At 38.6% G+C, this 57,671-nt stretch carries 57 protein-coding genes, 1 tRNA gene and 1 pseudogene (2 of these 59 running past the window's edge); 33 read left to right on the top strand and 26 right to left on the bottom strand.

Annotation, left to right across the window (positions count from 1 at the left end; all coding sequences use genetic code 11):
- The 3 genes from AA650_RS12680 to AA650_RS12670 form a co-directional block, all read right to left on the bottom strand.
- A protein-coding gene (locus AA650_RS12680) for a S1C family serine protease (RefSeq protein WP_053539294.1) crosses the window boundary here: on the bottom strand, positions 1 to 78 show its beginning. It extends 648 nt beyond the left edge of the window; only the first 78 of its 726 coding nucleotides appear in the window; it begins with the start codon at positions 76 to 78; its stop codon lies beyond the left edge, outside the window.
- A gap of 889 nt (positions 79 to 967) precedes the next feature.
- Positions 968 to 2,695, bottom strand: coding sequence for a succinate dehydrogenase/fumarate reductase flavoprotein subunit (locus AA650_RS12675; protein ID WP_053541280.1), 1,728 nt, complete (start codon positions 2,693 to 2,695; stop codon positions 968 to 970).
- A 172-nt stretch (positions 2,696 to 2,867) separates the two neighbouring features.
- Complete coding sequence (locus AA650_RS12670) at positions 2,868 to 3,182, bottom strand: hypothetical protein (protein ID WP_039203801.1); 315 nt, start codon at positions 3,180 to 3,182, stop codon at positions 2,868 to 2,870.
- Between the two features lie 345 nt (positions 3,183 to 3,527).
- Between AA650_RS12670 and AA650_RS12665 the strand changes: the two genes are divergently transcribed.
- The 5 genes from AA650_RS12665 to AA650_RS12645 all read left to right on the top strand — a co-directional run bounded on the left by AA650_RS12665 (position 3,528) and on the right by AA650_RS12645 (position 9,957).
- A complete protein-coding gene (locus AA650_RS12665) occupies positions 3,528 to 4,853 on the top strand; it encodes a folate/biopterin family MFS transporter (RefSeq protein WP_053541279.1) in 1,326 nt (441 codons plus the stop codon).
- 85 nt (positions 4,854 to 4,938) lie between these two features.
- Entirely contained in the window at positions 4,939 to 6,405 is a 1,467-nt protein-coding gene (locus AA650_RS12660) for a carotenoid oxygenase family protein (protein WP_053539293.1), read from the top strand.
- A 349-nt stretch (positions 6,406 to 6,754) separates the two neighbouring features.
- Entirely contained in the window at positions 6,755 to 8,044 is a 1,290-nt protein-coding gene (locus AA650_RS12655) for a Glu/Leu/Phe/Val family dehydrogenase (protein WP_053539292.1), read from the top strand.
- Between the two features lie 120 nt (positions 8,045 to 8,164).
- On the top strand, positions 8,165 to 9,268 hold the full coding sequence (locus AA650_RS12650; RefSeq protein WP_053539291.1) for an AAA family ATPase: 1,104 nt from the start codon (positions 8,165 to 8,167) through the stop codon (positions 9,266 to 9,268).
- The gene (locus AA650_RS12645) at positions 9,268 to 9,957 is read left to right on the top strand and encodes a DUF4276 family protein (RefSeq protein ID WP_053539290.1); all 690 of its coding nucleotides are present in this window, start codon (positions 9,268 to 9,270) and stop codon (positions 9,955 to 9,957) included. The genes AA650_RS12650 and AA650_RS12645 overlap by 1 nt, the downstream gene beginning before the upstream one ends.
- Before the next feature lie 738 nt (positions 9,958 to 10,695).
- Here AA650_RS12645 and typA read toward each other — a convergent pair.
- From typA to AA650_RS12630, 3 genes are all read right to left on the bottom strand, one after another.
- Entirely contained in the window at positions 10,696 to 12,486 is a 1,791-nt protein-coding gene (gene typA / locus AA650_RS12640) for a translational GTPase TypA (protein WP_039204906.1), read from the bottom strand.
- Between the two features lie 162 nt (positions 12,487 to 12,648).
- On the bottom strand, positions 12,649 to 13,119 hold the full coding sequence (locus AA650_RS12635) for a type II toxin-antitoxin system VapC family toxin (protein WP_053539289.1): 471 nt from the start codon (positions 13,117 to 13,119) through the stop codon (positions 12,649 to 12,651).
- Positions 13,120 to 13,383, bottom strand: a complete 264-nt coding sequence (locus AA650_RS12630; RefSeq protein ID WP_053539288.1) for a hypothetical protein — start codon at positions 13,381 to 13,383, stop codon at positions 13,120 to 13,122. It lies immediately after the preceding gene.
- A gap of 118 nt (positions 13,384 to 13,501) precedes the next feature.
- Here AA650_RS12630 and AA650_RS29110 point away from each other — a divergent pair, with 118 nt between their 5' ends.
- From AA650_RS29110 to AA650_RS12620, 3 genes are all read left to right on the top strand, one after another.
- Positions 13,502 to 13,636, top strand: a complete 135-nt coding sequence (locus AA650_RS29110) for a hypothetical protein (protein WP_257720870.1) — start codon at positions 13,502 to 13,504, stop codon at positions 13,634 to 13,636.
- A gap of 29 nt (positions 13,637 to 13,665) precedes the next feature.
- Entirely contained in the window at positions 13,666 to 14,124 is a 459-nt protein-coding gene (locus AA650_RS12625; protein WP_053539287.1) for a hypothetical protein, read from the top strand.
- A gap of 134 nt (positions 14,125 to 14,258) precedes the next feature.
- Positions 14,259 to 14,831, top strand: a complete 573-nt coding sequence (locus AA650_RS12620; protein WP_053539286.1) for an HD domain-containing protein — start codon at positions 14,259 to 14,261, stop codon at positions 14,829 to 14,831.
- A gap of 149 nt (positions 14,832 to 14,980) precedes the next feature.
- On the opposite strand, the gene AA650_RS12615 is transcribed toward AA650_RS12620, so the two are convergent.
- Positions 14,981 to 15,997, bottom strand: coding sequence for a ribose-phosphate pyrophosphokinase (locus AA650_RS12615; protein WP_039204898.1), 1,017 nt, complete (start codon positions 15,995 to 15,997; stop codon positions 14,981 to 14,983).
- A gap of 625 nt (positions 15,998 to 16,622) precedes the next feature.
- On the opposite strand from AA650_RS12615, the gene AA650_RS12610 reads away from it, so the two are divergent.
- The 3 genes from AA650_RS12610 to AA650_RS12600 all read left to right on the top strand — a co-directional run bounded on the left by AA650_RS12610 (position 16,623) and on the right by AA650_RS12600 (position 20,325).
- Entirely contained in the window at positions 16,623 to 18,299 is a 1,677-nt protein-coding gene (locus tag AA650_RS12610; protein WP_053539285.1) for a serine/threonine-protein kinase, read from the top strand.
- 54 nt (positions 18,300 to 18,353) lie between these two features.
- On the top strand, positions 18,354 to 19,034 hold the full coding sequence (gene bioD / locus AA650_RS12605) for a dethiobiotin synthase (RefSeq protein ID WP_053539284.1): 681 nt from the start codon (positions 18,354 to 18,356) through the stop codon (positions 19,032 to 19,034).
- A gap of 70 nt (positions 19,035 to 19,104) precedes the next feature.
- Positions 19,105 to 20,325, top strand: coding sequence for a M20 metallopeptidase family protein (locus tag AA650_RS12600; protein ID WP_053539283.1), 1,221 nt, complete (start codon positions 19,105 to 19,107; stop codon positions 20,323 to 20,325).
- Positions 20,326 to 20,598: 273 nt separating this feature from the next.
- Here the strand turns inward: AA650_RS12600 and gatA are convergent, their stop codons facing one another.
- Positions 20,599 to 22,059, bottom strand: coding sequence for an Asp-tRNA(Asn)/Glu-tRNA(Gln) amidotransferase subunit GatA (gatA, locus tag AA650_RS12595; RefSeq protein ID WP_053539282.1), 1,461 nt, complete (start codon positions 22,057 to 22,059; stop codon positions 20,599 to 20,601).
- 238 nt (positions 22,060 to 22,297) lie between these two features.
- Between gatA and AA650_RS12590 the strand changes: the two genes are divergently transcribed.
- A complete protein-coding gene (locus tag AA650_RS12590; protein WP_053539281.1) occupies positions 22,298 to 23,452 on the top strand; it encodes an HNH endonuclease in 1,155 nt (384 codons plus the stop codon).
- A 175-nt stretch (positions 23,453 to 23,627) separates the two neighbouring features.
- Positions 23,628 to 23,963: a XisI protein gene (locus tag AA650_RS12585; protein WP_039199856.1), complete on the top strand. Its 336-nt coding sequence runs from the start codon at positions 23,628 to 23,630 to the stop codon at positions 23,961 to 23,963.
- Between the two features lie 25 nt (positions 23,964 to 23,988).
- On the opposite strand, the gene AA650_RS12580 is transcribed toward AA650_RS12585, so the two are convergent.
- Both AA650_RS12580 and AA650_RS12575 read right to left on the bottom strand, forming a co-directional pair.
- Positions 23,989 to 24,288, bottom strand: coding sequence for a type II toxin-antitoxin system RelE/ParE family toxin (locus AA650_RS12580; protein WP_053539280.1), 300 nt, complete (start codon positions 24,286 to 24,288; stop codon positions 23,989 to 23,991).
- The gene (locus tag AA650_RS12575) at positions 24,285 to 24,512 is read right to left on the bottom strand and encodes an addiction module protein (protein ID WP_053539279.1); all 228 of its coding nucleotides are present in this window, start codon (positions 24,510 to 24,512) and stop codon (positions 24,285 to 24,287) included. Before AA650_RS12575 ends, AA650_RS12580 begins: the two co-directional genes overlap by 4 nt.
- Positions 24,513 to 24,756: 244 nt before the next feature.
- Between AA650_RS12575 and AA650_RS12570 the strand changes: the two genes are divergently transcribed.
- From AA650_RS12570 to rfbB, 12 genes are all read left to right on the top strand, one after another.
- Positions 24,757 to 25,002, top strand: coding sequence for a type II toxin-antitoxin system HicB family antitoxin (locus tag AA650_RS12570; RefSeq protein ID WP_015078469.1), 246 nt, complete (start codon positions 24,757 to 24,759; stop codon positions 25,000 to 25,002).
- Positions 24,999 to 25,211 (top strand): type II toxin-antitoxin system HicA family toxin, encoded by a 213-nt coding sequence (locus tag AA650_RS12565; RefSeq protein WP_053539278.1) that lies wholly within the window; start codon positions 24,999 to 25,001, stop codon positions 25,209 to 25,211. The genes AA650_RS12570 and AA650_RS12565 overlap by 4 nt, the downstream gene beginning before the upstream one ends.
- A 285-nt stretch (positions 25,212 to 25,496) precedes the next feature.
- On the top strand, positions 25,497 to 27,176 hold the full coding sequence (locus AA650_RS12560) for an AIPR family protein (protein WP_053539277.1): 1,680 nt from the start codon (positions 25,497 to 25,499) through the stop codon (positions 27,174 to 27,176).
- A 10-nt stretch (positions 27,177 to 27,186) separates the two neighbouring features.
- Positions 27,187 to 27,351 carry a hypothetical protein gene (locus AA650_RS27905; protein ID WP_168637066.1) on the top strand — a complete coding sequence of 55 codons (165 nt, stop codon included), beginning with the start codon at positions 27,187 to 27,189 and terminating at the stop codon, positions 27,349 to 27,351.
- Between the two features lie 35 nt (positions 27,352 to 27,386).
- On the top strand, positions 27,387 to 28,748 hold the full coding sequence (locus AA650_RS12555; RefSeq protein WP_053539276.1) for a helix-hairpin-helix domain-containing protein: 1,362 nt from the start codon (positions 27,387 to 27,389) through the stop codon (positions 28,746 to 28,748).
- Between the two features lie 171 nt (positions 28,749 to 28,919).
- Positions 28,920 to 29,537 (top strand): transposase, encoded by a 618-nt coding sequence (locus tag AA650_RS12545; protein ID WP_053539274.1) that lies wholly within the window; start codon positions 28,920 to 28,922, stop codon positions 29,535 to 29,537.
- A 107-nt stretch (positions 29,538 to 29,644) separates the two neighbouring features.
- Complete coding sequence (locus AA650_RS12540) at positions 29,645 to 30,199, top strand: methylmalonic aciduria and homocystinuria type D protein (RefSeq protein WP_027403832.1); 555 nt, start codon at positions 29,645 to 29,647, stop codon at positions 30,197 to 30,199.
- 209 nt (positions 30,200 to 30,408) lie between these two features.
- Entirely contained in the window at positions 30,409 to 30,732 is a 324-nt protein-coding gene (locus AA650_RS12535; RefSeq protein ID WP_027403831.1) for a phasin family protein, read from the top strand.
- Positions 30,733 to 30,810: 78 nt separating this feature from the next.
- Positions 30,811 to 31,329, top strand: a complete 519-nt coding sequence (locus tag AA650_RS12530; protein ID WP_081424364.1) for an FKBP-type peptidyl-prolyl cis-trans isomerase — start codon at positions 30,811 to 30,813, stop codon at positions 31,327 to 31,329.
- Positions 31,330 to 31,439: 110 nt separating this feature from the next.
- The gene (locus AA650_RS12525; protein ID WP_053539272.1) at positions 31,440 to 32,078 is read left to right on the top strand and encodes a DUF6391 domain-containing protein; all 639 of its coding nucleotides are present in this window, start codon (positions 31,440 to 31,442) and stop codon (positions 32,076 to 32,078) included.
- Between the two features lie 340 nt (positions 32,079 to 32,418).
- The gene (locus tag AA650_RS12520) at positions 32,419 to 33,426 is read left to right on the top strand and encodes a glycosyltransferase (RefSeq protein ID WP_053539271.1); all 1,008 of its coding nucleotides are present in this window, start codon (positions 32,419 to 32,421) and stop codon (positions 33,424 to 33,426) included.
- Between the two features lie 8 nt (positions 33,427 to 33,434).
- A complete protein-coding gene (rfbB, locus tag AA650_RS12515) occupies positions 33,435 to 34,457 on the top strand; it encodes a dTDP-glucose 4,6-dehydratase (RefSeq protein WP_053539270.1) in 1,023 nt (340 codons plus the stop codon).
- Positions 34,458 to 34,478: 21 nt separating this feature from the next.
- On the opposite strand, the gene AA650_RS12510 is transcribed toward rfbB, so the two are convergent.
- The 3 genes from AA650_RS12510 to AA650_RS12500 form a co-directional block, all read right to left on the bottom strand.
- A complete protein-coding gene (locus tag AA650_RS12510) occupies positions 34,479 to 35,354 on the bottom strand; it encodes an indole-3-glycerol phosphate synthase TrpC (protein WP_053541278.1) in 876 nt (291 codons plus the stop codon).
- Positions 35,355 to 35,496: 142 nt separating this feature from the next.
- Positions 35,497 to 35,718 carry a HetP family heterocyst commitment protein gene (locus AA650_RS12505; RefSeq protein WP_027403825.1) on the bottom strand — a complete coding sequence of 74 codons (222 nt, stop codon included), beginning with the start codon at positions 35,716 to 35,718 and terminating at the stop codon, positions 35,497 to 35,499.
- Between the two features lie 277 nt (positions 35,719 to 35,995).
- Positions 35,996 to 37,015 (bottom strand): transposase, encoded by a 1,020-nt coding sequence (locus tag AA650_RS12500; RefSeq protein WP_053537527.1) that lies wholly within the window; start codon positions 37,013 to 37,015, stop codon positions 35,996 to 35,998.
- Positions 37,016 to 38,379: 1,364 nt separating this feature from the next.
- On the opposite strand from AA650_RS12500, the gene AA650_RS12495 reads away from it, so the two are divergent.
- On the top strand, positions 38,380 to 39,252 hold the full coding sequence (locus tag AA650_RS12495) for a response regulator transcription factor (protein WP_053539269.1): 873 nt from the start codon (positions 38,380 to 38,382) through the stop codon (positions 39,250 to 39,252).
- A 437-nt stretch (positions 39,253 to 39,689) separates the two neighbouring features.
- On the opposite strand, the gene AA650_RS12490 is transcribed toward AA650_RS12495, so the two are convergent.
- From AA650_RS12490 to AA650_RS12465, 6 genes are all read right to left on the bottom strand, one after another.
- Positions 39,690 to 40,013, bottom strand: a complete 324-nt coding sequence (locus tag AA650_RS12490; RefSeq protein WP_039204766.1) for a DUF3082 domain-containing protein — start codon at positions 40,011 to 40,013, stop codon at positions 39,690 to 39,692.
- Between the two features lie 24 nt (positions 40,014 to 40,037).
- The gene (gene ispE / locus AA650_RS12485) at positions 40,038 to 40,985 is read right to left on the bottom strand and encodes a 4-(cytidine 5'-diphospho)-2-C-methyl-D-erythritol kinase (RefSeq protein WP_053539268.1); all 948 of its coding nucleotides are present in this window, start codon (positions 40,983 to 40,985) and stop codon (positions 40,038 to 40,040) included.
- A gap of 59 nt (positions 40,986 to 41,044) precedes the next feature.
- Positions 41,045 to 41,863 carry a 16S rRNA (adenine(1518)-N(6)/adenine(1519)-N(6))-dimethyltransferase RsmA gene (gene rsmA / locus AA650_RS12480; protein ID WP_053539267.1) on the bottom strand — a complete coding sequence of 273 codons (819 nt, stop codon included), beginning with the start codon at positions 41,861 to 41,863 and terminating at the stop codon, positions 41,045 to 41,047.
- Between the two features lie 109 nt (positions 41,864 to 41,972).
- Positions 41,973 to 42,152, bottom strand: coding sequence for a FitA-like ribbon-helix-helix domain-containing protein (locus AA650_RS12475; RefSeq protein WP_053539266.1), 180 nt, complete (start codon positions 42,150 to 42,152; stop codon positions 41,973 to 41,975).
- Between the two features lie 55 nt (positions 42,153 to 42,207).
- Complete coding sequence (locus tag AA650_RS12470; RefSeq protein WP_053539265.1) at positions 42,208 to 43,557, bottom strand: serine/threonine-protein kinase; 1,350 nt, start codon at positions 43,555 to 43,557, stop codon at positions 42,208 to 42,210.
- A 61-nt stretch (positions 43,558 to 43,618) separates the two neighbouring features.
- Positions 43,619 to 43,999 (bottom strand): DUF4359 domain-containing protein, encoded by a 381-nt coding sequence (locus AA650_RS12465; RefSeq protein ID WP_039204758.1) that lies wholly within the window; start codon positions 43,997 to 43,999, stop codon positions 43,619 to 43,621.
- 123 nt (positions 44,000 to 44,122) lie between these two features.
- Here AA650_RS12465 and AA650_RS12460 point away from each other — a divergent pair.
- Both AA650_RS12460 and AA650_RS12455 read left to right on the top strand, forming a co-directional pair.
- Positions 44,123 to 44,195: transfer RNA gene (locus AA650_RS12460), tRNA-His, on the top strand.
- A 688-nt stretch (positions 44,196 to 44,883) separates the two neighbouring features.
- Positions 44,884 to 45,147: a hypothetical protein gene (locus tag AA650_RS12455; RefSeq protein WP_039204756.1), complete on the top strand. Its 264-nt coding sequence runs from the start codon at positions 44,884 to 44,886 to the stop codon at positions 45,145 to 45,147.
- 73 nt (positions 45,148 to 45,220) lie between these two features.
- Here AA650_RS12455 and AA650_RS29000 read toward each other — a convergent pair whose 3' ends face one another.
- From AA650_RS29000 to AA650_RS12435, 5 genes and pseudogenes are all read right to left on the bottom strand, one after another.
- On the bottom strand, positions 45,221 to 45,469 hold the full coding sequence (locus tag AA650_RS29000) for a four helix bundle protein (RefSeq protein WP_250636668.1): 249 nt from the start codon (positions 45,467 to 45,469) through the stop codon (positions 45,221 to 45,223).
- Positions 45,470 to 45,494: 25 nt separating this feature from the next.
- Entirely contained in the window at positions 45,495 to 45,632 is a 138-nt protein-coding gene (locus AA650_RS28995) for a four helix bundle protein (protein WP_250636667.1), read from the bottom strand.
- Positions 45,633 to 46,153: 521 nt separating this feature from the next.
- Positions 46,154 to 46,472, bottom strand: a pseudogene (locus AA650_RS12445) (RNA polymerase sigma factor SigF); the annotation flags it as partial.
- A gap of 24 nt (positions 46,473 to 46,496) precedes the next feature.
- Positions 46,497 to 48,269 (bottom strand): serine/threonine-protein kinase, encoded by a 1,773-nt coding sequence (locus AA650_RS12440; RefSeq protein ID WP_027403815.1) that lies wholly within the window; start codon positions 48,267 to 48,269, stop codon positions 46,497 to 46,499.
- Positions 48,270 to 48,508: 239 nt separating this feature from the next.
- A complete protein-coding gene (locus AA650_RS12435) occupies positions 48,509 to 50,050 on the bottom strand; it encodes a YcjF family protein (protein WP_053539263.1) in 1,542 nt (513 codons plus the stop codon).
- A gap of 708 nt (positions 50,051 to 50,758) precedes the next feature.
- On the opposite strand from AA650_RS12435, the gene AA650_RS12430 reads away from it, so the two are divergent.
- The 5 genes from AA650_RS12430 (at position 50,759) to AA650_RS12410 (ending at position 55,445) form a co-directional block, all read left to right on the top strand.
- A complete protein-coding gene (locus tag AA650_RS12430) occupies positions 50,759 to 51,256 on the top strand; it encodes a hypothetical protein (protein WP_053539262.1) in 498 nt (165 codons plus the stop codon).
- A 289-nt stretch (positions 51,257 to 51,545) separates the two neighbouring features.
- Positions 51,546 to 52,238, top strand: a complete 693-nt coding sequence (gene bchM, locus AA650_RS12425; RefSeq protein WP_053539261.1) for a magnesium protoporphyrin IX methyltransferase — start codon at positions 51,546 to 51,548, stop codon at positions 52,236 to 52,238.
- Between the two features lie 803 nt (positions 52,239 to 53,041).
- The gene (locus AA650_RS12420) at positions 53,042 to 53,299 is read left to right on the top strand and encodes a DUF7219 family protein (protein ID WP_053539260.1); all 258 of its coding nucleotides are present in this window, start codon (positions 53,042 to 53,044) and stop codon (positions 53,297 to 53,299) included.
- Between the two features lie 139 nt (positions 53,300 to 53,438).
- Entirely contained in the window at positions 53,439 to 54,047 is a 609-nt protein-coding gene (locus AA650_RS12415; RefSeq protein ID WP_053539259.1) for an IS607 family transposase, read from the top strand.
- 27 nt (positions 54,048 to 54,074) lie between these two features.
- Complete coding sequence (locus AA650_RS12410) at positions 54,075 to 55,445, top strand: addiction module component (RefSeq protein WP_234413177.1); 1,371 nt, start codon at positions 54,075 to 54,077, stop codon at positions 55,443 to 55,445.
- A gap of 117 nt (positions 55,446 to 55,562) precedes the next feature.
- On the opposite strand, the gene AA650_RS12405 is transcribed toward AA650_RS12410, so the two are convergent.
- Together AA650_RS12405 and AA650_RS12400 are read right to left on the bottom strand one after the other, a co-directional pair.
- Positions 55,563 to 56,696, bottom strand: coding sequence for a glycosyltransferase family 4 protein (locus tag AA650_RS12405; protein WP_053539258.1), 1,134 nt, complete (start codon positions 56,694 to 56,696; stop codon positions 55,563 to 55,565).
- A gap of 201 nt (positions 56,697 to 56,897) precedes the next feature.
- Positions 56,898 to 57,671 carry the 3' portion of an NAD-dependent epimerase/dehydratase family protein gene (locus tag AA650_RS12400; RefSeq protein ID WP_027403808.1) on the bottom strand. 381 nt of this gene lie beyond the right edge of the window, so 774 of the gene's 1,155 nt are visible here — the last part of the coding sequence; its start codon lies off the right edge, out of view; it ends in the stop codon at positions 56,898 to 56,900.

The following is a 57,671-nucleotide window of genomic DNA, read 5'->3' as shown; positions in this document are numbered from 1 at the left end:
GCCATTTGGTGATGCTAGAGCCTGTACGGATAAAATAGCAAGCCCTGTAACTGCTATCAGATATGGTTTTCTGTTCATTGGTGAACTTGGTATAGACTAAGGTAGCTAAGTAGAACGGCTTGAATAATTCAAAGTTTGTAGTGAGGAATTTATTCCTCATTTGAGGGCTGAAGCCCTCACTACGAAATCATCTCCAGATTTTTTACATTACTTAATCTACTTTGATTTATTTTCGTCTACTTACTTATGACATTGTATTTAGAAGATTATCCAGGATAAATGACAAAATTGAACTGTTGTTACCATTTTTGTAACAGCCTCTCATTGTGGGCATATTTGGCTCTTGCGTCTCTTTGATGGTGATTGAGGATTGATTATAACAAAACCCTTGCGGGACAAGGGTTCTGAACAATTATCTCTATATTTTCAATGAAATGCCCACACAATAAGAGGTTGTTTGAAAAGTATTAGATGAAACCAACAATCTCCGAAACCTAACCCCCCTTCCCCCCTTCCCTACAAGGGAATGGGGGTTTCAAAGCCTCTCCCCGCGTCGGGGAGAGGTTTGGAGAGGGGTTTATTGATACATTAAAAACTTTTCAAACATCCTCTTAGAGGATGTTTGAAAAGTTTTAGGTTGTGATTTTAGGCACTTACAGATCCCCCCTAACCCCCCTTAGCAAGGGGGGAACTAGAGTCAAAGTCCCCCTTTTTAAGGGGGATTTAGGGGGATCTGAAAATATTTGATACACCATGAGGGACTTTTCAAACATCCTCTAAGGCCGCCATTGATTTTGAACCAGGTTTTCCATAAAAAGAACCGAATAACCGCATATTTTAGAAAATTAAATATTACATCGGTTTCCGCTCTTATGAGGTACAAAGTTGAATCATGAAACTCTTGTAGTGCGGGCATCTTGCCCGCTGGATATGTACCTCATAACACCGGAAAGTGCTGTATCTTTAATTAATATTTTCGCTCTTTTGGTGCAAACATTGTGATTGTCACGGGACGATATTGAATGTCAATTCCTGTGGGTGAATAATAAGCCATTGTGTGTTGTAAAAACTTATTATCGTCCCTTTCGGCAAAGTCTTCTCTAAAGTGTGCGCCGCGACTTTCTTGGCGGTTGAGGGCGGAAGTTAAAATGGTTTGTCCAACTACCATTAAACTTTGCAATTCTAAGGCTTCAACTAATTCTGTATTCCAGCTTTTTCCTTTGTCATCTAAATATATTTGTGAATATTTTTGTTGTAGTTGGGCGATTTTTTCTAATCCCTGACGCATTACTTCGTCGGTGCGGAAAACGCCACAATTTTCAGTCATATTATCTTGAAAAGCTTGACGGATTTGATTAATTCTGTACTGTCCTGGTTGGTCTATTAAGAGTTGTATTTGTTGTTTGGCTTCGTTGATGTAGCGTGTTTCATCTATGGATGGTAATTGCCGATTTTGGACATAATTAGCGATCGCTGCTCCAGTCCTTTTACCATAAACTACACATTCTAATAAGGAGTTACTACCGAGACGATTTGCACCGTGAACAGACACACAAGCAGTTTCCCCAGCCGCAAAAAAGCCTTCGACAAAACTATCATTATTACTTCTAACTTGTCCGTCAGTGTTGACAGGAATACCACCCATACAATAATGATTGGTAGGACGAACCGGCATCGGTTGAGTTACAGCATCTACACCAAGCAAACGATGTGCTTCTTCCCAACAGAAGGGAACACGACTCATGATTTTTTCCTTACCCAGATGGCGTAAATCCAGATAGACAAAGGGACCACCCGCGCTACCATCAGTATTCACTCCACGACCAGCCCGGATTTCATAGGTAATTGCCCGTGAGGTAATATCACGAGGGGCTAATTCCATGCGACTGGGGGCGTAATTAGCCATAAAGCGATCGCCATCGGCATTAATCAAATATGCCCCTTCACCGCGCACAGCCTCGGAAATCAGCACCCCCACAGGATACAAACCCGTAGGATGAAACTGGACAAACTCCATATCTGCCAAAGGTAAACCAGCCAAAGCTGTCATCGCCAAACCATCACCAGTAGAAGCATAATCATTAGAAGTCGTGTTATAAACCCGACCATAGCCCCCCGTAGCAAACATCACAGCCTTCGCCCGTAACACCTCAATATGCCCATCCAACAGGTGAAACATCACCACACCCTTCGCCTGGCCATCCTCCAAAATCAGGCGCATTACATACCATTCTTCGTAAATCTGCACCCCATAACGGCGCAAATTATTAACTAACTCATGTAAAATTGCATGACCAGTTTTATCAGCCGCATAACAAGTGCGGTTGTGAGAATGTCCACCAAAAGCCCGTTGAGCAATCCGACCATCAGGTAAACGAGAAAACAATACCCCCAGATGTTCCAAATCAATCACCACATCCGGTGCTTCCTGAGTCAAAATTGCCACCGCATCTTGATCCGCCAGATAATCGGAACCCTTGACAGTATCAAAAGCGTGAGCTTCCCAAGAATCCGTACCATCCACATTTTTTAAAGAAGCCGCCATACCACCTTGAGCAGCCACCGAATGAGAGCGAATTGGGTGAGTTTTGGCAACTACCGCTACCTTTAAACTAGGGTCAGTCCGGGCAATTTCCACCGCAGCCCGACAGCCAGCCAAACCACCACCAACAATAATTACATCATGTTCAAGCATCATCAACCACCGATTAAAAAAAAATTCCCCATCTACAAGACAGGGTAATAGAGAAATTGTAAATTTGACATCTGGTGCAAAAAAATGTAGAGACGCTTCATGTAACTTCTCTACAAGGGTTGTAGCAAACACACATTTAATTTTTACCAAATGTCTATTGGTGAAATCCCCTTTAGCTAGTTACTTGGACTGGGTTTTGTGAAATACTACTTTGTATTGATTCTGTCTTGGTTTTTGGCTCTACAGCATTGAGTTCAATATTATTTAATAAAGTCGTCACAAAGGCGAAAAGTAAAAAAGGTAGAGATAAAAGAACCACAAGACCTACCGTAGCTAAAGCGTATACAGGTCTTTTTGCGCCCATTAGTGCTAAAGCTGATGCCAAGCTAATAGTAATCGTAATTAACCAAACAATAATTTGACCGTAAATATCACCAAAAGTTAAGGTACAGACAAAGCGATAGTTTTGAATATTATTTGTGTTCATTTTAAAACTGGCCTCAATTTTGTCCTATAGCTTCTACCTTAAATCTATGTTTGCCTCAAGAACAATTTCTCAATATATTTCCAAGGTTTGTAATATTACTTTACAAAAAACTAATGTTCAGTCACATCCCCTGGGAAATTGTCAATTAATGTGTTTTATATATAACCATTTATACAGAGAACACGGTTAAAAAGAAAGTTTCTTCTATACAAAATTCACCAAAGGCGATCGCTCGACTGACAGAATCAAACCGGATTCCTATAGTTTCATAATTAATAAAAACTTATCCTCAATTTAAAAATCTATGATATAAAAGTAAATAAAACTTAATCATTATTCATGCAAATGCTAAATGACTCCCCTACCTTACCCAAATTCAAAGATTTACTAACCAAAAAAATTCTCTTAGGTAACGAACCCAGTGCTGAGTTAATAGCAATTCTTACCATCTATTTTGTTCAAGGTATACTGACATTATCGCGTTTAGCTGTCAGCTTTTTTCTCAAAGATGAATTACTATTAGGTCCCGTGCAGATGTCAACAATTATGGGAATCTGTACTATACCTTGGATGATTAAGCCATTATATGGGTTTATTTCCGATAGTTTACCCATATTTGGTTATCATAGAAAACCTTACATAGTTATGTCAGGAATTCTGGGCTGTGCAGCTTGGGGATGTTTAGGAACAGTCGCTCATACCAGTACAACAGCCACAATTATGATTGTACTTTCTTCTGTCTCTGTGGCTATTAGTGATGTGATAGTTGATTCCATAGTAGTTGAAAGAGCCAGAAACGAATCAGAAGCCAAAATAGGTTCTTTACAATCTCTTTGTTGGGGTAGTTCAGCTATTGGTGCCTTATGTACAGCTTACCTTAGCGGGTTACTTTTAGAATATTTTACCACCCGTATAGTATTTTTAATAACAGCATTATTTCCTTTAATTATTTCATCTGTAGCTTGGTTAATTACTGAAAAACCTATTAATAAAGATCACAAAAAAAGCAACAACACAAAAGATCAACTACTAAAAATCCGCCAAGCAATTACTCAAAAAACAATTTGGTTGCCCACATTATTTATATTTATTTGGCACGCTACACCAAAAACTGAATCAGCATTCTTCTATTTCACAACTAATGAACTCCACTTTCAACCAGAATTTTTAGGACGAATTCGGTTAGTGACGAGTTTTGCTTCCCTAGTTGGAGTTTGGGCTTTCCAACGTTACTTTAAGCACATTCCCTTTAGAACTATGATTACTGCGGGTATTTTCCTATCCACAGCTTTAGGAATGACGAATTTATTATTAGTAACGCACACCAACAGAATGTTAGGCATAGATGATCATTGGTTTAGCTTAGGTGATAGTTTGATTATTACTGTGATTGGGCAAATTGTATTCATGCCCATATTAGTATTATCAACAAAGCTTTGCCCTCCCGGCATAGAAGCCACATTTTTTGCGTTAATCATGTCTGTATTTAATGTAGCAGGAACAGTTTCCTACGCATTAGGATCAATCATGATGAAATGGTTAGGAATCACAGAATATCAATTTGACTCCCTGTGGTTATTAATCATTCTCACTAGCTGTACTTCTCTGATACCCATATTTTTTGTTAAATTGCTACCAGATGATAGAATTGATAATGATGTACTTATTTAATAGATAAAAATCTCGAAGACAATTAGATTTATCTCTATATTTACATCCCTGGTTTTCTGAAAAAACTTACCATAGCCAAGAAAAAATGCAAATATTAGAACCTCAAGATCAGCAAAATCTCCAAAAATCCTACACTCTCAAAGATTGGCAAGGAGGATATGAATCTCTTCACCAGGAATTTGATTACTGGATTGATGATATAGAAGGAGAAATACCACCAGAATTGCAAGGAACATTATTTAGAAATGGACCTGGTTTACTAGATATTAATGGGCAAAAATTACATCATCCCTTTGACGGTGATGGCATGATTAGCCGCATTACATTTACCAATGGCCGCGCCCATTTTCGTAACCGCTTTGTTACCACAGCAGGTTATTTAGCAGAAAAAAAAGCGGGTAAAATTCTTTATCGTGGTGTTTTTGGTACACAAAAACTGGGCGGTTGGTTAGCTAACATCTTTGATTTCAAAATCAAACATATTGCTAATACTAATGTAATTTATTGGGGTAAAAAACTATTAGCACTATGGGAAGCATCCGAACCCTATTTACTTAATCCGCACACTCTAGAAACATTAGGGAATGAATACTTCAACGGTGTTTTATCTAAAGGGGAAGCCTTTAGCGCCCACCCGCGAATTGATGCAAATGGTACATTAGTTAATTTCGCTATTACACCAGGACTATCAACTACAATTAACATATTTGAGTTAAATACCGACGGAGAAATCACCAATAAACAAAATCATAGCGTTGCTGGTTTTTGCTTCATTCATGATTTTGTGATTACAGAAAATTACTGTATTTTCTTCCAAAATCCTGTTAGTTTTAACCCCATACCTTTTGCCTTGGGAATATCTAGCGCCGCCCAATGTATTAAAGTCCAAAAAAATCAACCTACAAAAATCATCATTATTCCTCGCCAAAACCCAACTAAAAAAATCAAAGTTTTAGAAACTCAGGCAGGTTTTATTTTCCATCATGTTAATGCTTTTGAAGTGGGTAATGAAATTATCATTGATTCTATTTGCTATGAATCATTACCAGAAGTTGAACCCAATAGCGATTATCGAGAAACAGATTTTGATGCCAATTCTCCTGGCAAACTTTGGCGGTTTAATCTGAATTTACCAACCAATACAGTCGAAAATCATTTAATAGATGATCGATCTTGTGAATTTCCCACAATGCACCCTCATCATGTCGGTAAATCCTATCGTTATCTATACACGGCTGCGGCTCATAAATCAACGGGAAATGCTCCCCTACAAGCAATTTTCAAACTTGATTTAGAGTTACAACAAAGACAATTATGGAGTGCTGCACCAGCAGGTTTTATCGGTGAACCAATTTTTATTCCTCGTCCAAATTCCCAAACAGAAGATGATGGCTGGCTAATAGCCTTAGTTTATGATGCAGAACATCATCGTTCAGATGTGGTAATTTTAGATGCTGTAAATTTGGAAAAAGGTGAAATTGCAAAACTACACCTCAAACATCATATTCCCTATGGCTTACACGGGAGTTTTACACCTGAAACATTCATTTAATTAATATAGGTTGGGGAAAAGCTTCTGCGTCACCCAACCAAGTCATCAAAATTTCAGGTGTTGCTGATAGCCTGCGTGGCGTATCAGCCATATTGAGGTATAAAATTACCAAATTGAACCTTTAAAACTCTTACTCTTTGCGCCTCTGCGCCTCTGCGTGAGACTAAAATTCATACCCTTAATCAGCAACGCCGATATTTTTATAGTTTATCTGCCCAAGCGTCTTACAGCATACAAATCGAAATAAAATTGTAACAGAAACTACAAAATTGACATCTTTTTCAAAAAAGAGGGTAAGCTAACCATATCAGTCCGGTTCACAAACATACGGTGATGAGGAGTAGGTATTATGGTGACAACGTCTCTCCCACTTATAGAAAATCATTCTCCAGCGCATATTTGCCCTTATGATCAAGCCTGTAGCTATTTAGAATGGGCTGCTAAAGAATTAAAATTAGATCAAGGTATCGTAGAAATACTCAGTCACCCTCGAAAAGTTGTCACAGTTTCCATTCCCATAAGAATGGATAATGGGGAAGTGCGGGTTTTTGCTGGACATCGGGTACAACATTCGGATATTTTAGGACCCTATAAAGGTGGTATTCGCTACCATGAAGCAGTGACATTACGAGAAGTATCCGCCCTAGCCATGCTCATGACTTGGAAATGTGCATTGTTAGGCATTCCCTACGGTGGTGGCAAAGGCGGAATTCCCATAGACCCCAAAAAGTTCAGTGTGGGGGAATTAGAACGGATTAGTCGTCGTTATATTAGTGAATTAATTAAAGACATTGGACCATCCGTAGATATACCCGCACCAGACATGGGAACATCAGCGCGGGAAATGGCATGGATGATGGATACTTATTCTGTCAATGTTGGTCATTCTGTCCCCGGAGTAGTTACAGGTAAACCCTTATCTATTGGTGGTTCCCTGGGACGAGAAATGGCGACTGGACGCGGTGTGATGATTATTGTTCGTGAAGCGATCGCCGATCACGGTAAATCCCTGGTAGGAGTCAGGGTAGCAATTCAAGGCTTCGGTAATGTAGGTGGGGCAGCCGCCGAATTGCTACACCAAGAAGGAGCAAAAATTATCGCTGTTTCCAGTGCTAGTGGGGGTATCTTTGCCGAAAATGGTCTTGATATTTCCGCTGTCAAAGCCTACGCTGCGGCCAACCATCGCAGTGTGGTGGGATTTCCCCAAGGAACACCCATTAGTAATGCAGACTTATTAACTTTACCTTGCGATGTCCTGATTCCTGCCGCTTTGGAAAACCAAATTACCGCAGAAAATGTCCATCAAATCAAAGCCCAATTTGTCGCAGAAGCTGCTAATGGTCCTGTGACTTTGGAAGCTAACCGCGTTCTAGAAGCCCAAGGTGTCACCGTGTTACCGGATATTTTAGCCAATGCTGGGGGTGTGGTGGTCAGTTATTTAGAATGGGTACAAGGTCTTTCCTACCTATTCTGGGACGAAGAACGAGTCAACCGGGAAATGGAACATTTGATGGTTCAGGCTTACCGCAAGGTGATTCATGAGTCGCAAGCACGGGGGGTAAATCTGCGATTAGCTGCTTATACTTTGGGTGTAGGTAGAGTCGCGCAAGCTTTGAATGATCGGGGTTTGTATCCTTAGTTGTATTTGCAATTTAGTTTAATTGGGGTGTGTTATGGCTTTAGCCTAACGCACCTTTTTTTTAATCCCTGTACATCATCTACATATATAATCATTTTGTATAAATACTGATTGTTGATTATGCTACAACGAGTAATTATCAAGGGCTTCAAGTCCATTAAGACAATGGATCTTGAGTTGCGTCCCTTAAACATATTGATTGGAGCTAATGGAGCAGGTAAAAGTAATCTCATCTCGTTTTTCAAGATGCTGAATGAGATGATGGCCGAACGACTTCGAGAATATATCGGTATATCGGGTTCTGCTCACTCTCTCTTACATTTCGGACCGAAGGTAACACCGCAAATCGAGGCACAACTAGAGTTCAAGATTGACAATGGGAGTCTGGATATTATCTATACCATTTGTCTCAAGTTTGCGGCAGGTGATACTTTGATATTTGCTGAAGAAACAGGGACGCGAAATGGCTCACACCTACCTCAACCCTCAACCACTTACTCGTTCGGTGCAGGACATCAGGAAACAAAAATCAAGAAAGCAGCACAAGAAGGTACGCCAACAATTGCCAACACTATCAAACATTTGCTCAATGACTGTCGTGTTTACCACTTTCACGATACGTCATCTACCACGCGAGTTCGTCAATCCTGTTACAAGGATGACAACCGCTGGCTGGTGTCTGATGGTGGAAATCTAGCCGCATTACTTCTCCGATTCCGTGAAGACCATAATACAGCCTATCAGCGTATTATTAAGACAATCCGTTTAATTGCCCCATTTTTTGATGATTTTGTCCTTGAACCTAGAGCGGATTATGTTAAGCTCAACTGGCTGCACAAAGGCTCAGATCAACTATTTAGTCCAGACCAATTTTCGGACGGTACTTTGCGTGCTATCTGCCTGACTACTTTGCTTTTGCAGCCAGAAACAGAACTTCCAGCACTAATAATTGTTGATGAACCGGAACTTGGTCTTCATCCCTACGCGCTCAATGTTGTGGCTGCGATGTTTAGTAAGGCTTCCTATCATACACAAATCCTCATCAGCACCCAATCTACTTCTTTTTTAGATAACTTTAATCCTGAAGATGTAATTACGGTAGATAGAGTAGGTAAGGAATCGCAATTTAAGCGGTTAAATCCTCAAGAATTAGAAACTTGGTTAGAAGAATATAGTTTAGGAGAAATTTGGGAAAAAAATATCATTGGTGGAGGTCCACACTAATGGTAAGACTCTATTTATTTGCAGAAGGACAAACTGAACAAACATTTGCCTCTATTATTCTGCAACCACATCTGGCGCAACATCAAGTATTTATGCACCACCCTAGACTCATTGCTCATGGAAGAAAAAAGGGTAAAACTAATCGTGGTGGTAGCGGTTATGGTGATTATCAGCCAATGAAGGATGATATTTTGCGATCGCTTACTGGGGATAAAAATACAGATGCTTTCTTTACAACGATGATTGATCTGTATGCAATTCATCATAATTTTCCGGGATTAGATGAAGCTGAAATCATGCGTCAAAATCCCATAAAACGAGTCGAGTTTTTGGAGAAAAGCTTTGCTGACGATATTGATGATCGGCGATTCGTCCCGTATATTCAATTGCATGAATACGAGGCTTACCTTTTTTCTGATCCTACTTGTTTTGAGTCCTTTTATGATAAATGCTCAGACAAAGTTGAAGAACTCAAACGTATTGCCGATAAATATGAAACTCCTGAGTTGATTAATGATAGCAAGGAAACAGCCCCCAGTAAACGTATTATTGCCCAATTTCCTGATTATAAAGGCGCAAAATCTACTTATGGACCACTATTAGCTGAATCAATTGGACTAGAAGTAATTCGGAATAAATGCCCTCACTTTAATTCATGGCTTTCACGACTTGAATCATTGGGGAAATAAGCCATTGATACCCCCAACATTAACAGGGGTAAATTTTTGTGTTCATGAAATGCGATCGCAGGATAAATTCTCATGAAATTCATTGAATCGTATAAAAGATAAAAGTAATGACTCAAAAGTATTACTGGCTGAATTTTGGATTTTTGATGACAACCTTTTTTCATCAGAAATTTACCTAAACAAAGACAAAAGCTCTTTTGTATTTACATAATTTCCATCATTTCGAGGAGTAAATAATTTATTGTTTGAATTTGCCATTGTGATTATTAGCCTAATAACTGCTTGATATGTAAATTTGCACAACCCCTAGAGGTTATTTCATCCCTATTTTCAAGCATTCCCAAATTTTTGACTACAATCAATAATGGAGAACAAAAAAAATTAACTAATAGTTGTTTTGCTCATCAATTCTACTCAACACAATACTTTTAGTTTAAGAAAATGTAGGTTGGGTTGACAAAGGAAACCCAACATTATTAAACTTAATTATTAAAATCCTTGTTGCGCTGTCGCTTAATCCAATCTAATTATATATAAAAAAATACAACCCTCTAACAAAGATTGTATCATTCTTGTGAATGAATTTAAGGCGTTGCTGAATCGAGGTATGAAATTTCCAAATTGAACCTTTAAAAATCTTGCCTTTGCGTCTTTGCGCCTTTGCGTGAGACTAAAATTCATACCCTTAATCAGCAATGCCAATTTAATTAGGGTGGGGAAACCCCACCCCTACAGATATTAGCGTTTCACCAATTTCTTAGACATCTTGCGAAGACGGATAGATTCAGGTGTAACTTCCACCAATTCATCTTGAGCAATGTATTCCAAAGCTCGTTCTAAATTCATGTCTACGGGTGTTTGTAACTGAGTCAGTTCTTCACCACCAGATGAGCGGTGGTTGGTTAACTGCTTAGTTTTACAAACGTTCAATTCCAAATCTTGGGGACGATTATGTTCACCAATAATCATACCTTTGTAAACTTTTGTTCCTTCACTGATAAAGAATGCACCTCTATCTTCACAATTCTTCATCGCGTAAGCAGTAGAAACACCTTCTTCAAAGGAGATAAGAACACCCTTATTCCGGGCTTCAATATCACCGCAAAGGGGGCGATAATCAAGGAAACTGTGGTTCATGATCCCTTCACCGCGAGTCATCCGCATGAATTCACCCCGGAAACCAATTAAACCACGGGCTGCCACAATAAACTCTAGTTGGGTGCGATCGCCTCCACCTGGCTGCATATCTTGCATTTCCGCTTTCCGTTGTCCTAAGCGTTCAATACAGCTACCAACTGCATCGGCGGGAACGTCTAAAGCTAGAAGTTCAAAAGGTTCGCAAGGTTGACCATTAACTGTGCGGTAAATTACTTGAGGTTGGGATACTTGGAACTCAAAACCTTCACGACGCATGGTTTCGATTAAGATACCCAGGTGTAATTCACCCCGACCAGAAACCAGGAATTTATCGGGAGAGTCGGTGTCTTCAACGCGCAAAGCTACGTTGGTTTCTAATTCGCGGTATAGGCGATCGCGGATTTGCCGAGATGTTACCAGTTTACCTTCTTGACCAGCAAAGGGCGAATCATTCACCCAGAAGGTCATTTGTAAAGTTGGTTCATCCACCTTAATTAAGGGTAGAGCCAGAGGTTCATTAGGATCTGTAATAGTTTCACCAATATAAGCATCAGCAAAACCAGCTACAGCCACAATATAACCTGCGGTAGCTTCCTCCATTTCTATCCGTTTTAAACCTTCAAATCCCATCAACTTGGTAACTTTGCCCTTGACAATGCTGCCATCTTCTACTACCAAAGCAGCTTGTTGTCCAGCGCGGATAGTTCCATTATGGATTTTACCAATGATAATCCGTCCTAAATACTCAGAATAATCTAGGGTAGTCACTTGCAATTGCAGAGGCTTGTTAGGATCTCCCACAGGTGCAGGTACGTGGCGAAGAATGGCATTAAATAGGGGCTGCATATCTACTGATTCTGCTTCTAAGCTTTCCTTAGCGAAACCAGCCATACCGGAAGCAAATAGATATTTAAAGTCGCATTGGTCTTCATCTGCACCTAATTCTAAGAACAGATCCAAGACCTTATCAACAGCAACGTGGGGGTCAGCTTGTCCCCGGTCAATCTTGTTAATAACAACGATAGGACGCAAACCTTTTTCCAAAGCCTTTTTCAACACAAAGCGGGTTTGGGGCATTGGACCTTCGTTGGCATCAACAATCAGAATACAACCGTCCACCATGCCGAGTACCCGTTCTACTTCTCCACCGAAGTCAGCGTGTCCAGGGGTATCAACGATATTAATCAGAGTGTCTTTGTAACGAACCGCTGTATTTTTAGAAAGAATTGTAATGCCTCGTTCCCTCTCCAAATCATTGGAGTCCATGACACAATCCGGAACGTCTTCGCCTTCGCGGAAAATGCCGGACTGTTTGAGGAGAGCGTCAACAAGGGTGGTTTTACCATGGTCAACGTGGGCGATAATGGCGACGTTACGAATTGGGAGCGTCATAGAGGGTTTCGGTAAACTTTAAGGTTTTTAGATTAAGAAGCTAATTTTCGGTCGTTTTAACAGAAGTGGAGATGATTTACCAAATCTGTAACGAACCTTTAATAATTCTACCTTAATTGTCACAAATATTGTTATTTTAATAATAAATATCAAGAGCATGGTTTAGGTTGAAGAATAGTTGTGAGGATTTTTCACAAGCAAACCTGCACTGACAGCGGCTATATTCAATTCTTTATCAGCAGATACAAAAGTTAATTGAGGTAAACCATTTGCAATGCAAAGGGTATTTATGGACTCAGCAGCAGCTAATTGAACTGCATCATAGCCGCGTAAACAATATTTTTCAGCTAATCTCATTCCTGAATTAATGATATTGTCTGTAATTTCTATCACTTGATATTCAGATTCGATATCATTTTTTAACTGATGGTAGACCATTGTAGCATCTTGAATATTAATACTTCCAGCCCGCGATCGCCTACTAATTGCCGCAGTAATCTCTACAGCAGTAATAGCAGCAATAAATACATCATTTTTTAACGTAGGATTGCACAAGCTAACAACCCAACCTGAACCTATTTCCGCAACGTAGCGTTTAACTAAGGCGCTGCTATCTAAAAAATAAACGGACATTTAGCGACGTTCCTCAATAATAGTTTGAGAAACAGGTTTTCCTTCTGCCTGAATAAGTTTTCTTTCATGTTGTTTACTGTCAGCAGGTTGTTTAATTTGTTTCACCAAACCAGAACTTAACAGTGCTTGATGAAAGTTTGTGATTTGATTAACTTGTGCTTTATCAGCTAGACATATTTGGATAGCTTGATTAAGTTGCTGTAGTTCATCTTGTTCTAAACTATCAAGCTGACTGAGAATTTCCTTGAGAATTGTTTGTGGCACAGGTTTTTAGTTTGTAGTCAAGTGTTTTCTACTATTTTAGACAGATAATAACCTGAAATTAGCACTTACAACTAAAATTGTGCCAAAATGAACTTATAGATTTATAAGTTTACAGGTTATGGCTTGGTTGTCAGGACAGCAATTACAAGATGGTAAATATACCATAGAAAAAGAATTAGGTTTAAGAGTGGTTGTTAGGATTTTCTACAAACAAACCTTCACTAACAGCGGACTAGCTGAGATTAATATATAAAGTTTGTTGTTTAAATAGAGACTAAATTTATGGATTTGACAAAACTAAAGTGGACTAAAAATATAAATCATCAGGGTGATGATAAATATTGGGCTTATCACGATATTGATTCGGACTTAAAAATTTTTCGGTTAAATTGGAAAACAGAACAAGAAAAGAATGCCCTTAAACCAGAGGAAAGTGAACTCATTCTTTTAAGACAGCGTGCCAAAGTGACCCATATTGTTAAACTTCTGAACAGGACTTTGTATAAAGAGCCTGATGGTGGAGAATTTGGTATCTCTCGTCTAGTTCAAATAGTTTGGATAGCAGATTTTTCGAGTGTACCTCCAGAACAAGACATGGTGTTTGATTATCAGGTTCATCTTCAAGGGGGTAAAGTGATGAAATTAGAAACGCCTACATTCAACCAACATTGGGGAAGACGAGGAGGATTAGTAGGATTTCAAAATCATGTTCTAAAAACCCTTAAATTAGAATGCACGTAGTAATCTGTGAATATGCCAGTTGTGTAAGTCTTGTTAGTAATACTACCACTAACGCCGAAATACCTGTTTAACTAAATAATACCCTGATCCCCGACTTCTCGAAGAAGTCGGGGATCTATAACCTCTAACTAAAAATGCTATCAGAAAGATTTACCCAAGCGCTTACCTACGCCCACGAACTCCACGCTACGCAAAAACGCAAAGCTGGGGATATTCCCTATATTACCCATTTACTAGGAGTAGCCAGCATAGCCTTAGAATATGGTGCTAATGAAGATGAAGCCATAGCGGCTCTACTACATGATGCCATAGAAGACCAAGGCGGAGCAGCCACCAGAGCAGAAATTCGTCGCCGATTTGGGGATAAAGTCACCGCCATAGTTGATGGTTGTACAGACACAGACACCACACCTAAACCCCCTTGGAAACCCCGGAAACAAGCCTATATTGCCCATATTTCCACCGCTTCCCCAGAAGTATTGCTAGTTTCTGCCGCTGACAAACTCCATAACGTCCGTTCAATTCTCAAAGATTATCGGATGATTGGTGATGCAGTTTGGGAACGTTTTCAAGGTGGCAAAGCAGGCACACTTTGGTATTATCGTTCCCTCGCAGATGCTTTCCAGAAACATCAAATTACGCCCTTAGTAGAAGAATTAGAAAGAGTAGTTTCCGAATTAGAAATATTAGCTGCATACAAAAAATGAAGAACGAAAACTTTCATCCTTCATTATTTACAGCATATTGCAGGTTACAGGAAGTACAAAGTTATCATGCTTTTACTCCTTCTTTCTTCTTTCTTCCTCCTGACTCCTGACTCCTTTTTTCTTCCTTTGGGATGATAGTTATTGGTTGATTAACGGAATAAACTACTGAGTGAGCTATCCTCATGAATCCGCCAAATTGCTTCTCCCAGTAGATTAGCGACAGAAAGCGTCACCAATTGCGGAAACTGATTAGCCTCTGGGATGGGAATAGTATTAGTGACTATAACTTCCTCAAAGACCCCACTAGACAATCGCTCAATTGCCGGTGGGGAAAATACAGCATGAGTAGCACAGGCATATACCTGACTTGCACCTTCTTGACGTAGTAACTTAGCCCCTGCCGCAATCGTACCGCCAGTATCAATCATGTCATCCACCAATATGGCAGTTTTGCCTCTCACATCACCAATCACATTTAAAACCTCGGCGACATTATGAGCCTGACGACGTTTATCAATAATTGCCAATGGTGCATCATTCAATTTTTTCGCAAATGCCCTAGCCCGTGCTACCCCACCCACATCAGGAGAAACAACCACAATATCCTGTAATCCTTTGCTAATGAGATAATCTAGGATAACTGGTGAACCATAGACATGATCAAAGGGGATATCGAAATAGCCTTGAATTTGGGCTGCGTGCAAATCCATCGCTAGAACGCGGTTAGCACCTGCTTCAGTAATCAAATTAGCAACTAACTTCGCAGTAATTGACTCTCTGCCGGCTGTTTTTCTGTCAGCGCGAGCATAACCATAGTAAGGAATTACTGCTGTAATCTGGCGTGCAGATGCTCGACGACAGGCATCAATCATAATGAGTAATTCCATCAAATGATCATTGACGGGTTGACAACTGGGCTGGATTAAATAGACATCACAACCCCGAATTGATTCTTGGATTTGAACATAAAGTTCTCCGTCCGCAAATCTTTTGCGAATCATTGGCCCCAAGTCCATACCTAGATAACGAGCAACTTCTTGCGACAGTGCTATATTGGCAGAACCGGAAAAAAGCCGCAGACGATTATTGTCAGGTAGTCCCGTTGCTATTGACTGAATTGGTAAAGTGGCAGAACTTAGCACAGCAGATCCTCGAAGTGCATTCATAGAAATATCATCAGAGATTGAGCAAATTTCGCCGAAATTGAGTAAACAAATAATATTGATCTTCCAGTTAGCTCTGGGGTGTTACAACACCTATGATTAAATAGCACCAAACGTGCAAACAATTATTTTATGATACTTATTACCAATTAATAACCCAGTTAACTGAAGATTAAATATTAATTTTAATAAATCCCCAGACCTGGAAAAATTTGCCGTGAACTAAACCGCTTGATTTATAAGAAGATAGGCTCAAAACCCCGGAATTGATCCCTAAAAATCCCCAAAATTTTTAGGTATCAATGTCTTGTAAGTCGGGGATGAAAGCTGTAAGAGGGGATTTATCCCCCAGTGATAAGTTGATTATATTTGATGTTATCATCTTCTCAATAGACAGGAAAGGTAATCAACCTGTATAAAAACGCTACCATATTGAACACATCCTGACTTAAGGCAGAACGTAAGAATAGAATAATGCAAGACTTATTTCCAGTATACACTTCCTTGCAGGCGGGGTGACTGAGGAAAATTACGGAAGCTACAATTGAGACATATTGTGTCACGTTGTGGATGGATGATGCTTTTACTAAGTTCTAGCTCAGTTGCTATTATATTCAATTAATAGATCATGCAATCACCGATTACAGTTGGTACTATCCTACAAAATCGTTACCACATAATTCACATTATTGGACAGGGGGGATTTGGTAGAACCTATCTAGCAGAAGACCAAAGACGCTTTAATGAACTTTGTGTTCTGAAAGAATTAATTGCCCCAATCACAGAAACATCCCATGGGCAAAAAGCACAGGAGTTATTTGAACGAGAAGCTGCAACATTGTATCAAATTGAACATTCGCAAATCCCCAAATTTCGAGAAAAATTTGCCCAAAACGAAAAGTTATTTTTGGTACAGGATTTTGTGGCTGGTAAGACTTACCGCAATTTGCTCAAAGAACGTCAAGACCTGGGAAAAACCTTTAATGAGGCCGATGTACTGCATTTATTAAGAACTTTATTACCTGTTCTTAGTTATATTCATGGAAAGGGAATTATTCATCGAGATATATCTCCAGAAAATATAATTTTACGGGAAAATGATTTTCTGCCTGTGTTAATTGATTTTGGAGTGGTTAAGGAGTTAGCCACAAAATTACAATCATCAAGTGCTACATCAGTAACAACTGTAGGTAAGTTAGGTTATGCGCCTAGCGAACAAATGCAGACGGGCAGGGCATATCCTAGTAGTGATTTGTATGCGTTAGCTGTGACTTCTATAGTTTTATTGACTGGGAAAGAACCCGCAGATTTATTTGATGAGCAGCAACTAACCTGGAATTGGCAAAAATGGGCAACGGTGAAACCAGAATTTGCTCAGGTTTTACAGCGAATGTTGAGTTATCTACCGGGGGAACGCTATCAAAGTGCGGCTGATGTGACTCAGGCACTGCTGAACATAGGCTATAGTAGTCAACCTCCAGCTAATTTATCTTCTTTACAAACTATTGCTATTGGTCACCGTCCTGAACCTATATCGAAAGCATCTGAAAAGCCGCAACCTTCAGTAGATTCTGGGCAAAGTAGCTCTATTTTGGATAATGGTTGGGCGTTGGGGGGTATTGGCTGTATTGTGATTATTTTAGCAGGTTTTGGTTCTTGGACTCTGGTAACTTCACTGAAAGGTAAGCCGCGTCCATTGGGAGAAACGACTACAACTCCACAATCTTTTCCTTCTCCAGTTATTCCTAGTGGGATGACATTAACACCAACTCCAACACCGATTAATAGCGAACCTGTGATTAATCGCCAACGGCTGAAATTAGACAGGTCTAATATGGCGAGAGTTGAGGGAACACTGCGGGAAAATGAATTAGTTCAATATAGTTTGCAAGGTAAGAGTGGGGAAAAGTTAGTTGTATCTGTAAATGAGAACAGTGGTGTTATTCTGACGATTTTAACTGCTGATGGTGAAGTCGTGAATACTCAAGATCAACAATCTACATCTTATGAGGGAATATTAGCGAATGATGGCAAATATATTATTCAATTAGGTTTGTCCGGGGGTGTGGCAGAGGTTAATTATAGTTTGAATGTGGCTTTAGAAACGCCAACACCAACGCCAACGGAAACACCAACCCCGACGGAAACACCAACGCCAACGGAAACACCAACGCCAACGGAAACACCAACCCCGACGGAAACACCAACGCCGACGGAAACGCCAACTCCAACGGAAACGCCAACGCCGACGGAAACACCAACGCCAACGGAAACACCAACGCCAGGTTTTAATGGGACTAATTAGGGCTAAATTAGGAAAGGAAGCAAATTAAGTTGTCATTTTTAACGGAAAACGTTGTTGAATACTTTATTGATTACGGGAACTGATACGGATGCTGGTAAAACTGTGGTGACGGCAGCTTTAGCGGCTTATTGGCAAAAATATTATCCTCAGCGCAGTTTGGGAATGATGAAGCCAATTCAATCGGGGGTGGGTGATAGGGAACTGTACCAAAGTCTGTTTAATTTGGAACAGTCGGCGGAGGAAATTACACCTTTGTATTTTCAAGCGCCTTTAGCACCTCCAATTGCGGCTGCGAAGGAAAATCGTCAAGTTGATTTGGCGATCGCTTGGCGAACTTTGTTATCTTTACAAAAACAGCGTGATTTTGTGTTGGTGGAATCTTTGGGGGGTTTAGGTTCACCAGTTACCAATGAGTTGACTGTGGCTGATTTGGCGGGTGAATGGCGATTGAAAACTATTTTGGTTGTGCCGGTAAGATTGGGGGCGATCGCTAGTGCTGTGGCTAATGTAGCATTAGCTAGGCAAACTAAAATCAATCTGCGGGGGATTATTCTCAATTGTACCCAACCTCGCACCGAGTCAGAAATTGCTGATTTAACGCCACCAGATTTAATTCGATCATTAACAAATATTCCCGTTTTAGGTTGTGTTCCCTACCTAGAAAATCCTAGAGATTTGGAAAAACTTGCCGAAGTGGCTGCGGCTTTGGACTGGGAAATATATTGTAGGGAATAGAGAACAGGGAATAGGGAACAGGGAACAGGGAAGAAATATAAATCTAATCACTAATTTTTAATTGATAAATATGGTTTCTACATTTCCTCTGGCTTCAACAGTAAATCTCAAAAATGTCCGGTTAGAAATTCGGGCTTTACAACCACAATTAGTGGAGTGGAGAAGACAGATCCACCAAAAACCAGAATTAGGTTTTCAGGAAAAAATTACCGCCGAATTTATTGCCCAAAAATTGCAAAATTGGGGAATTGTCCATCAAGCCGGAATTGCTCAAACGGGAATTGTCGCTATTATTAAAGGTGAAAAACCTGGGAATGGCAAAGTGTTAGCAATTCGGGCGGATATGGACGCTTTACCTATTCAAGAACAGAATCAAGTTCCCTATTGTTCTCAACATGATGGAGTCATGCACGCTTGTGGACATGATGGACATACAGCGATCGCTCTCGGTACAGCCTATTACCTCAATCAACACCGAAAAGACTTTAGCGGTACTGTCAAAATTATCTTCCAACCCGCAGAGGAAGGTCCCGGTGGAGCAAAACCGATGATTGCAGCAGGTGTACTTAAAAACCCTGATGTTGATGCCATTATCGGTTTACACTTATGGAATAATCTGCCATTGGGAACTGTAGGAGTCCGGGCTGGGGCATTAATGGCTGCTGTCGAATTGTTCCGTTGCACCATTTTCGGTAAAGGTGGACATGGGGCAATTCCTCATCAAACAGTGGATTCTGTGGTGGTAGCAGCGCAAATAGTCAATGCTTTACAAACAATAGTTTCCCGTAATGTGAACCCCATTGATTCGGCTGTAGTGACAGTGGGAGAACTCCACGCCGGCACAGCAGTTAATGTGATTGCTGATACCGCGAGAATGGGGGGAACAGTGAGATATTTTAATCCTGATTTGGCAGGTTTTTTTAAAGAACGCATTCAACAAATTATTGCGGGAATTTGCCAAAGTTACGGTGCAAGTTATGACTTAGATTATATTCATCTTTATCCACCAGTTATCAATGATACGGGAATTGCTGAATTAGTGCGTTCAGTCGCAGAAGCAGTCATAGAAACCCCCATTGGTATCGTTCCCGAATGTCAAACAATGGGTGGAGAAGATATGTCATTTTTTCTGCAAGAAGTTCCCGGTTGTTACTTTTTTCTTGGTTCTGCAAATCCAGAGAAAAAATTAGATTACCCTCATCATCATCCCCAATTTGATTTTGATGAAACAGCTTTACCAATGGGTGTGGAAATGTTTGTCCGCTGTCTGGAAAAGTTCTTTGTTGAATAGTTTATTATGAAGTACAAGAACCCCACCCCCAACCCCCTCCCCGCAAGCGATGAGGGGGCTACAATGCACTATAATTGTAAAACCTCTGTAGTAGGGGTTTACGGCGTAAACCCCCGCGAGTGAGAAACTAAGAGGGTGGTCCCTCATGGTGTATCAAATATTTTTAGATCCCCCTAAATCCCCCTTAAAAAGGGGGACTTTGAGGAATTTAGCCCCCCTTTGTAAGGGGGGTTGGGGGGATCTCGATTAATTCTGATACTTTTCAACCATCCTCTAAGCAATTTTGGGTTTTTGTAAATGCCAATTAGTTGATTGTTCATAGGCATAAGCTACTTGGAAAAGTTGCTCTTCTCCTAACACTTTACCAACTATTTGTAGTCCAATTGGTAGACCTTTACTATCAAAACCGCAAGGTAAACTGATTCCTGGTAAACCAGCTAAATTAGCAGGAATAGTCATTAAATCATTTAAATACATACTCAAAGGATCGGTAGTTTTTTCTCCGGCTCGAAATGCGGTAGTTGGTGCAGTTGGAGAAATTAACACATCTACTGATTGAAAAGCTTTTTCAAAATCTTTTTTAATGAGAGTGCGGACTTTTTGGGCTTTCAAATAGTAAGCATCATAATAACCAGCGGAAAGGGCATAAGTACCAATCATAATCCGGCGTTTGACTTCCGCCCCAAATCCCTGAGAACGAGTTCGGGTATACATTGATAAAAGATTGTCTGCATCAGGGGAACGCAAACCATATTTAACGCCATCGTAACGCGCCAAGTTAGCTGATGCTTCTGAAGGGGCGATAATGTAGTAAGTTGGTAAACCATAGCGGAAACTGGGACAGGAAATCGGATGAATTTCCGCACCTAGTTCTTGAAGTTGTTCAATGGCTTTGGTGACAGCGGCTTGTACTTCTGAATCCAACCCTTCACCAAAGGTTTCTGTAATGACACCAATTCTAAGTTTTTTCCGAAGTTTGAGATCCGGTTTTAAACTAGCTGCATAGTCAGGAACTTTGATTTTGAGACTGGTAGAGTCTTGCGGATCATAGCCAGCGATCGCACTCAATAATATAGCCGCATCTTCCACACTCCGTCCAAATGGTCCAATTTGATCTAGAGACGAAGCATAAGCCACTAAACCATAGCGGGAAACTAACCCATAAGTCGGTTTCATGCCCACAACACCGCAGAAGGAAGCCGGTTGCCGAATTGAACCCCCCGTATCCGAACCCAGGGAAACCACACATTCATCGGCTGCTACGGCTGCTGCTGAACCACCGGAAGAACCACCAGGAACACGGGATAAATCCCAAGGATTAGCGGTAACTTGGTAAGCGGAGTTTTCTGTGGAACTCCCCATTGCAAACTCATCTAAGTTGGTTTTACCTACCATCACACCCCCAGCGTCAGCTAGTTTTTGGGTGACGGTGGATTCGTAAGGGGGGATAAAATTTTCCAAAATCCGGGAAGCGCAGGTGGTGACTATCCCCTTGGTACACAAATTGTCTTTAATCCCGATGGGAATCCCCGCTAAGATGCCAATTTCTTCTCCAGCAGCGACTTTTGCATCTACAGCTTGAGCTTGTTTTAAGGCTTGTTCTGTCGTGACTGTGAGGAAACTGTGCAGTTTGGGTTCTAACTCTTGAATCCGATTTAATGCTTCTTGGGTAATTTCAACGGCAGAACGTTCTTTACTAATTATCTGTTCGTGCAACTCGCGGATGGATGCCATAATTGTTCTCTTTAAGGAATCAAGTCATTGATTTTAGCATTTACAGGTGTGGGGATTGGGGAATTTGCGTTTGAACTCCTGAATTCTGTGGGGGTTCATGTTGTTTATTGGGGAAAGACTTTGTACAATAATCTGTGATAGTGTGCCATTAATATGAGAATTAAACCGCAGTTGCGGGTAAAACACATAAAGTTATTCAGTACATAGCTAGGTTTATTAATTTATTGGAGGTCAAACGATGCGTCCATGCATTTACTGTAGAAAACCATTCCCCGATAATCAATTCACATTAGAACATGTTATTCCTCAGTTCCTCGGTGGTGCACAGGCACCCGATGAGCTAAAAACAAGAGACGTATGCTCTACATGTAATAACAATCTTGGATTGTTTGTAGATGCAGCATTTGAAAAAGATTTTCTTGTTTACAATGAACTGAAAGAATCTGCATATAAATTTTTTGACCCAGAAAAACCAGTCGCACTACCTCTCATCTGTATGGGTATCTCAGATTTAAAGCCTCCCAATATGCAAGAAGATGAGATATGTGAATCTTGGCTAGGACCTCTGGGAGAACAGATCTATTGGATTAGGCCAAAAGATGAACGCATGTATTGGTATTCTGGCGGGAATCCAAGAACAGTAAAAAAAGTACAATCTAGAGCATATTTTATGTTCTCTGAAAGGTCACAAAAAAATGTATTAATATCTTGGTTAGCTTTCAAAGATGCTTTTATAGATCGTCGAGTTAAAAAAATTATGTGTACTAGAGTTGAAGGTGCTGATCTCAAGACTATTGGTTTCTCTGATCCTGATGAAATAGACAATTTACGGATTCAATATATAACTAATAAGTGCCGAGAAGGTAAAGAGCGTAATAACAATATATCAATGTATATATATCATGATAGACGGTTTATGGCTAAACTCGCGTTAGGCATTTCTCATGTTCTATTTGGTTCTAAGATAGGAAATTCGGGTTATGGGGAGGAGCTACATAAAGCACTTTGGTTCAAAGAGGGAAATGCAGAACCCAATGTTCGATACCTGGGAGCATTCTCCAACTCAAATAACTTACTCAAAGAGCATTCTGGAATTGCTGGCGGAGTTACAATAACAATTCTTCCTATCTATGAAGAAGTTATTATAAATCTCAATCTGAACAAAAAAATGAACTGGATGGTCGTTTGTACAAAACTCAAATACTTGACCAAAGAACAAATTGAAAAACTTGGGGATGGTATCTGCATTGTTCTTTTTAAATCATTAAACAAAGGATTGAGATTAACTCTTCCCGAATTGATAAATCATAATTTAGGTAATTTACAAAATTCTGACTTAGCTGCAATTGAACAAATATATAATGCACATATGGATTACTTTAAAGACCTTTAAAACCACCGAAAAGCCAACAAGTATATGTAAGTGCGATCGCCAATCTCGTAGGTTGGGTTAAGGAACGCAACCCAACATCAATATTGCTGTTATTGATATTTATTTGTTGGGTTTCATTTTATTCAACCCAACCTACAGTGCTTGTTTTTAATTCTGATACTGAGAGGATTACCCAATGGATACCTTAGATAATTATCGCCGGATTATTAAAGAAGTGTTAATACCTTATACACAAATTCCTTATTCCTATGGAGTGATTGAATGTAAAACAGTTTTTGATAGTGAAAATGATAGTTATTTACTAATAACTCTTGGTTGGCATGATCATAAAAGAATTCATGGTTGTCTGGTGCATCTTGATATTATTGATGGTAAAATCTGGGTGCAAAGAGATGATACAGAAGATGGTGTTACTTATGAATTAGAAGCTGCGGGAATTCCTAAAGATAAAATTGTTTTAGGTTTTCACCCGCAAAATGTTAGGCAACATACGGGATATGCTGTGATTTGAGTTGCTTTGGCAAGAAAGAGAAGTTTTATTCAATTCTATCTAACCACTGTTTTGGATTGCGTTTTGCATGGAAGCAAGCAAATACAAAAACAGTATCTTGGTCAAAAACGTAGAGAATTATGTAAGGAAATCGGCGAATTAATACTCTTCTTACCTGTTTGTAGGTAACTTGGTAAGCAAGAGGTTGTCTTCCAATTCCAGACAAACAAGCATCAACAGCACGAACAAATTCTGAACCTAAACCTGGATTTTGAGATTCGTACCACTCAAAAGCATTTTGGATATCGTATTCTGCTTCTGGCTGAATAATTAGGTTATAGTTCATTGGGAGAATCCTAACCGTTTTTTAACTTCTTCCCAACTAGAACCATTTGTAGGGTTTTTTTTGTAATTTTCTAACCGTCGATCTAATTCTTGTTGTTGTGCTGGACTCAAGGGTAATTCCTCTTGCTGTTCTAAGATGCTGTCCCATAAATCTTCAGCAAGTTGGATACGTTCTGCAATGCTGAGTTCAGAAATGTCAAATTTTAAGAGAGGATGGAGACTCATGATTGGAAAGTTAGGGTTGAGCTTTTATCTATTTTATAACATTGGTACATTTGAATGGTGTTGGAAGATGTATTATATTAGTTTCAGCACTTAGTAAACAGAGTAGAGTCTATCTCATGGTGTTTTCATCCTTGGTCTGATACTGATTATAGCAGGTATATATTCTATGTTCACAGGTAAATCTGTTAATGGTTTTTTAGCTAAACATCTAAAATAGAATAGACTCAACTATACAATCACAATTATGTTCTACAAAATTCCATTATTGCTTACACCTCAACCAGAAGGAGGGTTCACCGTAACTTCTCCACTTTTACCAGAATTGATAACTGAGGGGGACTCTATGGATGAGGTTTTAGCCAATGTTAGAGATGCCTTTGAAGCAGTTCTGGAAACATATCAAGATTTAGGTAAAGAACTTCCCCTTAACCTACAATCTGTAGACCAAAACTCACCAGCTTTAATAGAAACAATTATCTCCATCAGATGAACTATAGAGAAGTTGCTAAGAAATTATCTAAACTTGGATGTGAAGAAATCCCCAGACGTGGTGGAGGTTCACATAGAAAGTGGTTTAATCCAATTACTCAGAAAGCAACTGTAATTCCTGATTGGAGTGGCCGCGATCTAAAATTAGGAACGTTACGCGCAGCCATAAAACAACTAGGAATTGAGTGGGCTGACTTTGAAGAAGTATAACAAATTAGGCGTTGCTGAATTGGGGTATGAAAGTCGAAAGTTCCATCTCTCAAACTCTTACTCTCTGCGCCTCTGCGTCTCTGCGTGAAATAAAATCATACCCTTAATCAGCAACGCCACAAATTATAGCGACAAATTCTTCCATTGCTGTGGCACTTCAAGAATATTTGCAACTACACAAACCGGATCAAATTACTCAACAATAGATGCTGTATATGCCGATGAAGATAGTAGTATTGATCAATTATTTGTAAGTCTACAAAGTCACTCTCTCAAATACAAATCATGAATATTAATGCCTCTATTATTGATCAACGTTTAGGCTCAGTAACTAATGTCATTCGACAACGGGCTGCTGAAGAATTAAATATTAATGATGCTGGCAAACTTAAATCTTTGGCATTTGTATATTTTTGTGTGCAAACAATTCTAGATTTAGAAGACTCTAATACCTTTGATTGTTTAACAGAAGGTGGTAGAGATTTTGGTGTGGATGCCATGCACATTTCTGAAGAATATGATGGTGAGTTTACAGTTAGTTTATTTCAGGTAAAGTATGTAAATAATCTAGAAGGTAAGACTAATTTTCCTGAAAATGGCATCACGGCTCTCATTAATGCGATTCGATTTTTGTTTGATCCCACTGCAAAATTAGAGCATATTAATCAACGCTTACTTGCCAAAGTAGAAGAAGCCCGCAGTTTAATTCGGGATGGATATATTCCCCAGGTGCGGGCATTAGGTTGTAATAATGGCATAAAATGGAATGACTCTTCTCAAGAAGCAATTGATCGATCTGGATTCGGTGATCAGGTGACATGGGAACACATTAATCATGAACATCTGATCAAAATTCTGCAAGCTTCTAAACCAGTTAAAGATACTTTACAACTAAGTGGCAAAGCTGTAGTTGAAGATATGAATTTCAGTCGGGTACTTGTGGGCAGAATTTCTATAACTGAAATTGCGGCTTTGATTGAGCGACACGGAGAACGCTTGTTAGAACGTAATATCCGCCGTTATTTAGGGCTGCAAGGCAACCGGGTCAACGAGGGTATTCGGGATACTTTAAATAGCGATGAAAAAAACAATTTCTATTTTTATAATAATGGCATCACTTTAACTTGCGACAGTTTTTCCTATAACGCGCTGCAAAATGGTGATTATCAGGTACGAGTTGAGAACCTGCAAATTATTAATGGTGGTCAAACTTGTATGACCATTTTTAAAACTCTTCAAGACCCAAATTTCTGCCAACAAAATACTCAAGCTTATGTTTTAGTTCGGCTTTATCAATTACCTACTGATAATGATGATTTAGTCCAAAAAATTACTTATGCTACTAATAGTCAGAACCCTGTGGATTTGCGTGACCTTCGAGCTAATGATAATCTACAGCGGCGGCTGGAAATGGATATCCAACAGTTGGGATTTAATTATCGCCGTAAACGCTCTGATACAGGCACTAGATCCACAGATATTACTTCGGGTGTAGCGGCTGAGGCGATACTGGCGGTTTGGCGACAAAAGCCTCATCAAGCTAAGTTTTTCACTCGTGAGCATTTTGGTAAACTGTATAATGTAATTTTTACTGAGCAGCTTAATGGCGCACAAGTCGTCATAGCTGTACAGTTGTATAGAATTGCCGAAACCCTACGTAAACGTCCGTATCCCCATGATCCTGCTTGTGTCCGTTATGCTTCGTGCTTTATTGCTATGCAAATGGGGAAAAGACTTCTCAAAAAAATGAATCTACAAATGAAGGAAATTAACCACCGTAATTTTAAGGATGCAAATCAGTTGATTAATCAAAATTGGGATAATTATTTCAATGATTCAGTCGGAGATGTTCAAGAGGCACTTCAAGCACTTTACGGAAACCAGGAAATTTCTTTACAACAACTTTCTGCCACTTTCCGACGTGGTGATTTAATAGAGAAACTTCAGCAGATGGAAATTCATTAAATCTATTCTTATGAATGACAAACTCCAGACCGAAAAAGATAAGCTCCAGACAAGCACTAATATAGTGATAAATCAAGAAACAGAGAAGGAAGAGGTTCTCTGTCCCCATTGTCTACGCACTGCTACAAATGGTATTAAATGTAAAGGTATCTGTGTGGCTGATAATGGCTATTAAGATGTAAATAAACAAATTTGGCAAAGCTAAGTGATATGGTTAAAATAATTTCTCGTACTTATGTCGGTCAAGTCAATGTTTATGATATTGGTGTGGAAAATGACCATAATTTCGTCATTAAAAATGGTTTTATTGCTGCCAATTGTTTTAATAAATCTCACTCTACAGCTTACGCTTATGTAACTTATCAAACGTCATATTTAAAAGCAAATTATCCATTGGAATATATGGCGGCGTTGTTAACCGCTAATAGTGGGGATACAGACAAGGTGCGGAAGTATCTTGATAATTGCTCTAATATGGGGATTGTGATTGATGCACCGGATGTGAATCGCTCTGGTTTAGATTTTACGCCGGTGGATGGGAAGATTTTATTTGGATTTTCGGCGGTGCGAAATGTGGGACAAAATGCGATCGCCTCAATTTTAGAAGCTAGGGAAGAATCAGGAGAATTAGTCCCATTTAAATCTTTGGCGGATTTTTGCGATCGCGTGGATTTACGTGCCATGAATCGCCGCACTTTAGAATCACTCATTAACTGCGGTGCTTTTGACAAAATTCAAGCTAATCGCAACCAATTAATTCATGATTTAGAATTAGTTTATGAGTGGGCGCAATCCCGCGCTAGAGACAAAGCTAGTGGACAGGGTAATATATTTGATTTATTAGGAGGGGGATTGGCAGGGAATAATCATCAACCCCAGAAAAATGCCTATGAATCTGCACCAAAAGCTCCCCCTGTCAATGATTTACCACCTCAAGAAAAACTCCGAATGGAAAAAGAATTATTAGGATTTTATCTCTCAGATCATCCTCTTAAATCTATCAGACAATCATCTTCAGTCCTTGCACCTATTAACTTAGCACAATTGGCAGAACAAAAAGATGATTCTATTCTTTGTGCGGTAGTAATGTTGAATAATGTCAAAAAGGTTGTCACCAAAAAAGGTGATTCTATGGCAATTCTGCAAGTTGAAGATTTATCTGCTGCCTCGGAAGCGGTGGTTTTTCCTAAAACCTATGAACGCATTAGTTCTTTACTCGAAGTTGATGCCAGATTGATTATTTGGGGTAAGATAGATCGCCGCGACGATCAAGTTCAATTTATTCTGGAAGATGCGGAAACTGTCGAAACTGTAAAAATGATTTTAGTGGAACTGAGTCCACAACAAGCAGGAACAATTGAAGAACAACATCGTTTGAATACAATTCTCAAAGCACAAGCAGGGGATAAAGATAAATCCAGAATACCTGTCATTGGTGTTGTTCAGGCTGGAGATCACCGAGAAATTGTCCGCTTTGGAAGACAGTTTTGGGTACAAGATTCGGGAACAGCAGTCCAAGCATTACAAAATGGCAGATTCCCGGCTCATATTAAACAACTAACCAGCGGCTAAACCATAATACCCGTAGGGGCGCAGGGCCTGCGCCCTCTTCTCATATTGCGCCCTCTTTCCATATTGCGCTCTTCCATATTGCGCCATTCTCATATATGATGTATATAATCTTAAATTAAGAGGGCTTACACCGTAAGCCCCTACGAGATTAACAATTATTGATTTGGTTATATGAAGTTCGATCCCGAAAAACATCACCGGCGTTCAATTCGGCTTCCTAATTACAATTATGGTCAAGCTGGTGCTTATTTTGTCACAATATGTACTTATAAAAAACAATGTTGGTTTGGTGATATTAAACGGGGGGAAATGCAACTAAATCTAATTGGTCAAATAGTCGTTCAAGAATGGTTAAAATCATCAGCAATTCGCCAAGAGATTGAATTAGATGAATGGGTTTTAATGCCTAATCATTTACATGGAATTGTTTGGATTCAGGATCAAGATCAGGGAAGGTGCGATCGCATTGAGGAATTAAACCATGAGGATTTACGCAATAAGGAGTTAAACCAAGAGGGCTTACGCCGTAAGCCCCTACGGTCTGGTTCGCTCGGTTCTTTTATTAATGGGTTTAAATCCTCTGTGACTCGGCGCGTTAATTTAATTCGTTATCATTCTGATCTGCCTTTTTGGCAACGTAATTATTATGAATCTATAATTAGGGACGAAACACATTTAAGTAATATTAAAGAATATATTGGGAATAATCCTCAAAACTGGGAGGATGATGCAGAAAATCCCCACAATAGTTCAGAATGGCAGAAAATGCTGATAGATGTGCAGTTTTAACAAAAAACATATTTCAAGTATTTGCAAAATTTGATGATTTATTTGCAGATTTAAGAGTTATTATTTTTAACAAAGATAAAATAAAAACTTTCATAAACCAAATTAATGTGGTGTATTATCCCCAAGTTTGTATTTCTGACCCTAGCTGTCCGATTCATTTAGTTGGCAAAACAGGACAAGCTGTAGAGATTTCTATTCATACTCCCAGTCCATATATCTGTGCCAACTGCGAACAGATATTACCCGATTGGAAACAACAACAGTTTTTGTGGGTGGTGGTTGTCTTGCAGCAATCACAATATCCGTTAGAAGAAATGACTATAGAAACAGAACAAGAAAAAGAGAAACTGCGAGAAAAATTTATGCGTTTTGGTTGCGATGTGGCATTTAATTTGCGCGATCGCGGATATTTAACAGACCTCATAGATCCCCGCACAGGTTATCCATTACTATCTCATTCTGGCCTAGTTCCCCATGATGACACAGCAGTAGCCCAAGCCTTACTTAAATATCCCGCCATTCAAAATAAATGCCATGTCCTTGTCCATCCCCAATGGGGAACCGCCGTTTATCCCAGTGTCATGCTTTCAGAAGCACCTCCAGAAATAATTGAGTCAGTCACTAAAGCGATCGCACCAATGCACGGATGGATACAGGTGTAAAGAGGCAGAGGGGTTGGGGGAGTTGGGGGAGTAGGGGAGTAGGGGAGTAGGGGGAGTAGGGGGAGTAGGGGAGTAGGGGGCAGGGAGAATATTTATTGCCTATTGCCTATTGCCTATTGCCTATTGCCTTCTTCCTGACAACTGACAAAATAAATGTGTAGGCTAGAATTACTAAGCTTTTAGTTAGCAACAAGTCAGAGGAAGGCAGTATGGATAGTAACAATTGGTTGCAACAGCTAATGATGTTGGGTATTGGCACAACTTCTTTAGTTGCAGACAAACTCAAAGAAGTGAGTGATGAACTGGTAAAAGACGGTAAACTCAATCCTGAGCAAGCAAAGGCAGTCATGGATGATCTTGTACATCAGTTACAGTCAGAACAAGGCAACTGGGACGAGCAAATGCAGCGACAAATGCGAAACATGATGCAGGATTTGGGAGTCGCCCGTCAGTCAGAAGTAGACGAATTACGGGGGAGAATAGACCGTTTAGAGCGTCAAGTCCGGGATTTAGAAAATAAGCTATGGCGCTAAAAGATCATTTCTGATTTAAACTAATTTGTGTTCTGTCAGTAATCTGATCATCGGTAATTAAAAGAGAGAGGGTTGATTTTGAAAGGAATTTTCCTCAGCGTGGTGTTAATGCTGGTATGTGTTGGCGTTTTAGTATTTACCCAAATTAGCGGTCAAAAAGATGCGGCGATCGGTAATTCATCCCCAGCACAACCAACCACCACTGTCACGCAAGAAAACAATACGCCAATAAAGAGCAATACTATGTCTGAAGCAAATGCTGTTACTACCGCCTCTGGATTAAAATATATTGAACTACAAGAGGGAACGGGCGCAACTCCCCAAACTGGACAAACCGTTGAGGTTCACTACGTCGGTACATTAGAAAATGGGACTAAATTTGATAGTTCGCGCGATCGCGGTAAACCCTTTAGCTTTAAAATTGGCACAGGACAAGTAATTAAAGGTTGGGACGAAGGACTCAGCACCATGAAAGTAGGTGGCCGTCGTCAACTAATTATCCCCTCAGAACTAGGTTATGGTGCGCGTGGTGCTGGTGGCGTTATTCCCCCCAACTCTACTTTGATTTTTGACGTAGAACTAATCAGCGTTAAATAGTAATTGGGAATTGGGAATTGGGGTGAGGTTATTGGGAAAATCAGAAATTTTCAGTTATTGCAATCGTCAAAAAATATCACCAAGGAAAATTAATTCTCAAAAGAAAAAAGATGAATACTTCTTATTCGGGCGAATCGTATTCCTTTAACTTTGACTTTCTTGCACCTCACCCCAAACAAGATGCTGATTTACTGCAACAGTTATCTTTTATCCCTGGGTTGAAAGAAATTCTCATGCTCCGTCAAGTCCACGCCCTGGAACACGCCACCGTCTGGTTACTAGGGGAAAATAAATATTCCTCTTTATCATCAGGAACAACCACCAATATACAATTAGATGATGAATTATTAGGTGGTTTGTCTACCGAACAGGGATTTTTTCTCTATGGTGATGTGAATATTCATGATTTGCGCCGTGCAGTAACATTAGCTAAACATCGTCTGACCACTGGAGAATGGGATTTAGCTGTACATCCCCGCTGTGGCACAAATGTATCTGTAGCCATGTTATTAACAGCAGGACTAGCAGTAACAATTCCTTGTTTACTACCATTTCGACCAATTGAACAACTAATCGGTTTTGGTTTAGCCGCCACAGCCGCAGCGGAAATTGCACCAGATTTAGGAATGCTCACCCAGCGTTATCTTACCACCTCTATCCCCTTTAATTTAGCTATTGAAAATATTACCATCACCCGTGATTTTTGGGGTAAAGAAAGTCATTTTATCAAAGTATATTGGGAAAATTAGGAATCCGTAGGGGCGCAGGGCCTGCGCCCTAATTTATTCACCACCTGCGCCCTAATTTATTCACCACCTGCGCCCTAATTTATTCACCACCTGCGCCCTGATTCATTAACCACCTGCGCCCTGATTCATTAACCACCTGCGCCCTGATTTATTCACAACCTGCGCCCTGATTTATTCACCACCTGCGCCCTGATTCATTAACCACCTGCGCCCTGATTTATTCACCACCTGCGCCCTAATTTATTCACCACCTGCGCCCTGATTCATTAACCACCTGCGCCCTGATTTATTCACAACCAACACCATTATTTATAAACTTCAAAATTAGATATTTAGGATGATGAGAAAACTTTACTTTTTAGTACCAGGAACAAATGGTAAATTTGCTTGTGGTGGTCTTTGGGCAGAATTGAAAACAGTTGCTTTAGCTCAACAGATTTGTGATGCTGAAGTAGTTACCTATCGGCAGCGAGAATCAGATAAATTATTTTTAGATGATTTATTAAAAGAAAAGAACTTAGATTTAGATAACATAATTTTTGTAATTAGCTGGGGATTCAATGTTGGTAAATTAGCGGCTAAATTGCAAAAATATCATGTAATTTATCACGCTCATAGTGCAGGTTATAAAATTAATTTACCAGCTAGTATTCCCATAATTACAGTGAGTAGAAATACTTTGGGTTATTGGGGACAACAAGCCCCAAACTCTCTAATTTATTATTTACCCAATCAAATTAGTGATGAATTTACTAATTTACATCAACATCGAGATATTGATGTTTTAGTGCAAACCCGGAAATCTTCAGAATATTTAATTAAAACCTTAATTCCGGCTTTAGAAAAAAAATGTAAAGTATTGGTTATTGATAGTTATGTAGAAAATTTACCAGCTTTATTTAATCGTGCTAAAGTTTATCTTTATGATTCGGCAGAATATTGGAAATTACAAGGAGTTAGCGAAGGATTTGGCTTACAACCAATGGAAGCATTAGCTTGTGGTTGTCAAGTCTTTTCTAGTGTCAATGGGGGATTATCGGATTATTTAGATCCGGGATTTAATTCTTATAAAATCGCTGGTTATGCTTTAGAATATGACGTTGCCAAAATTTTGCAGGTTTTAGAATCTTCAGTAGCATTGACTTTATCAGAAACTGTGTTAGCAGAATACAGAACTGAGCATATTATTCACCGTTTAGAAGTAATTTTAGCAGACATAAATAACTTCTGCGATCATAAACATAACTATTCAACTAAAATTCCCAATTTTACAAAAATCCGGTTAGCGCAATTGTTTACACAGAAAATCTTTGCTAAAATCAAGAAGAAATATTTACAGGGTAATTAGGGAATCTCATGAATAGACGATTACTGGTGACTGGAGGTGCTGGGTTTATTGGCGCGAACTTCGTCCATCATTGGTGTCAGGCTTATCCAAATGATAGAATCGTGGTACTGGATGCTCTTACCTACGCTGGAAATCGCCATAATTTAGCCTCTGTTGAAGCCAAAGAGAATTTCCGATTTGTGCAAGGAGACATAAGCGATCGCTCTTTAGTTGATCAACTACTTTTAGCAGAAAATATAGATACTATAGCCCATTTTGCCGCCGAATCTCATGTTGATCGTTCCATCACCGGACCTGCTGCATTTGTCCAAACTAACGTAGTGGGAACTTTTACTTTATTAGAAGCTTTCCGTCAATATTGGCAAGCAAAAAACCAACCTAGTAATTACCTATTTCTTCACGTTTCTACCGATGAAGTTTATGGTAGTCTCACCTCAGATGAACCGGCATTCTCAGAAACTACAGCCTATAGTCCCAATAGTCCTTATTCCGCTTCCAAAGCTGGAAGTGATCATCTAGTTCGGGCTTATTATCATACTTATAAATTACCGACAATTATCACTAATTGCTCTAATAATTATGGTGCTTTTCAATTTCCAGAAAAGCTAATTCCTTTGATGTGTATTAACATTCTAACTGGTAAAGAATTACCTGTTTATGGTGATGGTAAAAATGTCCGCGATTGGTTGTACGTAGTTGATCACTGTCGGGCGTTAGATGTGGTAATCCATCAAGGAAAACCCGGAGAAAATTACAACATTGGTGGCAATAACGAAGTTGAAAATATCAGTCTGGTACAAAATTTATGTGCAATCATGAACGAATTAGCCCCAGATTTACCAGTATATCCAGCGGAAAAATTAATTACTTTTGTGAAGGATAGACCTGGACATGATCGAAGATATGCTATTAATGCCAATAAGCTAAAAACAGAATTTGGCTGGACTCCATCTGTAACAATTACAGAAGGTTTACGTTTAACCGTAGAATGGTATCTCAGCCATAGTGATTGGTGGAAACCCTTACTATGATTAATCCGTAATTATCAATTATTACCTAATCTTTAATTCCTCTGAATAATGAATGGGGAATTTCGATTGCAGGAAATTTCTGACAGCTAGTTCCAAATCATTTTCTTTGAGCAAAGATTCTCCGATGATCACTGTTTGTACACCACATTCAGCCACAAACGATAAATCATCGGGGGTTTCTATACCTGATTCACTAAGGACTAAAATTCCCAGTTTTTGAAGTTGCGATCGCCTAGCTGCCAATAATTCCTGAGTGGTGTTAATATTAATGCTAAAATCACCTAAACTCTGGTTATTAATGGAAACTATCCTCACATCTTCTAACGCCAGAACTCTATCCAAATCATTTAAGTTATGAACTTGGATGACAGCATTCATACCTAAGTAATGAATCACTCGTAAAAAGTTTTGTAATTGCTTATCTGTAAGAATAGCAGCAATTAATGATATTGCATCTGCACCAGCCGAACGGGCTAAATAAATTTGGCAAGGATCAATGATAAAATCTTTGCAAAGTAGAGGTATTCCTACCCGATATCTGATAGCACGGAGATGATCAAAACCACCATGAAAAAACTTTTGATCGGTAAAAACAGATACACAAGATGCTCCTCCTCGTTTATAGGCTTGAGCAATAGTAACTGGATCAAAATCTGGTCTAATTACACTATGATAAAGTGATGCTTTTTTCACTTCTGCAATTAAACTAGGTTTATAAATACTCAATTGCAAAGCCGTAAAAAAGTCCCGCACAGTAGGAGCAGCACTTAATTGACGTTGCAAGGAAGCCCAGGACATATCTTGTTGCATTTGTGCAACTTCTAGTTTTTTCTGCCACACAATTTCTTGAATAATTGTTTGCATTTGATGATTATAAATTGTGGTTGGGTAGCTCATGAATTCTGCATAATAATCATATTTTTTTTGATAAATCTTCACCTTACCTTTTTATTTTCCAGAAAGAATTTTCACAAATTCAGATTTAAAAACGCAACTACTTTAATTTTCCATCAAATCCTTCAGCTTTTATCATAGGAAGTTAATTTTGCTGAGAATTACCAAGTAAGCAGTTAGTTTTAAGTAATCTGATATAAGTACGATAGGGTATATAGTCCATAGGATTATAACCAGCAAATTGTAAAACTAGAACACAAGCCCAAGAATATTTACCCGCAATTATTGCTTTGATTATTTGCTCTATTTGTTCAGTCTTAATTTTTTTGTTAACAGACGAATGATAATCGCTAAAATTTTGACTCATAATATGCACTCCTGTTGAAAATCATAATCATCTAATGGTTTTGAGATTTTTTCATGCCTCTTTTTTAAGACTACCCAAAGTTACTCTTTCAATACATGAATTATTCTTTGATTAACTTGATAATTTTTTCGCTCTTATTTTTTAGCCCTAATTAGACTGTCAGAATAAGTACTTATTAGATTTTTAAGTGTAAATTTATTAGCCGTGATTCAGAAATGTTGAATAGCGTAATAAAACTTTACATATTGAAATAAACTTAGCCTATAAGTGCTATTTTTCATCTTATCCAAATAAGTTTTCTAAACCAATGAACATAACTTATTTCCTGACACATATAGGACTGAAGATAACGGAGTTTATCTAATAAAGTTTTGCCAAATTCTTGCGGTATTTCTATTAGTTGCAATATCAAATAAGCGATTAAACAGCACATTATCTGAATTCTAATTCCATTCTCATTCTTTGTCATAAGTCTGTCTAACTTGAGGTGCATTTTTAAGAATTTCCATAACAATTCAATTTGCCATCTTTGTATGTAAATTTCCATAATCTCTTGATTACTAACTTGCTCTTCTCCTTCATTTAATAAGTTTGTTGCTAAACGAAATTCACTCTTAGTTTCTATATCACAAAATGCTACTACTCTAATTTCCACTTCTCTTTCATCTTTGCCAACTTTACAATTACCATTTTCTAGCATTTCTAAAGTGACATTATTTTTAATTCTTAAGACAAAAGCTTTATTTTTTTGTTGTTTTAATTCAGATATTCTTTCGGAGGATGCAAATCCTCTATCCATTATCCCTACTCCTTTTGACGGAATTGCTTCTACTGTTTCTTGTCCATATTTATGGTCATGTCCTTGCCCAAAATGAATCACCATTCCACCAACTTCTGATGTCAAACTATCTAACCCACAAAATAGTTTTACTTGATGATATCCTTGACTCCATAATAATTTACTTGTTAATGTAATAATTGTTGAATCTATAGGAAATAATGCTTGGGTTTCTTCCTTTCCTTTTTTCTTTCTCAGTTGATTGTTTAATTCAGTTATTATCTCCAAAAATACTTGAGTATCTCTCTTTTTACTTGCCTTGGAAAAATTTGATATTTTTAAATCTATCCCTTGATTATTTAGTCTTTGAAATAAATCTCTCATACTCACTATACTTTTATCCATGACATACTGTAACCACACTGATACAAATGAAAATGTGTCCAGAACTGGATAATCTTTTTTGGGCAATGGTTTCAATATTGTTTTGACCACTTCTGGGAAATTCTTTAAGCGCATAATTTGATAATTCTTTATCTAGATTTTTTTAGATTGTATCAAATTATGGTACTTTTTTTTAATCTTTTCCTAACATTCAACACTTCTGGCCGTGATTATATACTATTTTCTTGTTTTTTTAGGTTAATTTTTTCGTATAATCAAGTTAAAAATTGTTTCGTTCAGTTTAATACTTGGTAAGTGATTAAGTAGGTGAACACAATAAAACCAAACTGTGTAAAGAAACGTAAAACCGCCCAAACCCTCTTCACTCTTGCCTCTTGCCTCTTGCCTTTTGCCTTGCCATAACGACAATTTTCAACGCCAACCTACTTATTAGTAAAATCATTACTCCTTTTATGTTGCTTCTTAACTTTTATCTATTCCAGATTTTCTAATTTTGCCGTTCAGTGATTCTTGCTGATAGTTATATATAAATTTAATCAATCATTTATCTACCCTGGGGAGGATGCTAAATGATTAGCAGCTAATTTGAGGCAGAAAGATATTCCTGGCGACAGATGACCTTGTATCTTCTTTCATAGTTGAATGCAAAAGAGACTAAATTTGGGAAAATCAGGTAAATAACTCACAATTTACCTATTTATCAAATCTCACCATCCCAAAGTTTATACAGATATTAATTGACAATATGGCAATTGTATGATATTCAATACTGTTCGGTTAAGAGTTTTTGTAGCGACTGTCTTGATTGTCAAGCGACAGCGTAACCCAAAAAAAGCTTATAAATGTTGGGTTTCGTTTCTCTGTTTTTCTCCTCTATTTTCTGACTTTATTCCTAGACTTTAAATTTTTCCTTAACGAGCGCTTGACAATCAAGACAGTCGCTACGTAATTCTATTTTTTGAGCTTAACCGACAAGTATTGGTATGGAATTAGGTTCATTTTTCCGGGTGACTCAAGTGAAAAGTAATAAAAACAACCATTAGTTTTTTCATGCAACCAAGTTGAACGTATTTACTTTTTATTGATAAAATCAGATTTATTCAAGCTTAAACATAAATCTGCTAAAGATCAATTACTAATACTAATTGAAACAATAGCAATTATCAAGATTTTATTAACTCTTTACAAAAGAAGGGAACAGGGAACAGGGAACTCTTAACTGGGAGCAAATAAGAAACTTTAGTTCTGAGTTTAAAGCTCAGTCAAAAAAAGGATGTTTTTAAAAGATGCGTAGCACGAAAAAAACAGTGTCATTATTTCAATCTCATGTTTTTAAACATGAGTTTTTCCTGTTCCCTGTTCCCTCTGAATCGAATTTTATGTTTCCTTTTGCCCTATTTATATCCAAAATTTTTCCGCAAATTGTTACAGAGTTTAGTAACGGCTAAAAATAACAAAATCTAGTGATTGGAATAGTTATGTACGAAACAAAAAGAATTATCGTCATTGATAATGATATTGTCAACCGCAATTTTGTTTTAGATTGTCTTCATTCTCAAGGCTATAATGCCATAGGTTTAGAAAATGGTATAACTGGACTGCAATTAATCAAGAAATATTTACCTGATTTGGTAATTTGTGACCTAGTAATGCCAGACATAGATGGTTATACCTTATTAAATCACCTCCGGGAAGATCCATTAACAGCAATTACTCCTTTTATTTTTTTGACTGCTATTAATACAAAGGCATCTTTACGAAAAGCAATGGAATTGGGAGCAGATGATTATTTAACTAAACCTGTAACAACGGATGAGTTATTGCGAGCCGTTGATATTAGATTACAAAAACAGGCTCTTTTTAGATATTGGTATGCAACAAACCCCAATCAACTAACATCAACAGAATTACCTAATACATCAGCAAATTCTCCGTCAATTTTTCCAGATATTCCCCATTTAAAAATAATTTTCGATTATATAGAAGCTAACTATCAAGAAGGAATTACTTCATCTGATGTTGCCGAAGCTGTAGGTTATTCTTCTGCATATTTAACTAACCAAGTTGGTAAACAAACAGGAAAGCCAATAAATGTTTGGATTGTGAAACGGCGCATGGTAGCAGCCTTATCTTTATTGGAAAATACTAATCACACAATTGAGGAAATTGCTGCTGAAATAGGTTATCAAAATGCTCCTCATTTCTCTCGACAGTTTCGCCAACATTATGGGTTATCTCCCGGAAATTGGCGAAAAAAACACCAGTTAAATTCAGATTCGACAAAGACTAAGTTGCAATTTAGGCAAAATCGCTCACGATTACTCAACCCTGTACCTGCGGGAAGGAGTTAAGTCAGGAGGTAGAGGCGCAGTCCCTGCGCCTAATTAGGGTTTGCTGATAGCGCAGCGTGGCGTTAGAGGTTGTTTGAAAACTTTTTCGTGTGGGATCTGACACCCGCAGATCCCCCTAAATCCCCCTTGGAAAGGGGGACTTTGAGGAATTTAGCCCCCCTTTGTAAGGGGGGTTGGGGGATCTCAATTAATTCTGATACTTTTCAAACATCCTCTAAGCCATACTTCTAGTAGTTCGTCAAATTTATTTTGACGGGTAATGAGCGGAAAAAACTTCTGTTCTTCCCTCCCCTGCCCCCGGTGCCTCTCTTCTCCCCCTGCTTGCCTTCACCCGTCATTTTCGGGTTGGCAGACTACTAGCCCTGACAGACAACTTTTTCAGCAAACCCTAATTAAAAGTCAGAAAAAATGACCCCCCTATTTCCTATTAGATAAAACTAACTACTTTTGGGATTGCTTAATTGTTGGATAAAAAGTTGTATTGATAAGGCGAATAAACCTAATGCAACTAACCCAAATATTCCCGCTCCCAAGGCTACTATACCTACAACTAGGGTACGCACGGCAGAAGCAATGTTGATCACAGTTTGGTTATCAGAATGGGTGGGTTTATTGGCAAAAGTAGTGGCGATCGCTATCATTAAAGAATAAGTAGCAAATGCAAATCCTCCCGATATCACAGACCCAGTTATACAGCGTAAAGGAGTTGCTTGGACTTGATTAGAACTATCTACTGATGGCGTTTCTTGCGGTTGATTCATAGTAAAATAATAAATTAGGCAATTTTATTGAGCGATTTTAATTCCATGTTTAATGGTATGGGTGACAAACAATTCCAAATCCTCATCAGGAATAGCCTCACGTATCCGTTCCTTAACTATCTCCCCTTGATTTTGAGATTCAACAATAGCAAACACAGAAGGGCCAGAACCCGACATCATTGTCCCTAAAACCCCGGGTTGACTAGCGAATAATTCCCGTAGTTGCCATACTTGAGGATAAGCTGGTAAAACAACCTTCTCCAAATCATTATGTAGTTTTCGGGCAATGTTTTCTGTATTCTTATTCAAGATAGCTTTCACCATATCTTCTGAATGAAAAGCACTAGTACGAGCCGCTAAACCTTCCGAATCTTGAATATAATCAATCCCAAATTGTTGCCGATAAGTTTTATATGCCCAAGGTGTAGAAACTTCCAAACTGCGATATTTGGCCAAGACTATATGTAAATTATCCAAACTTTGCAAAGGAGAAAGTTCTTCACCTCTACCAGTAGCAATTGCCGTTCCCCCACCAATACAAAATGGCACATCTGAACCCAGACCAGCCCCTAATTCTTCTAATTCTGATTGAGTTAATCCCAAATTCCAAAGTAAATCCATTCCCACTAACACCGCTGCGGCATTACTAGAACCTCCCGCTAAACCAGCAGCAACAGGAATATGCTTTTTGATAGTAATATCCACACCACCAAAATTACTAAAAGCTTTGGGAAATTCCTTAGCCATTAATGCCGCCGCTTGATAAACTAAATTAGTTTGATCTGTAGGTACTTGAGGATGATTGCAATAAACGCGAATATTTTCAGTGCTGGACGAATGAATATCAATTTGGTCGGACAAATCTATACTTTGGAGTATCATTGCTAATTCATGATACCCGTCAGGACGACTCCCGATAATTTCCAAATACAAATTGATTTTGGCAGGTGCAATTAAACTGTAAGAACGCATAACGGTTATTTAGTAGCAAGAGGTAAAAGGCAAGAGGCAAGAGGCAAGAGGCAAGAGAACTATTCACCATTTCCTATAATATTTACCAGTGATACCCATTGGTCAACACCAAGGTCTTCAGCGCGAACTTGAGGATTTATTCCCAATTGTTCCAGTAATTGAGTCAAGCTGTCTCGTTCAATTACCGATTGTAAATTATTTCTTAACATTTTTCGCTTTGACCCAAATCCCAATTTCACCAGAGTTTCTAACTTTTTGGGGTCATGAGCCGGAATTGCGATTTGTTTAGGACTCAACCGCACCACAGCCGAATCTACCTTGGGTGGAGGCACAAATGCCGCCGCCGGAACAGTACAAATTAACTCACAATCCGCCAAATATTGCACCCGCACCGACAACGCCCCAAAAGTTCTCGAACCGGGTTTAGCATATAATCTTTCGGCTACTTCTTTCTGTACTAACAAAACAATCGTATCAAAAGGCTCTGGATTAGGATGAGAAATCGTCCCCAGTAACTTTTCAATAATTGGTCCAGTAATATTATAAGGAATATTAGCAACAACTTTATTCTGCTTCTGAAAATTAGTAAATGTTGTTAATTGCGATGGTAAATCAAGAGTTAAAAAATCTCCCTGTAGCAAGAGAAAATTTTCTTTTTCCCCCAATTGTTTAGCCAGTAACTTACACAAATCTCGGTCAATTTCTACGGCTAATAGAGATTTCACCAGCGGTAATAACCGACGAGTGAGAATTCCTGTACCCGGACCAATTTCTAAAACTTTATCAGTTTCGTGACAATTAGCCGCTTGGACAATTGCGTTCAGAGCTTTATCACTTTTTAACCAATGTTGAGCAAACTGTTTACGGGGTTGAATCATTTTATTGCCATTAAAAATTAGACTTATTATCAGGATTATTTTATTGGACAATAACAATCTTTATTATACTTAATGATGTAAGTCCATTCTTAATAATACCACAAATCACTTACATATCACACTTCAAAATGTAACTTGAAACTTCTTGATTGACTAATTCAGCCTCTACAAAATTTTCCAAAATTGTCTTAACTTCATCTTCCAAACTGCGGTTATGGCTTTGAGCTAAACCCTGTAATTTTTCTAATACAACAGGATTAATATTTCCTAGTACAACTTGTGTTGTCATATTGCCTCGCTACTACTACAGAAAAAGACATTAACGCTGGGATATCCATTTTAAACTAATTGTAACAGCTTGCCACCTTTCCAGCTAAAGCTTTCATGTGTTTTCCTAACTGAGTACCACTAGCCCAAAAGTGAGAAGGTAAATGACCTATTGGTGCAGATAACTTAAAAGATAATTGTTGTCGGGGGGAAGTAGCATAGGGCAAATACCAACCTACCGTACTACAAAATTGGGCATAGTCGGTATCACAGCTATAATAAATTTGGGTTTGAATACTAAAACCAAAATGTCCTTGACTATATTTTGTCCACAATTGATCGATTATTTGTAAATCCTGACAAGGCAAACTTTCCAAATCACTATTAGATAAATAAGTAACTCTCCATTTAGATAAAGCTTGACACATTAACGCCCAAGTTTCTTTATCTGCTTTTTCCCACTGTTTCCATGCCAGGAAATCACGTAACTGCTGGTAATTAACACCAGTATCAGAACAGAGAGTAGTAGGTTGCTGTTTCTTCCCTGTTTGTGTTTTTATTTCTATTGCTGCTAGGACTTCTTGTGCAGATTTGTAACGTTGAGCCAAAGCATTATGAATGAGTTTATCAATAATTCCACCCAGATGTGGTGTAACCTGATTTTCTGGAAGTAAATAATCTCGCCAAACCCAGCGATCGCTTGTATCATCATATAAATCAAAAGGAGAAATCCCCGTCAACAACTGAATACAACTCACACCCAAACTATAAAGATCACTAGCTGGTAACACCTTACCCCGCATTTGTTCAGGAGCCATATATTCAGGACTACCAATAGTTGTTCCTGTTTTCATCATCCCAGTGGCAGAAATAAACTTAGCCACACCAAAATCAATCAACACCAAATCTCCCCCAGAAGATTTTCGCATGATATTTTCCGGTTTAATATCTCTATGAATCACATGATGACTATGCACAAATTCCAACACAGGTAATAAATCTTGCAGTAATTTCTGGATTTTCCCCTGATTAAAAACCCCTGCTTGTAGTAATTCCTGGGACAAAGTCTGTCCTGAGATAAACTCCTGTATTAAATATAACCTATTTTCCTGCTCAAAATATGCCAATAATTGGGGAATTTGAGGATGATGCAACTCATCTAAACGTAATGCTTCCTGACGAAACAATTCCACCGCTTTTTTAAAATCCGCTGGATTTTCCTCGGGAAAGCAAAGTTGTTTAATCGCGCATTGAGGTTGAGAAGGGATATGTTCATCTACACCTAAGATTGTTCTCCCAAAACCACCCTTACCTAAAGCATAAAGGGGACGATAGCGCTCTTTAAGTAAAATCAACTTACCACATTTAATACAAAAACACGCATCATCAGGATTTTGCGGGTACAAACAATTAGTACAAAAACTCATCACATAGTAGTTATTTTTCAGAACTACTTGTATATTAAGTCTTCATTTGACTTACGCCGATTTATTTTTCCTCAGCATTATAAGTATAAAATTGATTTAATGCCCCCACCGTTTCAAATTTGTACCCTGGTATCCAAGCATCCAGTTTGATTTGAGTCCGGTAAATACTAAATATCATATAGTCTTGTCGGTTAGTAGTAGTAGTAATCAGTTCCTTAATATGTGGCGTAGCGGAATTAAGCAACTGTTCACAATTAACTTTAATTAACTTTTCCAAAAAGCTTGGTGTTTTTTTACATACATCAGTTTCCAAGTATGTTGTCAGCTTTTGGACTGCATACTTTTCATACTCCTCCTGATTAGGGTTAGTTTTCGCCATAATTGCCCCTAGAACAGTAACGCCCACTGCTCCTACGCATATAATCATAGTTAAAGGTTTCATTTCTAGCTCGACCCAGTATAGTGGTTAATCTTTTAAAGACTACCAAGAAAATTATCTAATTTCTGGCAAAAAACTTGATCATTTTTCTCAGGTCGTGCTAGACTTACAGAAGTAAATTGAATGGCGAGCGTAGCCAAGTGGTTAAGGCAGTGGTTTGTGGTACCACCACGCGCGGGTTCGAATCCCGTCGTTCGCCCTTTTTTGTTCAGTATTAATAATTGTTGAGACAGTTACACCTACTGTTGAAAATTATATCAAATATTTGAAAGAAAAATCAAGAAAGTGTTCATTCCGCACTTCGTGCCGCTGCGCTAACATCACCCAACAACACTGATTAAGCTGCGCTTAATTTTGCTCGTTGGGCAATTCGTCACTCGCGCGTATTGTATTCATCTCATCACCTCCCTATCGGGTAGGTGAGAGGCTTCTACTGTTTAAGCTAAAAGTTATATTTAATCATGAAGTGCGATCGCCAATTGCAATTATGGTTCAACATGACAATAATATAGAAAGTAACGATAAGTAGGTTGGCGTTGAAAATTGTCTTTATGGCAAGGCAAAAGGCAAGAGGCAAGAGGCAAGAGTGAAGAGGGTTTGGGCGATTTTACGTTTCTTTACACAGTTTGGTTTTATTGTGTTCACCTACTTAGTATTAGTATAGTATTAATAATTGGGAATTAATTCAGAATAATTATATATATAGCAATTTATCGCCACAGCAAGAACTACAAATTAAGCACCTCCTTCTAGAAGAATTACCAAATAAGTAGTGAGATAGAATTAATTACACAATGTCATTGCGTAAGCGTAGCGTGGCGTTAGCCATATGGAACGAAGTGAAATGAAGCAATCGCCAGGGTTGTGATTGCTTCCCTTCGCTCGCAATGACTGTAAATATTTTTGTCCAATTACTTATTACTAGTTCTGAAAATAAAAATCATTTTGCAGCTAATCTAGCTAAAATATCTCAATCCAGTCAACAGATTTATAAATTAGCAAAATCTCATCATTGGCGAAAAGCACGAGGTGAGAACAAAAAAATACAAAATTTTATTAAAGATTTAGAAACAATAGCTACTCTTGATCAAGCCTCATTATTTAATGATTATACACAGATAACTACGGTTCTTCGGTACTTGTTATGCTAAAGTGAGAAGTTGAGAGAAGGGAACAGGGAACTCTTAACTGGGAACAGGGAAAAAATTTTAATTTTCTAGTTTTTTAATAAGAGACTTCCAAATAAAAAAATGTCCCAAAACTGATGCAGAAATTCTCTCTCTGTGTACTCTGTGCCTCTGTGGTTCGTTTCTTAGGATAATTTATTTCTTGGAAGTCTCTAAGACTAATAATTATTCTGCTTTCCTCTTTTAACAAATTAAGAATCATTTCTATATCTTTTTCTGAGCATAATCCTACTCGCTTAGATAAAATTAGGTGAGTTTCTAATTCATTAACTGACCCTTGCGCTATGTTTAAAAATCTTATATATTCTCCTCTATATCGTCGCCCATATCATAAGAGCTATATTAGCTGGAATGGATACTGCACTTATTCGGATTTGTTGAACCATAGAATATAGCTCGTCTTTGGGAAAAAGTTTAGTGAGGAAATAGCACTTTTCAGCAATATCCATCCCTTTTTGCCAAATCATTAAGTCTTTAAAGTCATTAATATCCGACATTCTTCCTGTTCCCAGTTAAGAGTTCCCTGTTCCCTATTTTCGTTATTTTAGCATACTAAGTCCGGTAGAGCCATAACTACTTTATTACAAGGAGAACAAGATAATCTAGAAAAAGTATTTCAATGATGTAGATGGAAATTTATCATTCAAACCTTTATCATAAAAGATTGATAAAAAATTACCTCCAGCTTGAAAACCACTGGAGGCTATGATTAAAGACATTGGAATGTGGACTAGTTCACTTATGAATTTAACTTTATTTTTATATAGTTATATCTATCTGTAGGAACGTTTAAAATTAATTCATTTCTGTCTAATTGAATAAATAAAAAAGACCCCCGGTTATAGACCGAGGGATTCTGCAAGTCGGAATTATCGCACAAAGACATTCGCGTACCCACAATAGCAATGTAACAGGTCGAAAAAATGCCAAAATGCCAAAAACCACAAATCTCCGTATTTTTGCCAATACTTTAAGATCCAGTCGCAATGGAGGTTGGTTGTAAATAAGTAATCAACTGTTGCAAACCTTTTTGCAGATATCGTGTTACTGTCATTGGTGTAGCCGTTTAAAACCCCAATCTTCTTAGCAGCATCCTTGCGAGTTAATTGTTTAAAAAATACTAACTCCACCGCCATTCTGGGTTTATCATCTAGCATACTTATTTCTCCTTCTAGCTGCTCTTTTTCTTCTTGCTGTTGCTGAAGTGCGATGCTATGATGACAGGGAAGCAAATCAGCCCAAGTGACTGGGAAATTTACGTAATTAGATACTGTATTATCTAAACTCATGACACCAATGACTATCAGCAAACCCTAATTACGAATATTTACTTCCTGTAAATAATCTTCTGGTTGCAAAAATACTCTACGCTCAACGGCGCGTTTATCGGTAGGTGTGTTTTGTACTTCAATAACAGGAACTGTTTTTAGTGTCGCTAATTCTTGTTGTTGATTACGTAGACGTAACTTTTGGGAATATTCTTGTAGTTTGACTCTTGCTTGTGCATAGACATCAGTATCTTTGGGAACTCTTTCCAGGAGTTTAATTGCCCCAAAAAAGTCACCTACAGATGCTTGATTGTGGGCTTGATATACATAATATCCCGATCTAACTTGACGTTTTTGATTATATTCAGCTAATTTTTGTTTAACTATAGTGCCAGCGGAGCTTTCTTCAGGTATTTGTTGTAAGTAATATAAAGCTGTTGAGAAATCTCTTTCTTCAGCTTTTGCATAGGCTTTGGCTAATAATGTTTGTGCTTGGGCTTCGATATTTACTTTTGCTTGTTCAACTAGGGGCTGAATTTTTGCTTGCCAATAAGAATTAACTGTAACTTTAGCCGCGTGAGTTAATATGTCTGTCCACCGACTTTCTTTGAATGCTTTTTCTGCTGAAATATAATGCTCTGCGTCTTTTTGCCATTGCTGTTGCCATTCTTCAATTGAGGCTTGTGCTTCTGCATAAATATTACTATCAAGAGGGATTGACTGAGCTAAATTAATTGCTTTTTGTAAGTCTCCAGATTGATATTTGGCTATGGCTTTATATAAAGTTTCTGTGGCTGAGTAAGCTTGAGAATTATTAAATAAAGAATATACTCCTAACCCTAATAAAACGGAATTAATTAATAAGCCTAATCTTAATTTTGCTAGTAATGGTTGGGATTTTTGATGTGGTTTTTCAATAGTTTGATAAGATAATTGAGATTCTGATATTTGTATTTCTGCTGGGTTATTTACCCATTCTATATGCTTGAGTACCCATAGTGCTTCATGAGCGGATTGAAACCGTTCCTGATGTTGATAACGGATCATCTGATTGAGGAAAGCAATTAAATAATCATTAATTTGGGTATCATCATCACACCAAATAATTTCATTGGTTTTGGGATCAATTTCTAATTGCAGAGGTGCAAGTCCTGTAATAGCCTGAATAGCAATTATGCCCAAGGAGTAAAGGTCACTATTGGGTTGAGTTTGACCAATGAATTGTTCTGGAGGAATGTAACCCAAGGATGTTACAGGAATTTGATCTATGGATAATTCGGTTTCAATACTAAAATCTATTGGTTGAATTGAGCCAAAATTAATTAATACTAATCTGGCATCTATAGCTCGTCTAATTAGGTTTTCTGGTTTAATATCGCAATGAATAAAGCCTTGAGAGTGAACAAATTCGAGAATATATAGGGCATCTTCTAGAAATTTAATAACGTCAATTTCACTCCATTTACTTGAGCTTTGGGGGCTAGTTGGTAATTCTGCTGCTAAAGACTCTCCAGGAATAAATTGTTGTACTAAATAAAAACGTTCATTTTCTTCAAAGCAGGTAATTAATTCGGGAATTTGGGGATGGCGACCTAAGTGTTTGAGAGTTTCAGTTTCTGTTAAAAACCGTAGTCTGAGATAGTCAAAATAGGAGGTAGATTGATAGTTGTTAACTTTGAGTTGTTTAACAACATATCTAGGTTTTTCTGGATGGTGCATATCTACCGCGATAAATGTTTGCCCAAACACTCCGGCACTAAGTGGTTGAACAATTTGGTAACGCTCTTGTAATAGTTTGCCGATCATTTGGTTATTCATGATCTAATTACTCAGAAATCCTTCTATATCTTTTCTGACATCGGCTACTATTTTCCGGAATTATAGAAAATAATTCAGTAAGTAGGTGAACACAATAAAACCAAACTGTGTAAAGAAATGTAAAATCGCCTAAACCCTCTTCACTCTTGCCTCTTGCCTCTTGCCTTTTGCCTTGCCATAACGACAATTTTCAACGCCAACCTACTTATGTGAAATATTTAATAATTATTTCAGTGTTTTTACTTATAATCTTCTTTTTCTGCAAATGTATCAGTTAATGGTTTGACGACTTTAGCGATCGCTTCTTGCACAAAAACTTTGATAAACTCATCGCGGCGATTAATCTGAAATTGTTGCTGCACAACTTCTGTCATCCCCCCATCACCCCAATCTTGATCATGACGAAAGTATTCAATAAAACTTTTCCCAGCAATGCGGGTTAAATATGCGGCTGTCACCCCTTGAATTGCTCTTCCCACAATAAAAGTAGCCACATTGAGTTGCAAAGCCGTTGATAATAATTCAATTGCCCCTTTGACAATCCCTAAACCAGCAATAGTTTTTCCTAAAGATAGGGCTAATTCCTTGCCCCTTTCCATGTTTAAATCGCAACCGTAAAGCCTGCCAATTTCTACCACCATTTGAGCATTAACCGCCGCAGTGGCGAGTAAGTCTACCATTGGCAATGGGGTGACAGAAACCACACCTGCTCCAATCCATTGATACCGCTCAACAATTTTATCAGCTTGCCGACGACGCTGAGAATCTATCAGTTTACGGGCTTCTTCTCCTAAGCGTAAAGACTGTAAGAGAATATTGTCTGCCACTAAATCTTCACCTTCAGCGCGTAAAATGGAAGCCATACGCCGTAACAAAGGGATAATATCCGCTTCCGGTTGGAAAGTTTCGCCAGTTTCTAATTGGGCTATTTGGGGATTGGCAGCGATCGCCACCACATCATTAGTAGCAATAAAACCCCGTACCCGCTCCCGTAATCTCGCCAAGATTGATTCTATGTCAGTTTCAGTGTATAAATCTGTTTTATTTAGAACTAAAAGCGATCGCTTACCAATTTCCGCCAACCCCCGCAATGGTTCATATTCAGAACGGCGTAAATCATTATCCACCACAAATAACAACAAATCCGCTTCCGTCGCCAAAGCCCTAGCCAATTGTTCCCGTTCCGTACCCGCCACCCCCGGTTCTAAAATCCCTGGAGTATCAGTAATTAATATCTTCCGTTCCAAACCCTTCAACCGTAAACAATAGGTTTCCCCCACCTGAGTCGTTCCCATTGGTGCATTCACTTCACCAACTATCCGCCCCATAATCGCATTTACCAGAGAAGTTTTACCAGCACTACCAGTACCAAAAACAACAACCTGAATTTCCCCTCTCGCTAAATTCGCCTCAATTTCCTTAGTCCGACTCAGTAAAGCTTGGCGTGTCACCTCATCTTGAATTTGGGCTACTTGTTGACGTACCGCTTGCAAAGTAGAAGAAGCCGCATCCGATTTAGCTGCTGGAATTTGGGCAGAAGTCACCCTTTGACGTTGACGACTGGATTTTTCCTCCCCCTGCCGCAGCACCAATACATAATAAACAAACGCAGCAATCAAACCACCAATCAGTAAAACTAGCAGTAATAATAGTAAATTACCCAACAACGGCGAATAGGACAACTGCCAGTACAAGCGGGAAAGAGAATCAATTAGCCATAGGGTTAACGCCAAAATGACGATTAGGCCAACAATTAGTGTAACAATACGAGACAAAGGCATGAAGGATAGAAGTTATTACCTGTATAGTGGTTTTCTCAGCTAGAAACTAAAAAGCAACAATTTTTGATAAACTAATATTTAAGTGTATGTGTAGTGTTGCCTGATTGACTGACTGTTAAATTCTCCATTTTCTACCTGCTCTCAATTCATGGGAAAGTTAAATGCCGAGTTACAATATAAATTTTATCTCTGAGTTTAAACATTTTAGCTCTTTTAAAAAATTATTCTCCCGCGCGAGGATCAGCAAAAAGTTATCCTGGGGTATAGTCTTTCTCTGGGAATAGCAGTTTTAGGTATATCTGGAGGGTGATTAGTAGGCAATAGCTATTTTCAAACAGCCAGAGAAAAGGCAATCTTAGTCCATCAAGAATGTCTCTTATTTGCTAATTTACCAACGAAACTTTTACAAATAGTGATTATGGTTATACAAAATTATCATATCAAGTTTTTATGAAAATTTTAAGTAATCCTATTGATACTATACAAGAAAAATCTCATCAAAATCCAGAATTTTACCGATGATACCCATCAGAGAAAAATTACCTTTTATTCTGATTCCTTTCAAGTTACATAATTTACTATATCTCTACCAATTCCTTATTCACCAATATAATGATTTTGACTTTATTCCTGATTTATAACTGGTGATTACTTAATTTTGCTGTATCATTGATAATTAGAGATATTAAAAACAACAGGAAAAAATTAATGGGGCTATTTGATCAAATTCTTGGTGCAGTTAGTAATTCCAATCAGCCAGGTGGTTTGGATAACTTGATAAATATTGCCACCACAGTTAAACAATTAGGTAATGGCATTGGCTCAGACTCTGCCACCATGCAATCAGTTCTATCAGTTGTTGGTAAACAAGTACAATCATCTTTGCAGGCAAAACAAGCTACTGACGGAAGTGAGGCCGTACAAGAGTTGGTAAATCAACTTGCCGGAACTTCAGCCGATTTCCAAGCTGTAGATACCTTATTTTCTCCAGATATCCAAGCACAAGTAGCGGAAAATGCTGCTCAGGGTACTAGCTTAGATGTGAATACAATTCAACAATTATTACCAACTTTAGTCCCTTTAATTTTGAGTTTTTTACAATCTGGTGGTAATCCATTACTCAATAAATTTCTAGATGCTGACGGTAATGGTGATGTAGACATTATGGACGCGATTAAATTAGCTAGTAAGTTTTTAAGAATCTAAACTAGCCGGAATTTTTGTCGTTGAGAATTTACTAATACCAAATTCAGATGAAGCTGCATAGAAAAGAATGCACAATTAATTGCCCTATCTGCCATGCAAGTTTGTGCAGGGATCTAAATTCGGCTATAAATATCAAGAACCGTGGGACACACGGTCTTAAAGCTCAGTCAATGTCTTCATAGAAGAGTCGCTGAGAAGCCCACACTCACCTGTTCGCGCAAGCGTGCCGCAAGGCATAGGGGAGTGTGTGGAGTATGTCACGAATTGTGAACAATTAACAATTGAGTTTATGAACGCAGCCGACGATAAAACAATAGTCCGCGAATACTTCAACTCCACAGGCTTTGATCGGTGGCAACGCATCTATGGTGATGGTGAAGTCAACAAGGTTCAGCTAGATATTCGCACTGGACATCAACAAACTGTAGATAATGTCATCGGCTGGTTAAAAGCTGACAACAATTTACCATCATTATCAATTTGTGATGCTGGGTGTGGTGTCGGTAGTCTGAGTATTCCTCTAGCTATGAGTGGTGCTAAGGTCTATGCCAGCGACATTTCTGCCAAAATGGTATCAGAAGCTCAGGATAGGGCTGTAATGGCTTTGTCAAATACTGTAAACCCCTCTTTTGCGGTAGAGGATTTGGAATCTTTGAGTGGTAGTTACCACACTGTTATCTGTTTGGATGTTCTGATTCACTACCCTCAAGAAAAAGCTGACGAGATGATTTCTCATTTGTGTTCTTTAGCACAATCACGGATTATTCTCAGTTTTGCGCCTAAAACTTTCTTCCTGACTATCCTCAAAAAAATCGGTACTTTCTTTCCTGGTCCAAGTAAAACCACTCGCGCTTATTTACATCCTAAAGCTGATGTCATCAAAATCTTGGAAAAAAATGGCTTTTCAATCCAACGGCAAGCTATGGCGCGAACAAAGTTTTACTTTTCCAGTTTACTAGAAGCAACTCGTACATCTGTGTAGATAGTAAATTACAATTGATACTTTATATTCCCGACTTCTTTAAGAAGTCGGGAATATAAGTAATTGGACAATAATATTTACAGTCATTGCGAGGGAAGGGAAGCAATCACAACCCTTGCGATTGCTTCATTTCAATTCGTTCCATATGGCTAACGCCACGCAACGCTTACGCAATGACATTGTGTAATTAATTCTGTCTCACTACTTAATGATCCGAATCTTCTTTCTTCCCCCTGACTCCTATTACACTGCGGCGTAAATACACCAACCATTCTCAATCGTCAAAAAGCTTGCTTAATATTACTTTTGACCTTTGACTTTTGACTTCCGCTTTGCGGTACTAGCCCTAAGGAAAAGACTTCTTCCGCGAACCCTATTTAGTCATCAAATACTTGTATTTTCAATTATTCTAATTTAAATGTATAATTATAGTTTACAAGGAAAGTTTTGCCAAGTATTGCAAAAAGGAATGTATTAATCTATCTTAAGAGATATATTAATAACATATTGAATTTAATACAATCTGTTGTTAATAAATTAGAGAATAACTAAACGTGAATAACTGTCCTAAAGCCCCACTTATGGCTCACGCCACTCTAAACTATCAGCAGGATGTAATAGTTTTATCTATTATTCCATTCTGAAAAAGTAGAGGAGTTAGAGATAGGCTATGAAGACAGAGCTATCCATCTATTTTGATCACCAACAGGGGAAACAAACAGGAATGTATAGCTTAAGGCACGCTGGGCTGTCAGTATTATATAAGTTTTATAGAGCAGTTGAGTCAATGGAGAAAAAAAATGATGAGCAAAGAAGATTTTCTCTATCCCCGTGGTCGCTATTATGGTCATGTCAAACCAGAAAACTTGGTATTTAATGCGAATTTGCAGGAATTTGCCCAAAAGGTTAGTTATATTTGCAATTTAGAAACTGGTGGCAAAATCTCACCAGATGAGGCTTATGATCAGATTAAGTTACTTTGGAAACAGTTGAAACAATCAAAAAAGCAACTAAAAATCGGTGAACAACCTTTTCCAAGTAACGGTTCTGAAGAAGTTTAAGTTGTTAGCCATATAGAACTCTTATTCTGACTTCTGACTCCTGACTCCTGATTCCTGACTCCTGGGCGGGGAAACCCTGCCAAACTCTCTAATCTCAAAATAACGTAGTATACTGGGGTTAATCGTATTTAACCGAAAGATGAAATACCTAACCCCAGAACAAGTTTACAAACAATTTGGCTATCACCCTAAGACAACGGCAGAATGGGCTGACTTAGGGAAAATAGAATGTATCCGTTCTCCTGGGGGACATCGGAGATATCCAGAGTCAGCATTCATCAAAACAGTCTCAATGGATAAAGAGAGGGTTCTTTATGCCCGTGTCAGCACAAAAACCCAGTTGTTAGACCTTGACACACAAATAGATTTTTTAGGTAAAACTTACCCAGGATGCCGGGTCGTCAAGGATGTTGCCAGTGGTATGAACTGGAAGCGGAAAAACTTTCTTAAATTAATGACTCAAGTTGCCCAAAATCAAATCTCTGAAATTGTCGTGGGACATAAGGATAGGTTATGCAGATTTGGTTTTGAGTTTGTTGAGTGGTTTTGCAATCTTCACGGTTGCAAAATTGTCGTGGTGAACAATGCCAAGCTATCACCGCCCGAAGAGTTGATGCAGGATTTTATGGCTATCATGCACTGCTTTTCTTCCAAGCTTTACTTCCTTCGGGCTTACAAGAAAAAGATAGCCGAAGAGCAAAATATTCATGAAACAAATAGTAGTCAATACGAGTCAATGGGTGTATAGTAGTAAAAGACGTAGCAAACCAAGTCCATGAAACTCAAAGCAAAGAATCAGTTAACCGTTACGAGAATCGCTATTTTAGGGACTGAAAAACTAAATAATTGGAAATCTAACGAACTTGATTTAATCGCTTTGAGTTTAGGTAAACTACGCTCTGACTTGTGGAATGAGTTCGGGTCGTTAAAGGCTTGGGGCGTTTCTAAATTTGAGATTGACAAACAGCTACGCACCTTAAAAGACAAATACAAATTACCTGCTAAGTTATGGGAAGCAACTCTCTATGACGTAATTGATGATATTCACTTGGTTCAGGCTGCTTGTGTCGAAAAGGTGATGAAATCTTTGGGTCAATCGTTCCAGTCGTTCCAGGCTAAAAAAGGAGTTTTGCAACTTACCTTAGAAAGTCGGAAATGGTTGGAACATCCCAAACTTTGCACCTTAGTTAGAAAGTTTTGGTATCGAGGACACACGAAAGTTTGTAACCAAATTATTGTAAAGGCTTATGATACTAAAACAGATGATAAAGGTGTGGTGTGGTTGCGTTTTGGAGGTTTAACTCCATATAAAACTCTCAAACTACCAACGACTTTACCAACAGAAATAAAGTGTCAAATAAGGCTAATTAAGCGTAATGGCAGATGGGAAATTCATTACACAACTGATATCCAAAAAGCTGAAAAAAAGACCGATGGTAAAATAATTGGATGTGATAGAGGTTACACCGAAGTTTATGCCACATCTTCTAATGATGGTGCTAGATTTTTAGGTAATGATTTTGGTAAAATCCAAACTCAAGAAACCGACTACAGAACAGCGAAACAAGTAAAACGTAATAAAATCAGGTCAGTTTTTAACAAGTCTACAGCTAAAGGAAACAGTGCCAAGGCTGATAGAATTAAACGAAATAATCTTGGTAAAATCAAGTGGGAAAATCGGGAAAGATCCTTTAAAGGTAGGATTCAAACAATCGTTTTTACAGCTACGCATGACTTGATGACAGATGCGATCAAGGTAGCTTTTGAAGATTTGACGGAAGCACTAAAAGGCAAAAAGCCCATGAGAAAGCGTATGAAGAGAAATGTTTCTTCATGGTGCAAGGGGATAGTTGCGGATGCCCTCAAACAAGTTTCAACCCGTGTAGGTTGCACGGTTGTTAGTGTGAATTGTGCGTATACGTCACAACTTGACTCCAGATTTAGTACCTTAACGGGTAGTAGAAATGGTGACAAGTTTACCGGACATGATGGGGTCGTGATGCACTCAGATACTAACGCTGCTGACAACGTTCTAGCAAGAATGAGTGACGTTGAAATCACTCGTTATATGAAACATTCCGATGTAAAAGTAATCTTGCTAGAACGAACTCAGAAGTTTCACCGATTCCCTAATAGTGGAAACTGAAGCGGAAACGGGCATGGATAAGCCCCAGACTCTAGAACCTAAAAGCAAACTTACGAGTAAGGTCAATCAGAGAGCGAATTATCAGCAATTGACGTTGTTTGACCTTGTTTAACTACGTTATTTGTGTATCCCCCTACTGCTTAAAATTATTTTTTGATAATAATCTTCCAGTTGTTGTGTAGCCGATGTCCATCCCCATTTCTCTGCTTCGGCACGGGCGTTTTTACGGATAATAGCTATTTCCTGCCGTTGTTTTAACAGACGTATAGTAGCATTAATTGCCTCTTGAATATCAGCTTGTGGATCAAAAAGATATCCATTTACACCATCTGTGACAATATCAGGGATGCCTCCAGAATGGGCTGCTACCACTGGACATCCGGCAGCCATAGCTTCTAGCAGCACTAATCCGAGTGTTTCTGTGCGGGAAGGAAAAATAAAAGCATCAGCACTGGCAAAGGCAGAACCTAATTCTTTACCCATGAGATAACCGACAAAATAAGTATTTGTCCCAGCAAAGTGTTTTTCCAAAACTTGACGGTGAGGTCCATCGCCGACTAATGCTAATCTGGCATTGGGAATGGCTTCTAAAATTGGTTTAATGCGTTCGATTTCCTTTTCAGCAGAAAGACGACCAACATACAATAATAAAGGGCTATCTGGATTATTTTGGGAAAGATGCGATCGCATTTCCGCACTAACTAAATCAGGATGAAATAATTCTGTATCTACTCCCCGTTGCCATAAATCACACCTTTCAATCCCATGGGTGGAAAGTTCCTTTACCATTGCCGTAGAGGTACACAAATTTAACTCAGCCTGATTATGACCGAGCTTTAACAACTCCCATAGTAACCCTTCCAACATCCCCAATCCGTAATGTTGCAGATATTGGGGCAAATGGGTATGGTAGGAAGCCACCAAAGGAATTTTGAGAACTTTACTATAAAAAATCCCTGATAGTCCGAGAACTGCGGGATTAACAACATGAATAATATCTGGTTGAAACTCTTCCAAAGCGTGACCAATGGCAGGGCGAGGCAGTGCCATTTTCAACTCTGGATAAAGAGGTAAGGGAAAGCCACTAACCCCGTAAACTTTCGCACCTTTATGTTCAGTGATGCCACCTTCAGGGGCAAATACCAAAACTTGATTGCCAAGACGTTGAAGATGGTCAACGGTATGACGAAGACGGGTAACAATGCCGTCAACTTTCGGTAAAAAGGTTTCTGTAAATAGGGCTATTCGCATATCAAATTATCAGGAGTTCAGAAGTTACAGAAGTTGCAGAAGTTCAGAATAGGAGTAGAAGGACAGGAGAGAAGGACAGGAGAGAAGGACAGGAGAGAAGATTTCTTTCTTGTTCCTTCTTTCTCCTAAACTCCTGATAGCGTTCACGTAGTGTGCCGAAGGCATAGTGTGGCGTTAGCCATACTCCTGAACTCCTATTTTCTATTTTCTATGCCAAGAGACTTTGGGGAGAATCTGTTTGTGATCAACTCGGTTCTGATACTTGTCAGCAAAGTTTAAAAGCGAATCAAGTAGGGAATCAGAGAGCAGGTGAGGTTGTAAACCCAAATCCAAGAGTTTGGTGTTTTTGGCGTTGAAATAGTGTTCTTCCTTCTCCACTCTGGGGTTATCTATGTGGTTAATATCCACATTCAATCCCATAGCGTTGCCGGCTTTTTTCACCATCATCGCCAAATCACCGACGCTAAATAGTTCGGTAAATTGGTTAAACACACGGAATTCTCCCGGTTCAGCAGGATTAGCGATCGCTAATTCAATACATCGCACCGTATCCCGAATATCCAAGAAGCCACGAGTTTGTCCACCTGTACCGTAAACAGTGAGAGGATGTCCCACGGTAGCTTGAATACAGAAGCGATTCAGTGCTGTACCAAATACACCATCATAATCCAATCGGTTAATTAACAGTTCGTCCATCCCCGTTTCTTCAGTTAGGACACCGTAAACAATCCCCTGATTTAAGTCTGTAGCCCTTAAACCCCAGATCCGGCAAGCAAAGTGGATATTATGACTATCATGGACTTTACTCAAGTGATACATAGAACCAGGCTGCTTCGGATAGGGCAAAGTATCCTTACGTCCGTTATGTTCAATCGTGATGTATCCTTCTTCAATATCAATGTTGGGAGTTCCATACTCACCCATTGTTCCCAATTTCACCAAATGGCAGTCTGGGAAATCTTCCCGCATGATGTA

It is taken from the genome of Anabaena sp. WA102 (assembly GCF_001277295.1).
GTDB lineage: Bacteria > Cyanobacteriota > Cyanobacteriia > Cyanobacteriales > Nostocaceae > Dolichospermum > Dolichospermum heterosporum.
Note: the sequence above shows the minus strand (reverse complement) of the source record. Positions and strands in the feature narration are given on the sequence as shown.

Excerpts from the sequence above, each read along its gene's own strand:
- AA650_RS12675 (WP_053541280.1), bottom strand. The coding sequence starts at position 2,695 with ATGCTTGAACATGATGTAATTATTGTTGGTGGTGGTTTGGCTGGCTGT.
- AA650_RS12670 (WP_039203801.1), bottom strand. The coding sequence starts at position 3,182 with ATGAACACAAATAATATTCAAAACTATCGCTTTGTCTGTACCTTAACT.
- AA650_RS12665 (WP_053541279.1), top strand. The coding sequence starts at position 3,528 with ATGCTAAATGACTCCCCTACCTTACCCAAATTCAAAGATTTACTAACC.
- AA650_RS12660 (WP_053539293.1), top strand. The coding sequence starts at position 4,939 with ATGCAAATATTAGAACCTCAAGATCAGCAAAATCTCCAAAAATCCTAC.
- AA650_RS12655 (WP_053539292.1), top strand. The coding sequence starts at position 6,755 with ATGGTGACAACGTCTCTCCCACTTATAGAAAATCATTCTCCAGCGCAT.
- AA650_RS12650 (WP_053539291.1), top strand. The coding sequence starts at position 8,165 with ATGCTACAACGAGTAATTATCAAGGGCTTCAAGTCCATTAAGACAATG.
- AA650_RS12645 (WP_053539290.1), top strand. The coding sequence starts at position 9,268 with ATGGTAAGACTCTATTTATTTGCAGAAGGACAAACTGAACAAACATTT.
- typA (WP_039204906.1), bottom strand. The coding sequence starts at position 12,486 with ATGACGCTCCCAATTCGTAACGTCGCCATTATCGCCCACGTTGACCAT.
- AA650_RS12635 (WP_053539289.1), bottom strand. The coding sequence starts at position 13,119 with ATGTCCGTTTATTTTTTAGATAGCAGCGCCTTAGTTAAACGCTACGTT.
- AA650_RS29110 (WP_257720870.1), top strand. The coding sequence starts at position 13,502 with ATGGCTTGGTTGTCAGGACAGCAATTACAAGATGGTAAATATACCATA.
- AA650_RS12625 (WP_053539287.1), top strand. The coding sequence starts at position 13,666 with ATGGATTTGACAAAACTAAAGTGGACTAAAAATATAAATCATCAGGGT.
- AA650_RS12620 (WP_053539286.1), top strand. The coding sequence starts at position 14,259 with ATGCTATCAGAAAGATTTACCCAAGCGCTTACCTACGCCCACGAACTC.
- AA650_RS12615 (WP_039204898.1), bottom strand. The coding sequence starts at position 15,997 with ATGAATGCACTTCGAGGATCTGCTGTGCTAAGTTCTGCCACTTTACCA.
- AA650_RS12610 (WP_053539285.1), top strand. The coding sequence starts at position 16,623 with ATGCAATCACCGATTACAGTTGGTACTATCCTACAAAATCGTTACCAC.
- AA650_RS12600 (WP_053539283.1), top strand. The coding sequence starts at position 19,105 with ATGGTTTCTACATTTCCTCTGGCTTCAACAGTAAATCTCAAAAATGTC.
- gatA (WP_053539282.1), bottom strand. The coding sequence starts at position 22,059 with ATGGCATCCATCCGCGAGTTGCACGAACAGATAATTAGTAAAGAACGT.
- AA650_RS12590 (WP_053539281.1), top strand. The coding sequence starts at position 22,298 with ATGCGTCCATGCATTTACTGTAGAAAACCATTCCCCGATAATCAATTC.
- AA650_RS12585 (WP_039199856.1), top strand. The coding sequence starts at position 23,628 with ATGGATACCTTAGATAATTATCGCCGGATTATTAAAGAAGTGTTAATA.
- AA650_RS12580 (WP_053539280.1), bottom strand. The coding sequence starts at position 24,288 with ATGAACTATAACCTAATTATTCAGCCAGAAGCAGAATACGATATCCAA.
- AA650_RS12575 (WP_053539279.1), bottom strand. The coding sequence starts at position 24,512 with ATGAGTCTCCATCCTCTCTTAAAATTTGACATTTCTGAACTCAGCATT.
- AA650_RS12570 (WP_015078469.1), top strand. The coding sequence starts at position 24,757 with ATGTTCTACAAAATTCCATTATTGCTTACACCTCAACCAGAAGGAGGG.
- AA650_RS12565 (WP_053539278.1), top strand. The coding sequence starts at position 24,999 with ATGAACTATAGAGAAGTTGCTAAGAAATTATCTAAACTTGGATGTGAA.
- AA650_RS12560 (WP_053539277.1), top strand. The coding sequence starts at position 25,497 with ATGAATATTAATGCCTCTATTATTGATCAACGTTTAGGCTCAGTAACT.
- AA650_RS27905 (WP_168637066.1), top strand. The coding sequence starts at position 27,187 with ATGAATGACAAACTCCAGACCGAAAAAGATAAGCTCCAGACAAGCACT.
- AA650_RS12555 (WP_053539276.1), top strand. The coding sequence starts at position 27,387 with ATGGTTAAAATAATTTCTCGTACTTATGTCGGTCAAGTCAATGTTTAT.
- AA650_RS12545 (WP_053539274.1), top strand. The coding sequence starts at position 28,920 with ATGAAGTTCGATCCCGAAAAACATCACCGGCGTTCAATTCGGCTTCCT.
- AA650_RS12535 (WP_027403831.1), top strand. The coding sequence starts at position 30,409 with ATGGATAGTAACAATTGGTTGCAACAGCTAATGATGTTGGGTATTGGC.
- AA650_RS12525 (WP_053539272.1), top strand. The coding sequence starts at position 31,440 with ATGAATACTTCTTATTCGGGCGAATCGTATTCCTTTAACTTTGACTTT.
- AA650_RS12520 (WP_053539271.1), top strand. The coding sequence starts at position 32,419 with ATGAGAAAACTTTACTTTTTAGTACCAGGAACAAATGGTAAATTTGCT.
- rfbB (WP_053539270.1), top strand. The coding sequence starts at position 33,435 with ATGAATAGACGATTACTGGTGACTGGAGGTGCTGGGTTTATTGGCGCG.
- AA650_RS12510 (WP_053541278.1), bottom strand. The coding sequence starts at position 35,354 with ATGAGCTACCCAACCACAATTTATAATCATCAAATGCAAACAATTATT.
- AA650_RS12505 (WP_027403825.1), bottom strand. The coding sequence starts at position 35,718 with ATGAGTCAAAATTTTAGCGATTATCATTCGTCTGTTAACAAAAAAATT.
- AA650_RS12500 (WP_053537527.1), bottom strand. The coding sequence starts at position 37,015 with ATGCGCTTAAAGAATTTCCCAGAAGTGGTCAAAACAATATTGAAACCA.
- AA650_RS12495 (WP_053539269.1), top strand. The coding sequence starts at position 38,380 with ATGTACGAAACAAAAAGAATTATCGTCATTGATAATGATATTGTCAAC.
- AA650_RS12490 (WP_039204766.1), bottom strand. The coding sequence starts at position 40,013 with ATGAATCAACCGCAAGAAACGCCATCAGTAGATAGTTCTAATCAAGTC.
- ispE (WP_053539268.1), bottom strand. The coding sequence starts at position 40,985 with ATGCGTTCTTACAGTTTAATTGCACCTGCCAAAATCAATTTGTATTTG.
- rsmA (WP_053539267.1), bottom strand. The coding sequence starts at position 41,863 with ATGATTCAACCCCGTAAACAGTTTGCTCAACATTGGTTAAAAAGTGAT.
- AA650_RS12475 (WP_053539266.1), bottom strand. The coding sequence starts at position 42,152 with ATGACAACACAAGTTGTACTAGGAAATATTAATCCTGTTGTATTAGAA.
- AA650_RS12470 (WP_053539265.1), bottom strand. The coding sequence starts at position 43,557 with ATGAGTTTTTGTACTAATTGTTTGTACCCGCAAAATCCTGATGATGCG.
- AA650_RS12465 (WP_039204758.1), bottom strand. The coding sequence starts at position 43,999 with ATGAAACCTTTAACTATGATTATATGCGTAGGAGCAGTGGGCGTTACT.
- AA650_RS12455 (WP_039204756.1), top strand. The coding sequence starts at position 44,884 with ATGACTGTAAATATTTTTGTCCAATTACTTATTACTAGTTCTGAAAAT.
- AA650_RS28995 (WP_250636667.1), bottom strand. The coding sequence starts at position 45,632 with ATGGATATTGCTGAAAAGTGCTATTTCCTCACTAAACTTTTTCCCAAA.
- AA650_RS12440 (WP_027403815.1), bottom strand. The coding sequence starts at position 48,269 with ATGAATAACCAAATGATCGGCAAACTATTACAAGAGCGTTACCAAATT.
- AA650_RS12435 (WP_053539263.1), bottom strand. The coding sequence starts at position 50,050 with ATGCCTTTGTCTCGTATTGTTACACTAATTGTTGGCCTAATCGTCATT.
- AA650_RS12430 (WP_053539262.1), top strand. The coding sequence starts at position 50,759 with ATGGGGCTATTTGATCAAATTCTTGGTGCAGTTAGTAATTCCAATCAG.
- bchM (WP_053539261.1), top strand. The coding sequence starts at position 51,546 with ATGAACGCAGCCGACGATAAAACAATAGTCCGCGAATACTTCAACTCC.
- AA650_RS12420 (WP_053539260.1), top strand. The coding sequence starts at position 53,042 with ATGAGCAAAGAAGATTTTCTCTATCCCCGTGGTCGCTATTATGGTCAT.
- AA650_RS12415 (WP_053539259.1), top strand. The coding sequence starts at position 53,439 with ATGAAATACCTAACCCCAGAACAAGTTTACAAACAATTTGGCTATCAC.
- AA650_RS12410 (WP_234413177.1), top strand. The coding sequence starts at position 54,075 with ATGAAACTCAAAGCAAAGAATCAGTTAACCGTTACGAGAATCGCTATT.
- AA650_RS12405 (WP_053539258.1), bottom strand. The coding sequence starts at position 56,696 with ATGCGAATAGCCCTATTTACAGAAACCTTTTTACCGAAAGTTGACGGC.